Source organism: Pseudactinotalea sp. HY160 (assembly GCF_009372055.1).
In the GTDB taxonomy this organism is placed as follows: domain Bacteria; phylum Actinomycetota; class Actinomycetes; order Actinomycetales; family Beutenbergiaceae; genus HY158.
In genome coordinates this window covers 1-45,448 of record NZ_WHMT01000023.1, presented here as the reverse complement: position 1 = coordinate 45,448, position 45,448 = coordinate 1, and the positions used below count along the sequence as shown (strand labels likewise).

Genomic DNA, 45,448 nt, shown 5'->3' with positions numbered 1-45,448 from the left:
CCTCGGGCAAGTTCACCGCGAACGCGGCCTGGCTCGTTCTGGCCGCGATCGCGTTCAACCTCACCCGCGCCGCCGGGGCCCTGGCCTCCCTCTTCCACGCCCGGGCCACCACCGCGACCATCCGAGAACACCTCATCCGCGTCCCCGCCCGGCTCGCCCGCTCGGCACGACGGCTGATCATGCACCTACCCCGGAACTGGGCCCATCAAGGCCCCTGGGAAGCGCTCTATGTCGCTGCCTGCGGGCCACCCCCAGCCCCGAGGACCTGACCACCGGCCCCCACGGGCACGACCGGAACACAAGTGGAAAAGCCGGGCAGACCGGCAGCCCCGCCATGCCCACACGACCCGACCCGCCAGAACCCGGACCTCACACCATCACCACGACCCGAACGGTGGATCCAGGCTCAGGCGTCGGCCGACCCCTCGCGGTAGATCTTCGCCCGGGAGATGAGCCCGCCGGCGAGGTCGAAGACGGCGAGGAGTGCGGCGCTCCTGTCCGCACCGTCGTGGTTCCAACGCTCGATCATCTCGACCGCGACGACGGCGCCGCCGTCGATCACCCGCACGAGCTCGAGTCGCGGCGTGATCGAGGCCATCGCGGTCTCGAAGAATTCGCGCAGTTCGCCGCCGGGCACCGTGTAGTCGCCGGTGACCCACGTCGCCCCCGGGGCGAAGTCGGCGAGGAGGGCGGCGGCGTCCCCGGCATTGAAGGCGTCGAGGTGGCGGCGGACGAGGTCGGCGGTGGAGGTCACCGGTCGATCCTAGAGGTCACCGGGTCTTGAGGCCGGCAGCCCAGAGCGCGGCCGGCAGTCCAGAGCCCGGCCCGAGTAAGGGGCGGGGAGCCACGGTCCGCTGCCGGTCCCTGTGTGCCAGGCCGTGACTGGGATGATTCGACCACTTCATCGGTAGTCCGGGGCACCCACATACCCGGGCGAGGTGGGACTGGGGCGATTCGACCACGTCATGGGTAGTCCGGGGCACCCACATGCCCGGGCGGGGTGCGACTGGGATGATTCGACCACGTCATGGGTAGTCCGGGGCACCCACATGCCCGGGCGCGCCGTGTGCACACGCAAAATCGGCCGCCCACCCGCAGGTGGACGGCCGATTCGATGCCGAGGCCCTCAGTTGGCGCGGGTGACCTTGCCGGCCTTGAGGCAGGAGGTGCACACGTTCATGCGCTTCGGCGTGCCGTTCGTGACGGTGCGAACCTTCTGGATGTTCGGGTTCCAGCGACGCTTGGTGCGCCGGTGGGAGTGCGAGATGCTGTGGCCGAAGCTCGGGGCCTTGGCGCAGACGTCACACGTAGCAGCCACGGTGTCTCCTTAGTCGTTGCTCGCCACACGGTATCTAGCGGCGGATCGTATGGTCGGGCGGTCGCGTCAGCGGTGCATACCCGGCCAGAATGAGGTCATAGCCTGCGAACAGGCAACCGGTCCATCGTAGCGGACGCCCGCTCCATCCCCAACTTCCCGGGGGCCCGCGGCGTGTGAAGCACCTCACCGGCGTGTCCCCACCAGCCACTACCATCGAGGATATGCCCGCGGCCAAGGATTCAGCGCTCAACTCCGAGCGCTCCGAGCTCGAGCGCCTCTTCGGCAAGCGCCTCGCCGCCGACCTCGCCACCCTCGACCTGCACACGGTCGACGGCCTCCTCCATCACTACCCGCACCGCTACGTCGAGCACGAGCAGGTGACCCCGCTCAGCCGGGGCCGGATCGATGAGGACGTCACCTACGTCGCCCGCGTGAGCTCCAAGGAGGGCCGGGTGGTCCGCGGCGGCACGATGTATCTGACGACCATCGTGTTCACCGACGGCACGACCGACGTCGGCGCCACGTTCTTCTCCAAGACCGAACACAAGGTGAACAAGTACGTCAAGGAGCTCAAGGTCGGCCAGTACGCGATGGTCGCGGGCAAGCTGAGCCGCAGCAAGTTCGCCGGCGGCCCCGTCCGCGAACTCGTCCACCCCGACGTGCGGCCGCTTCCCACGCCCGCCGGGGGCTCCACCGAGGCCGCCAAGCCCGTGCCGATCTACCCGGCCACGAAGAAGTGCCCGAGTTGGAAGACCGAGCACGCCCTGCGCACGATCATCGACCCGCTCCAACCCGGCGATGTCGCCGACCCCATCCCGGGCGAGCTGCGCGCCGAGCACGGCCTCATGAGCCTGCACGACGCCCTGCGCCACGTGCACCAGCCCGCCACGATCAACCACGCCCACCAGGCCCGCCACACCCTGCGCTTCCATGAGGCCTTCGTGCTGCAGTCGGCGCTCGCCCGTCGCCGCCTCGACGCGCGCCGGTTCGACGCCGACCCCCGCCCGCCCGTGGCCGGTGGCCTGCTCGACGCCCTCGACGCCCAGCTGCCGTTCACGCTCACCGCGGCGCAGCGCGAGGTCGCCGCCGAACTGGGCGACGATCTCGCCGGGGCCCATCCGATGCAGCGGCTCCTCCAGGGGGAGGTCGGCTCCGGCAAGACCGTGGTCGCGCTGCGGGCGATGCTGCAGGTGGTCGACGCCGGGGGACAGGCCGCGCTGCTCGCCCCGACCGAGGTGCTCGCCCAGCAGCACGCCCGCTCGATCGAGGCCCTGCTCGGGCCGCTCGCCGACCCGATGGCGGCCGGCCTCCTGCGGCCCGATGGACCCCGCACCCGGGTGGCGCTGCTCACCGGCTCGATGGGCGCGGCACCCCGCCGAGCCGCGCTCCTGGCGGCGGCCTCGGGAGAGGCGGGGATCGTCGTCGGTACGCATGCCCTGCTCGGAGAACACGTGCAGTTCGCCGACCTCGGCCTCGTGGTCGTGGACGAGCAGCACCGGTTCGGCGTGGAGCAGCGCGACGTGCTGCGCACCAAGGCCGCGAAGGTGCCGCACACGCTCGTCATGACCGCCACCCCCATCCCGCGCTCGGTCGCGATGACCGTCTTCGGCGACGTCGACACCTCGACCATGCGCGAGCTTCCGGCCGGCCGGGCGCCGGTGGCCACCCACGTCGTCTCGCAGAACCGGCCCGGCTGGATGGAGCGCGTGTGGGCCCGGGTGGCCGAGGCGGTCGCGGCCGGCGGCCGGGCGTACGTCGTGGCCCCGCGCATCGGCGAGGACGGCGGCGGGCCTGCCGGGGCCGCTGGGTCGGCCGGGGCCACTGGCTCCACTGGATCGGCTGGGTCGGCCGGCGACACCGACGGCGTCGACCTCGTGACCGAGGAGGGCGCGGAGAAGGCGGCGAGCGATCTCATCGCCGTGCTCGAGCTCGCCCCGCAGCTGGCCGCCGAGCCGGCGCTCGCCGGGATCGGGATCGGCATCCTGCACGGCCGCCTCGCACCGGAGGAGAAGAACCGGGCGATGGCCGACTTCTCCTCCGGTACGGTGCCCATCCTCGTGTCGACCACCGTGATCGAGGTCGGGGTGGACGTGCCGGAGGCGACCGTCATGGTCGTCATGGACGCGAACTTCTTCGGCCTGTCGCAGCTGCACCAGCTGCGGGGCCGGATCGGCCGGGGGGATCGCGGCGGCACGTGCTTCGTGGTCGCCCGCTCCGGGGGGCAGGTCTCGAAGCAGCGCCTCGACACGTTCGCGGGCACGAACGACGGGTTCGCACTCGCGGAGGCCGACCTCGCCTATCGTGGCGAGGGGGATGTGCTCGGCCGCTCCCAGTCCGGCCGGGACAGCTCGCTCAAGCTCCTGCGCGTGATCGAGGATGCCGACCTCATCGAGGCGGCCCGCGTGGCCGCCTGGGCGATCATCGAGTCCGATCCCGACCTGGCGGCCCACCCGGCGCTCGCCCGGGCCACCCTCACCCTGATCGACCCCGACAAGGAGGAGTTCCTCGATCGTGCCTGAGAAGAAGAAGCGGACCGCGCCGCTCATCGCCGCCCACGACGTGCTCGTGGGCTACGGATCGACCACCGAGTCCGCCGTCTGCCCGCCGATCAGCGTGACGGTGCGCGAGCGACGCTCGCTCGCGATCGTCGGCGCGAACGGCACCGGCAAGTCCACGTTCCTGCGGGCCCTCGCCGGGCAGCTGGCCGTGCTCGCCGGGCGCATCGAGGTGTTCGACCGGGCCATCGACGAACGCAGCGCCGAGTTCCGCCGGGACGTGGCCATCGTGCTCGACGACGACTCCTACCTGCCGGCCCTCACCGTGCGCGAGCACCTCCTGCTCACCGCTCGGGGCCACGGGGTCGAATCGGCGAGCGCGCTCGTGACCGAACTGCTCGAGGACTTCGGCCTCACCCCGCGCCAGCACGCACTGCCGACCGCGCTCTCCTCGGGGCAGCGGCGCCGGCTGCTGCTCGCGGCCGGATTCGTGCGCCCGCGCCACCTGCTCGTGCTCGACGAGCCGGAGCAGCGCCTCGACGCCGGCATGCGCGACCGGTTGACCGAGCGGCTCGCCGGGGAGACCGCCGTGTTCGCCACCCACGACCCGGTGCTCGTGCGCGGCGCCGCCTCCGCCGCCCTCATCCTCGCCGAGGACGAGGTGCGCGTGGTCGACCCGGAGACGGGGGCGGCAGCCATCGAGGAGCTGCGGTGAGCGTCACCGGCGCGCACATCCGCGGGCTCACCCGGGCGGCCACGAAGGCCCACGGCGGCGGCAAGTCCTCCGACCTGTTCGGCGACGTGTACGTCATCGCCATCAACATCGCCATCGCCCTCGGCATGGCCGTCGGGCTCCTCAACTATCTCAACGCGACCATCCGCAGCCACGACGCCGCGGCCGGGATGAACCCGCTGTGGTTCACGCTCAGCCTGGCCGTCGCGTTCCTCGGGGCCGCGATCGGGCTGGCGGCCCGGCTCGGGCCCGTCAACCTGAGCGGCGGACAGGCCGCCTGGTGGTTGCCGATGCCGGTCGACCGCGGCGGCCTCGTGCGGCCCCGGTTCTTCCTCGTACTCGCCCTCGGCGCCGCGCTCGGCGCCCTCGGCGGCGTTCTGTTGTCGGCGCTCGCCTCCGGCACGGTCGTGTGGGGCCTCGTCGCGGCCGCCGCGCTCGTGCTGCTGCTGGCCGTCACCGCCACTGCGGGCGCGCAGACCCGCCCGCGGACGCGCCGCCGCCCCGGCGCGATCGTGATCGGCGACGTGCTCATGGCGATCTCGCCGGTGCCGGTGCTCCTCGCGGTCGTGTTGACCGCGGAGCCCCGGATCCCCGGCGTCGCCGGCGGGTGGCCGGCGCTCGCCGTGCTCGCCGCCCTGACGCTCGCGAGCATCGTGGCGGTCACGCGCCGACTCGGGCGGATCAGCGGCAACGACCTGCGTGAACGCGGCGCGGTAAGCAGCTATGCCGGCGGGGCCGTCACCTCCCTCGACACCCGCGAGCTCGGCCGGGCGCTCAACGCCGCCACCGCGCCCGACCGGCGCCGCCGCTCCCTCGGCTTCGACTGGGTGCACGGCCCCGTCGCCGCCGTCGTCACCGCGGATGCGCTCCTGCTGCTGCGGTCCGGCCGGGCCATCATCCAGATCCTCGTGGCCGCGCTCATCCCGCTCACCGTGGCCTGGTCCGGGTGGCCCGTGTGGGCCGTCATCGTCGCCGTGCTCCTCGGCGGGCTGCTCGCCGCCTCCGCGACCGGGGAGGGGGCCCGCCGGGCGGAGATGGCCCCCGTGCTCGATGCGGTCTTCCCCCTGTCCGCGGCCACGATGAGGCGCGCGCGGTTCGTCGTGCCGGCGATCGTGTCGACGGCGTGGCTGCTGCTCGTGATCGGGCTCGGCTGGGCCTGGGCGGAGCCGCCGCTCGCCGGCTGGCTCGTGCTCGCCCTCGTCGCCGGGCCGCTGTACGGGGCGGGAGCGCTGCGCTCGGCCTACCGCAAGCCCGTCGACTGGTCGAAGCCGCTCGTGCACACCCCCGGCGGCATGGCGATCCCGCCCGGGGTGTTCGGCGCGGTCTCGGCCGGGCCCGACGTGGTCGTGCTCTGCGGCCTGCCGCTCTGGCTCGCGATCGGGGCGTTCGGGCCGAGCCCCGTCGTGATCATGTTCCAGCTGGCCGCCACCCTCATCGCGTACGCGATCGGCACGCACGTGAAGAAGAAGGACTGAGGAGGGGCCGTGGCCACGAGAGAACCGGCGATGTCGCCGTCCGACCTGCCGGTCGAACAGTTGCTCGACCGCGCGACGGGCCCGCGGCGCGCCGAGGCCGATGAACTACTCGCGATCCACGCCGAGATCACGGGCGAGGGGCCCGTCGTGTGGGCCGGGCGGATCCTCGGCTTCGGTGAGGTCTCCTACCGCTATGACAGCGGGCACGACGGGCGGATGCCGCTGCTCGCCTTCGCGCCGGGGCCGAGGCAGCACACGGTCTACTTGGTCGAGGACTTCGCACAGCGGTGGCCCGAATTGCTCGAGCGGCTCGGCGCACACCGGGCGAGCAAGGCGTGCCTCTACTTCACGCGCCTGGCGGGCGTCGATCGCGACGTGCTCCGGGAACTGCTCGAGCGCTCGCTGGACGAGACCCGTGCCCAGTGGTCGGCGCCATGACCCGCATCATCGCCGGGGACGCCGGCGGCCAGCGGCTCGAGGTACCCGCCCACGGCACCCGACCCACGAGCGACCGGGTGCGGGAGGCGATCTTCTCCCGGCTCGAGCACGTCGACGCGATCTCGCGGGCGCGGGTGCTCGACCTGTACGCGGGCTCGGGGGCGCTCGGGCTCGAGGCACTCTCGCGCGGGGCCGAGAGCGTGGTGTTCGTCGAAGCGAACCGGGCCGCGGCGGAGGTGATCCGCCGGAACGTGGCGCGCCTGGGCTACGGAGGCCGGGCACGCGTCGTCCATACGAGCGTGGCGAGCTTCCTCGCCGGCACGGCCGGGGAGCCGTTCCACACGGTGCTCGGCGACCCGCCCTACGACCTGGACGAGGCGCCGGCCGTGCTCACCGCCCTCGAGCCGTGGCTCGGACCCGAGTCGGTCGTGCTGTGGGAGCAGTCGGGGCGTGCCCGCCCGCCCGCCTGGCCCGACGGGTTCGTCGACCTCGGCGCGCGCCGCTACGGGGAGACGACCGTGCACCTGGCCGAGGTGCCCGGCTGAGGTTCACTCGCCGGTGACGAGCGGCACGAACACGTACCGGCCGGTCTTCGCCACCACCACCGCCCGGCCGCCGCGGCGCTCGACCACGGTCATCGTTCCCCGCACGGGAAGCACGAGCCGGCCGCCCTCGCGCAGCTGAGCCACGAGCCCGCCCGGAACCCGCGGGGCGTCGGCCGAGACGAGGATCCGGTCGTACGGCGCCTGCTCCGGCCAGCCGAGCACGTCGATCGCCCGGTGCACACGCGCCCGCCGCCAGCCCGCGGCGGCGACGTTCGCCCCGCCCCAGCGCGCCAGGTCCGCGCGCAACTCCACCCCGTCGACCCGGCCGGTCGGGCCGACGAGCGCCGCGAGCAGCGCCGTGGTCCACCCCGAGCCACTGCCCACGTCGAGCACCCGGTCCCCGACCGACACCTCGAGCAGGAGGAGCATGGCCCGCACGGTCGAGGGCTGGGAGCAGGTCTGCCCGCCCGTGAGCACGAGCGGCTCGTCGAGTCCGGCGAACGGGCGGGCCGGGGAGGGGAGGAAGTCCGCGCGCGGTGCGGCGGCCATCGCCGCCTCGACCCGCGCGGCCGGCGTGGACACCGCCACTCACCCCGATTCGGATCGGAATCACACTCGAAATGCGTCGGTCCCGATCCTACGCGGGCCCCGGACGCAGCGGGAGAGGTCCGCGGTCCCCGCGTCGAATGCGGGAACATGTGCGCACACCCGGGCGACGTGCTAGCTTGGCCGGAATTGATTCATGGAATTCGCGGAGGCAACGGAGCACTGCCGCCTGCGGCTATGACGCCGACCAGGCCCGGAGATCGGCGCCATCGCCTTCGAGTACTCGGAAAGTTGATACATGACAGCATCACGGCACGAATCGATTCCCCCTGCCCTCGAGGTCCCTGCCCTCGAGGTCTCTGCCCTCGAGGCCGAGGCGATCGAGTCGACGCTCATGACCGTGTTGACCGCGTTCAGCACCGGCACTGCGGCTGGCATCTCGGCCCACTACACCGCGGACGCGGACTGGACGAACGCGTTCGGCACCCGGCTCAGCGGCGGCGCCGCGGTGGAGGACTACCTGGTCGGCCTGTTCGCGAACGAGCGGTTCGCGGCCGGTGAACTGGCCGGCCCACCGGAGGTGCGCATCCAGGCGCTCGCCGACGGGGTCGTGGTCGCGCACATCGTCACCGTGATCGAGGGCCAGCAGGTCCACGACGGTTCACAACTCGGTACCCGCACCACGAATTCACTGCATATTCTCCAGCGGCAGGAGTCGGGTCACTGGAAGATCGCGACCCAAATATTCGCCGATGCACGCACCGAGACGACTCACGTCGCCTGACCCGACCGTTCAGCGAGAGCCGAGAAAACATGTATATCGTGACGATCCTGTCATTCTTCGTCGTGCTTCCCACGGTGAGCATCCTGATCGAGTGGGCCGTGCGTCCGCAGCGCCGCGACCTGCTCCTCCTCATCGGCCGGTGGATCGTGTTCTGGGCGGTCGGCATGCGACTGTTCACCGCGGGCCTGAGCCAGGCGATGCGACCGGAATACACCGCCGAGGTCATCTTCGACGTGACCAGCCCCGTCGTGCTCCCGTTCATCCAGGAACTGGGCTTCGCCAACCTCGCCCTCGGCCTCGTGGCCATCGTGAGCGTGCTCAAGCGTGAGTGGGTGGCGCCGGCGGCGCTCGCCGGTGCGATGTTCTTCGGCCTGGCCGGGCTGCGTCACGCGCTCGTGGCCGAGGACGCGACCGGCACCCGGATCGTCGCCCTGGCCTCCGACCTGTTCATCTTCGCGGTGCTCACCGGATACCTGCTGCGCCGCGGCATCCGCTCACGGTCCCGAGCGCGAGGCGAACGACGTCGTCCCCACGCGGACGAACCGGCACCGTCCGCCTCGGGCTCCTGAGCGGGGCCCGGGCGCTGCCCCGCGGTGCCCCGGGCGGAGGCCGCCGGCAGGGTACCGTGGACCCGTGATCAACCGCATCGCCGTCTGTCCGGGCTCCTTCGACCCGGTCACCCTGGGGCACGTCGATCTCGTGCGCCGTGCCACCGCGCTCGCCGACGAGGTGGTCGTGGCCGTCGGCACCGGCTACGGAAAGAACGCCCTCCTCGCCCCGGAGCAGCGCCGCGACCTGTTCGCCGCCGCCGTGGCCGACCTGCCCGGCGTCCGGGTGGAGCTCATGCCCGGCCTGCTCGTGGACCTGTGCCGCGAGGTCGGCGCGCGCGCCGTGATCAAGGGGATCCGCGGGGGAGCCGACTACGACCACGAGCAGCCGATGGCGCTCATGAACCGTCACCTGGCCGGGATCGAGACCGTGTTCCTGCCCGCCGACCCGACGGTCGCCCACATCTCCTCGACCATGGTGCGCGACGTCGCCCGCTACGGCGGCCCGATCGCCGACCTCGTGCCCGCCGGCGTCGAGGACGCCGTGCGCGCCGCCCTCGCCGACCGCAAGGAGCAGCGATGACAGACCAGCCCGACCGGCCCACGCCGGCCGAACGCGACGGCGACTCCCTCCTGGCCGTGCTCGACCAGCTGAACGAGCTCGTCTCCACCGCCCGGGCGATGCCGATGTCGGCCTCCGCGCTCGTCAACCGGGCCGAGGTGCTCGACCTGCTCGCCTCCGCCCGGGGCGTCGTGCCCGACCAGATCACCCGGGCCGACCGGCTCGTGGCCGACGCCGACGCTGTCCTGGCCGGGGCCCGCGCCGAGGCCGACCGCATCCTGGCCGAGGCGCAGGCCCGGGCCGGGGTACTCGTCTCCTCCGAGGCCGTCCTGCGGGAGGCTGAACGGCGCTCGGGCGAGCTCGTCGCCCAGGCCGAGGCCACGGCGGAGAAGCTCGCCCGCGACGCCGACGACTACTGCGACCGCCAACTCGCCCAGTTCGAGATCGACCTCGGCTCGATCGGCGCCCAGGTCGCGGCCGGGCGCGCCCGCCTGGCCGACCGCTCCCTGCCCGCCACCGACGAAGGAACCCCGTGACCACCTCACCGTTCGTGATCGACACCCATGACCTGGGCCGGCGTGCGGGCTCGATGCGCACGGAGCGCCGGGTCGTGCCCAGCCTCGCACCCCTCGGCACCGAGGTCATCGGCATCCCCGAGGGCACCCCGATCGAGATCGACGTGCGCCTCGAGGCCGTGATGGAGGGTGTGCTCGTGACCGGTACGGCCACCGTCACCGCGACCGGGGTGTGCGGGCGCTGTCTGCGGCCGTTGACCGAGGAGATCACGGTCGACGTGAGCGAGCTCTACGCCTACCCCGACCGCGCCACGCACCACGGCGAGGTCGCCGACGAGGACGAGGATCCGCTCCCGGTGCTCGTCGGGGAGAGCCTCGATCTCGAGGGCCCGCTCGTGGATGCGCTCGTGCCCGCGCTTCCGTTCCAGCCGCTGTGCCGGCCCGACTGCGCGGGACTGTGCCCCGAGTGCGGCGTGCGACTCGACGAGGCCGAACCCGGCCACGCCCACGCCGAGCCGATCGACCCGCGCTGGGCCGCGCTCACGGCGCTGAGCGAACCCGACGAGGACCGGGAGAAGTGACCGCGGCGCCCGAGCTGACCGCGGCCCTGGGAATCGAGCTCGACCCCGACCTGCTCGTGCTCGCCCTGACCCACCGCAGTTTCGCCCACGAGGCCGGCGGCATCCCCACGAACGAGCGCCTCGAGTTCCTCGGCGACTCCGTGCTCGGCCTCATCGCGACCGAACGCCTCTACCGCGACAACCCCGACCTCGACGAGGGCGAGCTCGCCAAGATGCGCGCCGCCTCCGTCTCTCAGCACTCGCTCGCCGCGATCGCCCGCGGCCTCGGCCTCGGCGGCTACGTTCTCCTCGGCAAGGGGGAGCTGACCACCGGCGGCCGCGACAAGGACTCCATCCTGTGCGACACGCTCGAGGCGGTCTTCGGAGCCGTCTACCTGTGCCACGGCCTCGAGGAGACACGCCGCGTGATCGAGGGGCTGATCGCCGAGACGCTCGCCCGCGCCGGCCGCCTCGGCGCCGGCCTCGACTGGAAGACCAGCGTGCAGGAGCTCGCCGCCCGCCGGAACCTCGGCGCCCCCACCTACGAGGTCGAGGGCAGCGGCCCCGACCACGACCGCCGCTACACCGCCCGCCTCCTCATCGCGGGCCAGAGCCACGGCGCCGGCGAGGGCACGAGCAAGAAGGCGGCCGAGCAGCGCGCCGCCGAGGCCGCCTACGTGAGCCTGACCACGCCCGAGCGGGGCTGATGCCCGAGCTGCCCGAGGTCGAGACGATCCGCGCCGGGATCGCCGATCACGCCGTCGGCGGGCGGATCGAGTCGGTCGAGGTGTTCTCCGATCGCGCGATGCGCCGCCAGCAGGGTGGCCGCGACGAGTTCGCCGCGCTGCTGGCCGGCCGCACGCTCACCGGCGCCCGCCGCCGCGGGAAGTTCCTGTGGCTCACCCTCGACCACGAGGGGGAGGAGGCCCTCCTCATCCACCTCGGCATGAGCGGGCAGGTGCTCGTGCGAGAGCGTACGGACGACGCAGCTCACCTTCCCGCGCATGCGCGGGTGCGTCTCACGCTCGCCGGTAGCCCCGGTAACACAGGTAGCCCCGGTAGGACAGTGGAGCTGCTGTTCGTCGACCAGCGCACGTTCGGCTATATGTGGGCCGGGCCGCTGACGCCCGAGGGCCTGCCCGAGCCCGTCGCCCACATCGGCCGCGACCTGCTCGACCCGGCACTCGCCGCCGGCACGGCTGACTATTCGGAGCTCGTGCGCGCGATCCGTGGCACCGGCCGCGGGATCAAGACCGTGCTGCTCGATCAGCGGGTCCTCTCCGGCATCGGCAACATCTACGCCGACGAGGCGCTGTGGCGGGCCCGGCTGCACTACGCCACCCCGGCGGAGCGGCTGCGACCGAGCCGGGCGGGTGAACTGCTCGAGTCCGCCCGGGACGTGCTGACCGAGGCGCTCGCGGCGGGCGGCACGAGTTTCGATGCGCTCTACGTCGACGTCGCCGGCGATTCCGGCTACTTCGAACGGGAACTGGCCGTCTACGGGCGCGAGGGCCTGCCGTGCGGGCGGTGCGGGCGCGCCATCGTGCGCGAGCCGTGGGCCAACCGCTCCTCCTTCCGGTGCCCCGCCTGCCAGCGGAAACGTTAGTCGACGCCTGACTGATCGTTGGTGCTGACGACAGCTCGACCCGTCCATACGAGATTCGGGCGGCGGTGGAACGGATAGGGGCGGACTCGGGCCGCGGGCGCGCCTGCGACGAGATCCGCGAAGGGTACCGGCGCTACGGCATCGGCAGCCATCTCGTGTTCTACGTCGAGATGGCCGACAGCGTCGACATCGTGCGGCATCCTGCACCGGCGCATGGGCCCGACGCGACACATGTAGGCCGGCGTCGATGACGAGCCCGGTCTCCCTCGGGACACGATTCCCGTGGTCGGCGAACCGTGCCGCGGCGGCGCGACCGCACGACCTCCGCGACGAAGAAGCGTGAGAACGCGCGGTGCGCGGCGCTGTGCGGGAGGATGCAGAGTTCGCCCTGGGCGGCGCCCGTTCCCGGATGTCCGCGAGCGAGAGGGTGCCCGCATCCGTGCCCGGCCGTGATGGTCGAGTTCGAGCCTGCCGGTTCGGCGTCGTGGCCCATCGACTCGGACGCTCGTAGAAGCGTGGCGACAAAGGTCGTCATAACGACCATATATGGCTGCTATCTTAGCCATAAGCGACGGAGGGAGTGTGTCATGGGTGGGTACCGGATCGGCCGTGAGCTAGCCGAGTTCGGCGAGCATGTGCGTGGCTGGCGCATGGTCCTCGGACTCACCGCGCAGCAGGTGGCCGAGCGCGCCGGCATCACGCGAGACACGCTGCGCAAGGTCGAGTCGGGAGACCCCGGTGTGGGTTTCGGGAACGTCGCGCAGGTGCTGCGCGCCCTCGGTGTGCTCGATCGGACGGTCCAGGCGGTCGACCCGCTCGGCAGCGACATCGGGCGTCTGCGGGCCGGAAAACTCGCGAAGAGACGCGCACGATGACCACGGTCGACGTCGTGATCGACCGGGCCGGAGAGTCGATCCTGGTGGGGCAGGCGCATTTCACCAGGGAGCGTAGCCGGATCTCCACCACGTTCCTCTACGACCCGAGCTACCTGGCCGGCGACGGGATGAGTATCGACCCTGCGCTGCCGCTCGTCTCGGGGGCGCAGCATCAGCCCGGTCTCGTGCGGGCCTTCGCCGACAGCGCTCCCGACCGCTGGGGCAGGAATCTCATCGAGAAGGCAGAGCGCGCCCGTGCCCGCGAAGAGGGCCGAGCCTCGCGCCGACTGGACGACCTCGACTTCCTCCTGGGTGTCAGCGACGACGCGCGTCAGGGAGCCCTGCGATACCGGATCGCCGGCACCTCGACGTTCGTCGGCAACGCGTCGCACGTCCCACAGTTGGTCTCACTCCCGGCGCTGCTGCATGCCTCCGACGACGTCGCCGCGGACGACAATCCCCGTGAAGCCGTCAAGCAACTGCTCGACACAGGCACGACCGGGCTGGGCGGTGCGCGTCCGAAGGCGTCTGTTCGCCTCGAAGACGGTGCGTTGGCCATCGCCAAGTTCCCCCACTCCGGCGACCGGTGGGACGTCATGGCGTGGGAGGCGACAGCGCTGGATCTACTGGAGTCGGCGGCCATCCGAACACCCACCCGGCGGCTGACACGAGTGGGCGAGCGCAGCGTGCTCATCCTGCGACGATTCGACCGCACCGACGACGGGCACAGAGTCGGCTACATCAGCGCGATGACCGCGCTCGGCGCCTCCGACGGCGACCAGCGCGACTATGCCGAGATCGCCGAGGCGATCCGAGACCTCTCGCTCTCCCCGAAGGCGGACCACCGAGCGCTCTTCGATCGTGTGGTCGCATCCATCGTTCTGGGGAATACCGATGACCACCTCCGCAACCACGGCTTCCTCGCAGATCGCGGCTCATGGACGCTCAGCCCGGCCTTCGACGTGAATCCCAACCCGGATCCGTGGAAGGCGCGCTCGACGGCGATCTTGGGGGCCGACGCGCTCCCCGACGAAGCTGAGGCATTGCTGCCGCTGGCCGAGGAATGCGCCCTGAGCGCCGACGAGGCGCGCGCCAGGATGCTCCGCATCCTGGCGGTGACGGCCGACTGGCGCGGCGCAGCGCGGAGGAACGGCATTCCCGAGCGGGAGATCGAGATGATGGCGGAGTCGATCGACACTCGATCGGCGGCCGTGGCCGGCGCGGCGGGAGCGGCCTGACAGTGGTGCGACCGCTCGTCGTCCACGCGAGCCGAACGGGGTGGAGGGTTCGACAGGCCGTCGCCGCGCGAATCGGGACGAGGGGCCGCGGTCCCGGTCACAGCTGCGAATTCCATCGCGACAGGGCCCGCCCGCCCTTGTAGGGGGCGAGCACGCTCACCGTCCCGGTCGCCAACGGGAACGAGTCGCCCAAGCCGAAGTCGAGCCCGAGCCAGCACAGGGTCATCGCCCGCAGGCCGTGACCGTGGCCGAAGCAGAGCACGCGGTCCAGACCCGACCCGGCGGCGCGGTCGATCACCCGGGTGAGGCGGGCGCGCACCTGCTCCGCCGTCTCGCCCCCGGGAACGTCGCCGGTCCAGATGGTCCAGCCCGGCCTCTCGGCGCGGATGTCGGCGCTTGTCACCCCCTCGTAGTCGCCGTAGTCCCATTCGACGAGGTCCTCGCAGAGCTCGACCCGGTCGGCGGAGAATCCGGCGAGCTCGGCCGTGCGCCGGGCACGCAGCCGCGGACTCGAGAGCACCAGATCGAACGCGGCGGGATCGAGCCGGCCCTTGAGCGACTCGGCCTGCCGCACCCCGATCTCGGTCAGGTCCAGGTCGGTGACCGAGGTATGCCGCCCGCTGCGGCTCCACGCGGTCTCGCCGTGGCGAACCAGATAGATCTCTGTCATCGGCGATTCCTCGTGCGCGCTCTCATCGGTCTGTTCCAGACCACCACGGTCGCGGCCTCGACGACAAGGGATTCGCCGGGCCGGAATCGGCCGGCGCCCGCCCGGCGGGGCTCGGGCGGATAGGCTGAGCGCCGTGACCAACCAGATGCCCGGGAGCACCGACATCCCGGTGATGATCGTCGACGACCACGAGGTCGTCCGCCGCGGGATCGCCGAGGTGATCGACCGCTCCGACGGCCTGCAGGTCGTCGGCGAGGCCGGCTCCGTGGCCGAGGCCGTCCGGCGGATGATGCTCGTGCGCCCGGCGGTGCTACTCGTCGACCTGCAGCTGCCCGACGGCACCGGCATCGACATCATCAACGCCGCCACGCGCGACCTGCCCGAGGCCCGCAGCATCGTGCTCACCTCCTTCGACGACGACGAGGCGGTGAGCGAGGCCCTGACCGCCGGCGCCAAGGCGTTCCTGCTCAAGAGCGTGCGCGGGGCCGAGATCGCCGAGGTGGTCCGGGCCGTGGCCGCCGGCCGGGTGCTGCTCGACCACCGCACGATCACCCGCCACCAGAGCGAGGACGACCCGACCGCCGACCTGACCAAGTCCGAGCGGCGGGTGCTCGAGCTCATCGCCGAGGGGCTGACGAACCGCGAGATCGCCGACCGGCTCGGCGTCGCCGAGAAGACCGTGAAGAACCACATCACCTCGCTCCTGTCCAAGATGGGACTCGAGCGGCGCACCCAGGTCGTCGCCTGGGTGGCCGGGCGACGCGGCGGTGCCTGGCGACGGAGGGACTCATGACCGACCCGCTTCAGGACCGGCTGCGCGCGGAGGTCGCCGGCCTCATGCCCCGTGCCTTGGACGAACTGCGCGCCCTCGTGGCGCTGCGGTCCGTGGCGGACGCGCAGGTCGAGGATCCCCGTGAGCTCGAGCTCGCGGCCCGCTGGGTCCGGGACGCGCTGGCCGCCGAGGGGCTCGAGGCTCGGTTCGCCCGCACTCCCGACGGCACGGACGCCGTCATCGCGACCTACGACGGCCCGCCCGACTCCCCGCGGGTGCTGCTCTACGCCCACTACGACGTCCAGCCCGCCCACGCCGAGGAGTGGACGAGCGACCCGTGGGACCTGACCGAACGGGACGGGCGCCACTACGGCCGCGGCGCCGCCGACTGCAAGGGCAACATCCTCGCCCACCTCACGGCCCTGCGCGCGTGCCGGGCGCTCAGCGGAGACGGCTACCCGTGCTCCCTCACCGTCGTGGTCGAGGGCTCCGAGGAACAGGGCACCGGCGGCCTCGAGGACTGCGTGCGCGACCACCCGGAGGAGTTCGCGGCCGAGGTCGTCATCATCGGGGACGTCGGAAACATCGCCGTCGGAGTGCCGACGCTCACGGTCGCCCTGCGCGGGATGGCCGACACGATCGTGCGCGTGCGCACCGGCAGCGGACAACTCCATTCGGGAGCGTTCGGCGGCGCCGCCCCCGACGCGCTCGCGGCCCTCATCGCCATGCTCGCGAGCCTGCGCGACGCCGACGGGAACACGACCATCGACGGGCTCGCCGCCGACGGCGTCTGGGAGGGCACGCAATACGACGAGGAGACCTTCCGCGCCGATGCGGGCATCCTGCCCGGGGTGCGCCGGATCGGCAGCGGGACGATCTCCGACCACCTGTGGGCCCGTCCCGCGGTCACCGTGCTCGGAATCGACGCCCCCGCCGTGATCGGTTCGGTGCCGTCGGTGCAGCCCGCCGCCGCGGCCCGCGTCAGCCTCCGCGTGCCACCCGGTCAGGACCCGGGGCAGGCACAGGAGGCGCTCGTCGAACACCTGCGAGGGGCCGCGCCCTGGGGCGTGCACGTCGAGTTCGAGCGGGTCGGCCTCGGGCGCCCCTTCGCCGCCCGACAGGACACCCGCGCGTTCGAGCTGCTCGCCGGCGCGATGGCCGACGCCTTCGACGCGCCCACGCAGACCTCCGGCCAGGGCGGATCGATCCCGCTCACCGCGGCCCTCGCCGACGCCCACCCGGAGGCCTCGATCGTCCTCGTCGGGGTGGCCGAGCCGGCGAGCCGCATGCACGCCGAGGACGAGTCGGTCCACCCCGACGAGATCTCCCACCTCGCGCTCGCGGAGGCGCTCTTCCTGCACCGTCTCGCCGCTCACGCCGACTGACCGGGCCGATTGCGGGCGGGCCCGGGCCCGCCTACCGTGGATCGGATGGAGGCGAGGATCGCCGGGTCGGCCGTGCACTACATCGAGCACGGAGACGGCATGCCGATCCTCGTGCTGCACGGCGCGGGGGTCGATCATCGCGAGATCGGGGTGGCGCTCGAGCCCGCGTTCGCCGCGGCCCCGCGCGATCACCGGCGCCTGTACCCCGACCTGCCGGGGATGGGGCACACGCCGATGCCCGCGGCGGTCACGAGCAACGACGACGTCCTCGACCTCCTCATCGGATTCGCCGGCGAGGTCATCGGTGACCACCCGTACCTCGTCGTGGGCCATTCGTACGGTGCGTACCTCGCCCGGGCGCTCGCCGACGCCGAGCCGGACCGAGTGGCCGGCCTGGCGCTCATCGCCCCGGTCGGTGCGGGCACCGAACAGATGGCTCCGCGCCCGCAGCACCGTGCGCTGGTCTCGACGGTCGACGCCGAGCGGGAGCTGGCAGCGGACCTCGCCGAGACCTACCGCACCTATTTCGTGCTGCAGACCCCGCAGACCCTCGAGCGTCACCGCCGGTACATCGCCCCGTCGGCGGCGCTGGTCGACTGGGCCGGCCTGACGAGGGTGTTCGCGAACTGGACGCTGCGCGACCGGCGGAGGGCGCCGGCATCCGACGACCGACCGGTCCTCATCCTCGCCGGCCGGCAGGACTCGATCGCCGGCAGCGCCCACGCGCAGTCCCTCGCCGACCACTACGCTCGCGCGACCGTCGGCGTGCTCGACCGCGCGGGCCACGCCCTGCTGCACGAGCAGCCCGGCCTCGCCGCGGCGCTCCTGCTCGACTGGCTCGATCGCTGCGACGGGTCGTCGACTACGTGAGGTGCGCTGCGCCGTCCGTACGCTCGTGCGGCCCGTCGCCGAACGCATGGACGCCGGTGCTCCAGTCGGGCCGCGGCGTGTCCGGCCCCGCATAGGGCCGGTCGCCGTAGCAGGCCTGGAGGCGCGCGAGCTCGGCGCGCAGCTCGGCGAGGATGTCGGCGTAGGCCGGATCGCCCGCGACGTTGGTGACCTCCTCGGCGTCGGCGGCGAGGTCGTAGAGCTCGTGCTCCGGCTCGAAGCGCCGGTCCGAAGAGCCGGGGGAGCCGAGCCCGTCGCCGTAGTAGTGGATGTACTTGTACCGGTCGGTGCGCACGCCGTAGTGGGCGGGGGCGTGATGGACCGGGTCGTCGTGCTCCCAGTACCGGTAGTACATCGACGTGGGCCAGTCCTCGACCTGCTCCCCGCGCAGGAGCGGGCGGAAGCTGCGGCCCTGGGAGGTCGGCAGCACCTGCGACGGCTCGAGCCCGCACGCGTCGAGGAACGTGGCGGCGAAGTCCACATTCGTGATGATCTCCTCGCGGCGGGTGCCGGCGGGGATCTCGGCGGGCCAGCGCAGCAGCATCGGCATCTGCAGCGACTCCTCGAACATGAGCCGCTTATCGAACCAGCCGTGGTCGCCGAGGAAGAAGCCCTGGTCGGAGGTGTAGACCACGAGCGTGTCCTCGGCCAGGCCCGCCTCGTCGAGGTGGTCGAGCAGCGCCCCCACGCCGTCGTCGACCGCCTGCACGGTCTGCAGGTAGTCGCGCAGGTAGCGCTGGTACGTCCAGCTGGTGCGCGCCCGGGTGTTCTCGGGCCCGAGGAGCTCGGGGGGCACGTCCTCCTTGATGTCGTCGCGGGTGAGGTCGTCCGCGATCGACATCCGCACGTCCCGCACGGCCCGACTCATGGTGGAGTGGTCGTCGAAGAGGGTGGCCGGCTCGGGCAGGTTTCCGTCGGCGTACAGGTGGCCGTGCCGGGGGTGGGGGATCCACGGGCGGTGCGGGGCCTTGTGGTGGACCATGAGGCAGAACGGCCGATCGCCGTCGAGCGAGCGCAGCCACTCCAGGCTCAGGTCGGTCACGATGTCCGTCGCGTATCCGGGCACGTCCACGGGGCCGGCGGCGGTGACCATCTCCGGATCGACGTAGTCCCCCTGGTCGGGGAACACCTGCCAGGAGTCGAAGCCGCGGGGCCGGGACGCCTCCGACTCCCCGAGGTGCCACTTGCCGAAGATCGCCGTCGCGTACCCGGTCGCCTGCAGGGCCTCGACGAAGGTGGGAACGCGGTAGTCGAACTCGGAGTAGATCGACGGGGAGCCGTTGACGTGGCTGTAGGTGCCCGTGAGGATGCTCGCCCGCGACGGGGTGCACAGGGAGTTCGTGCAGTACACCGACCCCATGAGCACGCCCTCGGTGGCGATCCGGTCGAGGTTCGGGGTCCGGTTCAGTCGGCCGCCGTACGCCGAGATCGCGTGCGCGGCGTGATCGTCCGACATGACGAAGACCAGGTTGGGTCGGCGCCGCGGAGTCGCCGTCATGTCGGCCGAGTGGGTCTCGGCCGGCAGTGCGGAGGTCCGCTCGGCGTTGAGCCGGGCCTGTTCCCGCAACGCGCCGATCCGGCGGCGCTCCTCATCGAGTGCATCCATGGGATCGCTCGTCATCGGATGTCCTTCCGGTTCGACTGCTGGGGCGGGGTGGCCCCGCTCAGGGCATGGGTTCAGGGGCGGCGGGTGATGAGCCCGTCGGGGGTGGCGGGCACCGGACCGGGCCAGGTGCCGAGCCGGTCCAGGTTCTCCCGGGCCCCGAGCCCGGAGTCGGCGCGCACGCCGTCGTGTCCCGGCAGCCACACCTCGGTCACGGAGTAGCCCGTCTCGGGATTGAAGCGACCGAGATCGCCGCCTGCCGGAAGCCAGCCGGCCGCCCGCGCGGCGGCGGGACCATCGAACGGATCCTCGGGCGAACTGCGCACCGCGATCGTGATCGCCGCATTCGGCATATAGCCCTGCCGCACGGACCAGGCCGACTCCACGAGGTAGGTGATGAGCGCGGGGCCGCGGCCGACCGTGTATCCGGCCGCGAGTGAGAAGCGGAGGGCGACCCCCACGTTTCCCTTGGTATTGGGCTCCCAGCCGCTGATCGACACGTCCTCGATGCCCGGCAGCGCCCGGATCGCCGACTCCATATCGGCGCGGGCCCACCCGCCCGAGGGGGCGTCATGCGGCAGGTCGGCGTTGCTCCACGTGTCCTCCGGCCCGCCACAGCCCGCCAGGCCCAGCACCATGATCCCGGCCAGGCCCGCGCGCAGGAACGAACGTCGGCTACCCATAGCGCACCGTGTCTCGGAAGCGGAACGACACGTCCTCCCAGATCGCCTTGTCGGAGATGAGGGCATTGTCGTCAGCCATCCTCACCTCGCCGCTCGTGCGGTCCCGCCGGTCGAAGCGTCCTGAAGGGCACGGTGCTCATATTAACGGTGCTCACATGAGGGGAACGGTCGCGGCCCGGGGCGGTCCTCATCCCAGCCGGGCGTCCCAATGCAGGAGGCTGCCGCCGGTCTCGCCGGGGCCGAACATGAACGTGCCCCCGTGCCGGCGGGCCCGGGAGCCGAGGTTCGCCAGGCCGGAGGCGCGGGTGCGGGCGGGGTCGATGCCCACCCCGTCGTCGGCCACCTCGATCTGCACGCTCCGGGGGCTGAGGTCCACCTGCACGTGCACCGAGGAGGCGCGCGCGTGCCGGGCCGCGTTGGCGAGCCCCTCACGCACGACCGCGACGATGTCGTCGGCCAGGTCGCCGCCCACGAGGGCGGCCAGCTCGTTCACGTCGTCGCGGGGGTCGGAGGGCGTGACCACGAGCGAGGGCGCGAAGCCCAGCCCCGTGCGGGCGAGCGAGGTCTCCCGCTGCAGCCGTTCGAGGATCGGGGCGGCCTCGTCGTCGCTGCGGATCGAGCGCACGATCGCCCGGATCTGGCGCACGGAGTCGTCCACGCCGTCGAGCGCCTCGGTGAGCGCCTGGTGCACGGTCGAGTCGGTGACCGATTCGCGGGCCTTGCTCAGCTGCAGCCCCGTGGCGAACAGCTGCTGGATGGCCAGGTCGTGCAGGTCGCGCCCGATCCGGGCGCGCTCGTCGAGCAGCGTGGCCCGGTCCTGGGCCGCGCGGGCCTCGGCGAGCTTGAGCGCCAGGGCCGCCTGGCCCGCGATCGACTCGGCGATCGTCAACTCGTCCTGCATGAACTCGGGTGCCCCGAGCCGGCGCAGCAGGGCGATGACGCCGAGCGCGTTCCCGTCGGCCAGGAGCGGGGCATAGAGCGCCGGTCCGTAGCGCCCGAACTCGGGAACCCGCAGCGAGGGGGTGCGTGAGAACGAATCGACCACGAGCCCGGCACCGGAGGAGAGTACGCTGCGGGCCCGGCCCTCCGCCGGCATGACGATGCCGAGCAGGTCCGCCGTCTCCGGGCCGTCGACGATCTCGATCACCCAGTCCCCGCCGACCCCCGGCAGCACGATGCAGGCCGCGTCCGCGTCGGCCACCTGCCGAATCCGGGAGGCGATGAGCGCGAGGGCGTCCTCGGGATCGGGATCCTGCAGCAGGGCCGAGGTGATGTCGTGGCCCGCCTGCAGCCACCGCTCCCGCGTGCGCACCGCCGTGTACAGGTCGCTGTTCTGCACGGCGACCGCGGCCGCGGAGGCGAGCAGGTGCATCGAGTCGGTGTCGGCCTCGGTGAAGCCGCCGTCCTTCTCCGCGACGTACAGGCGCCCGTAGGCCTCCCCGGCCACGTGGATCGGCACCCCGAGGAAGGTGTGCATGATCGGATGGTGCTCGGGGAATCCGCCGAAGTCCGGGTGGGTCGTCAGGTCCTCGAGCACGAGGTGGCCGTCCGGCGGGATCGCCGCGAGCACGCCCCGGCCCTCCGGATGCCGCAGGGTCGCGACGAGGTCCGGGTCGAGGCCGTGGCTCACGAACGGATCGATCTGGCCGATCGAGTCGAGCACGCCGATCGCCGCGTACCGCGCGCCCGTCAGGTGACACGCCGCGGTGACGATCTCTCCCAGGACCTCGTTCAGGTCGAGGTGGGACGTGACGGTGAGCAGGGCGTCGATGATGCGTTTCACGGCGGCGGCCTCACGGTCTGCTGGGGCGGGTCGCCGGTCGGCGTCCCGCTCCTATGACACCACGCCGGGCGCGGCGTGGTGTTGTGGAACAAGCTTATGGACGACGGCCCGCTCGCCTCGCGCGGTCAGCTCCCGTGCGTATCGGCCCCGGTGTGCGATACTGGGTTCCGGTGATCCAGATGGCCATACCCGCTGGTGAACCCGGTGACTTCAGCTTGGTTGGGGTTCGCGTTGCCTGCGCGGTTCGATTGCCTGCGCACGACGATGGATCGACCGGCAGTGGGCCCACATGGTCCGCGAAGGCACCGGCGGTGCCCAGACGCGCGAGTGCGCGAACGGGAGCCGCACAACACGACTTTCTCAGGCGCGACGGCGCCAACGACATCCCGAGTGCCGTAGGTGGGTATGGCTGGGGCACCGGGTGGGAGCACTCCCAACATGACAACACCAATGAACACCCCTGAATCTGCTGAATCTGTCGAATCTGCTGAATCGGTGCAGGCGCCCCCCGCCCGCCGCCGTCCGCGCCGGGCCACGAGGCCCACGCTTCCGCCGGAGTCGGCCGCCGCCGAGGCGCAGCAGCCGGCCGAGGAGCCCGCCGCCCCGGCGAAGCCGACGCGTTCGACCCGCTCCAAGAAGTCCGCAGCCACCGACGCGACCGCCCCGGCGGCCGACGCGACCCCGGAGAGCTCGGGGACTTCAGGGGCCCCAGAGAGCTCAGAGAACTCAGAGAACTCAGAGAACTCGGAGACCCCGGAGACCCCGAAGACACAGCGGCGCGCCACGACCGCCAAGGCCGCAGCCGCCAAGGCTCCGGCCGCCAAGGCCGCAACCACGAAGGCCACTGCTGCTGCAGCCACTGAGGCGGCCGAGGCTCCGGCTGCCAAGGGCGCCAAGGCCGCAACCACCAAGGCCACGAAGGCTGCGACCACCAAGACTGCGGCCACGAAGGCCGCGAAGGCCGTCGCAGGCGACGTCACCGCGCCGGACACAGCCCCGGCCACCGCGGCGGACACAGCCCCGGAAACTGGGGCCAGTGACGCCTCCGAGGCCCCCGAGTCCGCAGCGAAGGCCACGGAAGCGCCCAAGGCCGAGAAGGCGGCAGTGTCCACGAAGGCCACGAAGGCCACGAAGTCGGCAGTGTCCACGAAGTCCACGAAGGCCACGAAGACGGCGAAGTCCACGAAGTCGGCGGCCGCCCAGGCCGAGCCGGCCACGACGACCAAGAAGTCCGCCCCGGCGCGTCAGGCGAAGGCCGCCGCCGAGCAGCCACTCACTGTGGACGCCCCGGCGGCCGAGCAGCCGGCCGCCGAGCAGCCCCTCACCGCGGATGTTCCGGCAGTCGCCGAGCAGCCGGTCGCCGCCGAGCGGCCCGCTGCGACTTCGCCCGCCAGGGCGACCCGGTCCCGTCGCTCGACCCGCTCGGCCGGGTCCGCGGCCCCGGTGGCCGACAAGCCCGCCGGGTCCGCTGAGACTGCTGGTTCGGCTGGTTCTGCTGGTTCTGCTGGTTCCATCGACGCCACGGCGCCGGTCGAGACCGCCGAGGCATCCGGCGGCGACCAGGCCGCACCAGCACGATCGGGCCGTTCCCGCGCGTCGGCGAAGACGACCAAGGCCGCCAACTCGACCAAGGCGACCAAGTCGAGTCGGTCGAGCGGTGCGCGCACGTCGGCCCCGACAGAATCCAACGAATCCAACGAATCCGCAGGCACCGCCGAGCAGGGGGCGGCCGGGCGGGCCGAGGCGGGCGCCTCGAACGCCGGGAGCGGAACGGGAGCGACGTCGTCCGCACGCTCCGCGCTCAACGTGCTGGCCGAATTCGGCCAGGGCGGCGAGGACGAGGATGAGGACGGAACGGACGCGGCGACCGCCACGAGCCTCGACGACCTGGTCATCCCGGAGCGTGAACCCGCCGGTGACGACGCCCCGCGCCTTCCGGCCACCGCGCTGCTGTTCCAGGCGCCGGACCTCACCCCGCGCCGCAAGGGATCGAGCAAGCGCCGGGCGGCCGAGGAACGTGCCGAGGACACCCAGGTCGAGCGGGCCGAGAAGTCCGTGCAGGCCGACGAGTCCGAACGGGCCGACCGGCCCGGGCAGCCGGACCGGTCCGAGCAGTCCGACGAGTCCGGCGAGTCCGAGGAGTCGGGCAGGTCGGGTCGGGGCACGCCCGGCGAGACGGGCGCGGACGGCGATCACGACGACTCGAAGCCGCGCCGCCGCCGGCGCCGCGGGGGCCGCGGCCGCCGTCGCTCGGGTGGTTCGAACGACGACTCCGGCTCCGCAGGCGGCGAGTCGGGCGAGGGGTCCACGGACTCGTCGGACTCCTCCGGCTCGTCGGGCTCGGACGCGGATTCACCGAAGCGTTCCGGCAAGGGCTCCGGGAAGGGTGACTCGAACGGGTCGCGTGCCGAGTCGAACGGCTCGAACGGCTCGGGAGGCTCGAACGGCTCGGGAGGCTCGGGAGGCTCGGGGGGCTCTGGAGGCTCGGACGCGTCGGGCAGCGACGACGACTCCGGGGACAACGGCTCCTCGAGTTCGCGCCGGCGCCGTCGTCGTTCCCGCTCCGGCCGCGGCAACGACGACGGCGGCGCCCAGGCCGCCCGCGACTCCGTCACGCCGCTCAAGGGCTCGACGCGCCTCGAGGCCAAGCGTCAGCGCCGCAAGGAGGGCCGCGACCCCCACCGTCGCCGGTCCATCATCACCGAGGCCGAGTTCCTCGCCCGCCGCGAGTCCGTCGAGCGCAAGATGATCGTGCGCGAGCAGGCCGGCCGCACCCAGGTCGCCGTGCTCGAGGACGACGTGCTCGTGGAGCACTATGTGGCGCAGAAGTCGCACAGCTCGATGGTCGGCAACGTCTACATCGGCCGCGTGCAGAACGTCCTGCCCTCGATGGAGGCCGCATTCGTCGACCTCGGTCGCGGTCGCAACGCCGTGCTCTACGCCGGCGAGGTGAATTGGGACCTGGCCGGCCTGAACGGCAAGCCGCGCAAGATCGAGAACGCGCTCTCCTCGGGCGACAGCGTGCTCGTGCAGGTGACGAAGGACCCGATCGGGCACAAGGGCGCCCGGCTCACCTCCCAGGTCACCCTCGCCGGCCGCTACCTCGTGCTCGTGCCCGGGGGCGGGATGACCGGCATCTCCCGCAAGCTCCCGGAGACGGAGCGGAGCCGCCTCAAGAAGCTGCTCAACACGATCGTCCCCGACGGCCAGGGCGTCATCGTGCGCACCGCCGCCGAGGGCGCCTCGGAGGAGGAGCTGCGCGGCGACGTCGAGCGGCTCTCGGCCCAGTGGGCGGAGATCGAGAAGAAGTCGGCCAAGCCGTCCTCGGTGCCCGCCCTGCTCAAGGGCGAACCCGAGCTCGCCACCCGCGTGGTGCGCGACATCTTCAACGACGACTTCTCCGCGCTCGTCATCTCCGGGCCGAACGCCTGGAAGACGATCTCGGAGTACGTCAACTCCGTCGCCTCGGACCTGGCCGACCGGATGAGCCAGTGGACCGGGCCGGCCGACGTGTTCAGCGCCCATCGGGTGGACGAGCAGCTCGCCAAGGGGATGGACCGCAAGGTCTGGCTGCCCTCGGGTGGCTCGCTCGTGATCGACCGCACCGAGGCGATGACCGTCGTGGACGTCAACACGGGCAAGTTCACGGGCTCGGGCGGCACGCTCGAGGAGACCGTCACGAAGAACAACCTCGAGGCGGCCGAGGAGGTCGTGCGTCAGCTGCGGCTGCGCGACATCGGCGGGATCATCGTGATCGACTTCATCGACATGGTGCTCGAGTCCAACCGGGATCTCGTGCTGCGCCGGCTCGTCGAGTGCCTGGGCCGGGACCGCACCCGCCACCAGGTCGCCGAGGTCACCTCGCTCGGGCTCGTGCAGATGACCCGCAAGCGGGTCGGCCAGGGCCTCGTCGAGGCCTTCTCGACCACGTGCGAGTGCTGCAACGGGCGGGGCTACCACGTGACCTCCGACCCGGTCGAGGGCGAGTCCCAGACCGAGCCGGGTACCTCGGGCAGGGATGGCAAGGACGGCAGGGAGAAGGGCGGCTCGAAGTCCTCCGGCCGCTCCGGGGACTCGACGCGCTCGCGCAAGGGGCGCCGCAGCTCCTCCTCCCAGCCGGCCGCCCAGCCGGAGCCGGAGGCCGAGCCGGTGAACGAGGAGCAGCGCGAGCAGGTCAAGGCCACGCTCGCCGCGATCGCGGCGGCGGCCGCCCACGCCCACACGGGTGAGGACGGCGCAGCAACCGATCCCGGGTCGGCTGCGGCCGCGGGCGGTACGTCCGGGGGTGAGGCGGCCTCCGAGACGGAGGCTGCGTCGTCCGCAGGCGTGGGCGAGGCCGCCCCGGCGGGCGAGGGCTCCGAGCCCCCGGCGGCCGAGGTTCCGGCCGGCTGAGCCGGTCACCGCGCGAGAGCGGTCTACGTCACAGTGGGCGCATTTGCCCTGCGTAGCCGCTCTCGCGTAAAGTTGGGCGTCGGCGCACTCGCGTGCGCGGACGTGGTCAGATGAGCCAGGAGCCCAGTGCGCGATCCCTCGCGCGGGGCGGGCAGCAGCGTCGTGGCGGGTTCGCCCCGAGGTGCTGACGAGACATGTAGTTCGACAGAGATGAGCAGGAACGTGGTGTACGCGATCGTCAAGGCCGGCGGCCGACAGGAGAAGGTGTCCGTCGGTGACGTCGTCGTCATGGACCGCATCAAGGGTGCGGCCGGGGAGACCATCGAGATGGTTCCGGTGCTGCTCGTCGACGGCGAGAAGGTCACCTCGGGTGCCGAGGACCTGGCCGGGGTGAAGGTGACCGCCGAGATCGTCCGGGACGAGCGCGGCAAGAAGATCACGATCCTCAAGTACAAGAACAAGACCGGTTACCGGCGTCGGCAGGGGCACCGTCAGGACCTCACCCGCGTCAAGATCACCGGCATCAACTAAGTCCGACCTCACTGAAGGAAGCAGGTTCAGCTCATGGCAAGCAAGAAGGGCGCCAGCTCTACCCGGAACGGTCGCGACTCGAACGCCCAGCGTCTCGGCGTCAAGCGTTTCGGCGGCCAGGATGTCAAGGCCGGCGAGATCCTCGTTCGCCAGCGGGGCACGAAGTTCCACCCGGGCGACAACGTTCGCAAGGGTCGCGACGACACCCTCTTCGCCGTCGAGGCGGGCACGGTGCAGTTCGCCAACCGCCGCGGCCGCAAGGTCGTGGAGATCGTCACGGCCTCCTGAGGTCGCATCACATCGCCCGGCCGGGCGGTCAGTAATCTTGACGAAGGGCGGAGCGGCTAATGGGCCGTTCCGCCCTTCGCGCGTTGGAAGGACGCTCATGGCAACGTTCGTGGATCGGGTCGTGCTGTTCGTCCGCGGCGGGGACGGCGGCCACGGCTGCGCCTCCGTGCACCGGGAGAAGTTCAAGCCGCTCGGCGGGCCCGACGGCGCCAACGGCGGCCGCGGGGGCAGCGTCGTTCTCGAGGTGGATCCCGATGTGACCACCCTGCTCGACTACCACCACTCGCCGCACCGGCGCGCCGAGAACGGCCGCCCGGGGGCCGGGAGCATGCGGCACGGCCGCAACGGCGCCGATCTCGTGCTGCCCGTTCCCAACGGCACCGTGGTCAAGACGCGCTCCGGGACGGTGCTGGCCGACCTCGTGGGGGCGGGCGCCCGCTACGTCGCCGCCGACGGCGGCCACGGGGGGCTCGGCAACGCCGCGCTCGCCTCGCCCAAGCGCAAGGCGCCCGGATTCGCGCTGCTCGGGGAGCCGGGCGACGAGGGTGAGCTCGTGGTGGAGCTCAAGACCGTCGCCGACGTGGCCCTCATCGGGTTCCCCTCGGCCGGGAAGTCCTCCCTCATCGCCGCCATGTCGGCAGCGCGCCCGAAGATCGCCGAGTACCCGTTCACCACGCTCGTGCCGAACCTGGGCGTGGTGGAGGCGGGCGACGTGCGCTACACCGTGGCCGACGTGCCCGGGCTCATTCCCGGTGCGTCCGAGGGGCGCGGCCTCGGGCTCGAGTTCCTGCGACACATCGAACGCTGTTCGGTGCTCGTGCACGTGCTCGACTGCGCCACGCTCGAGCCGGACCGGGATCCGTTGAGCGACCTCGACGTGATCGAGGCGGAGCTCGCCGCCTACCCGACCGACGAGCTCACCGGCCGGCTCCCGCTGGCGGAGCGGCCCCGGCTCGTCGTCCTCAACAAGATCGACGTGCCCGAGGCCCGGGAACTCGCCGAGTTCGTGCGCGCCGATCTCGAGGCGCGCGGGCTGCGCACCCACCTCGTCTCGACCGCCTCGCACGAGGGGCTGCGTCCGCTCTCGTTCGCCCTCGCCGGGATCGTGGCGGAGACCCGCGCGATCGAACCCGAGGCCGAGCCCGCTCCGGCCGTGCTGCGGCCCCGGGCCGTGGACCGGTCCGAGCGCGCGGGCTTCACCGTGGCCCGGCGCCGCACCGACCACGACTACTTCCTCGTGCAGGGCACCAAGCCCGAGCGGTGGGTGCGCCAGACGGACTTCGCCAACGACGAGGCCGTGGGCTACCTGGCCGACCGGCTCGCCGCCCTCGGGGTGGAGAAGGAGCTCATCCGCGCCGGCGCCCAGGCGGGCGACGAGGTGGTCATCGGCGACGGGCCGAGTGGCGTCGTCTTCGACTGGGAGCCGACCATCTCCACCGGCCCGGAGCTGCTCGCCTCCCCGCGCGGCACCGACCTGCGCCTCGAGGACTCCCCGCGGCCGACGCGCTCCGAGAAGCGCGCCGAGTTCAAGGAGCGCATGGACGCGAAGGCCCGGGCCCGGGAGGAGCTGGCGGAGGAAGTGTGGACGGAGCGGGGCGAGTGAGCGCATGAGTCCGAGCGTGCTCGACCGGTCCCATCTGTCCGATCCGTCCCGCGCCCACCGCGTCGTGGTCAAGGTCGGCTCCTCCTCGCTCACGGACGACGCCGGTCGCCTCGACGTGGACAAGCTCACCGCGCTCGTCGACGTGCTCGCCGCCCGGCGGGCGGCCGGCGGTGAGGTCGTGCTCGTCTCCTCGGGGGCGATCGCCGCCGCCCTGCCGATCCTCGGACTCCCGGGCCGGCCGCGGGACCTCGCCACGGCCCAGGCCGCGGCGAGCGTGGGGCAGGGGGCGCTCATTGCCCGCTACACCCGGGCGTTCCGCGGCCACGGACTGCGGGTGGGGCAGGTGCTGCTCACCGCGGAGGACGTGACCCGGCGCGGGCACTACAAGAACGCCCAGCGGGCGCTGACGAGGCTGCTCGCCCTCGGCGTGGTGCCGATCGTCAACGAGAACGACACCGTGGCCACGCGGGAGTTGCGCTTCGGCGACAACGACCGCCTCGCCGCGCTCGTGTCACACCTGACGCACGCCGACGCGCTCGTGCTGCTCACCGACGTCGACGCCCTCTACGACGGGCCGCCGAGCCGGGCCGGCGCGAAGCGGATCCCCTTCGTGGGGGACCCGGCCGAGATCGCCGGGGTGGAGATCACCGCCCGGGGCAGCGCCGTGGGAACGGGCGGCATGGTGACCAAGGTCGAGGCCGCCGCGATCGCCTCGGCGGCCGGGGTTCCCGTCGTGCTCACCAGCGCCGAGAATGCCGCCGCGGCGCTCGACGGCGCCGACGTGGGCACGTGGTTCGCGCCCGCCCCGCGGCGGGTGCAGACCCGCCGGCTGTGGATCGCCCACGCCGCCGACGTGCGCGGCCGACTCACCCTCGACGACGGCGCGGTGCGCGCCATCACGGCCGGAAAGAAGTCGCTGCTCGCCGCCGGGGTCGTGGCGGTGGCCGGGGAGTTCGAGGCCGGGGACCCGGTGGAGCTGGCCGACCTCACCGGGCACGTCGTGGCCCGGGGACTCGTGGCCTATTCCTCCGAGGAGCTGCCCGACCGGCTCGGACGCACGAGCGAGCAACTGCGGGCCGCGTTCGGCGACGGCCACGACCGCGAGGTCGTGCACCGGGACGATCTCGTGGTGCTGCGCGGACGGATCCGGCGGGCGGGCGGGGTCACCTCCGTCGGATGATTTGCGGAGGTCGACTCCGAGGTCCAGATCCGCGGCAGTAGCCGCCGTTGGGCTGGTTGGCGGCGTCCTGGGCGCCGTCGCCCCATGTGACGGGCGGCTGCAGTCGCCCATCGGCGAGAAGGGCCTCGATGTCCCGGTCGGTGTTGTTGCCGTATTCGTACTCGAGGGCGTCCATGAAGGCCTCGTCGAGGTCGTCACGGCGGGCCTGCGAATCCGGGCGTGCTTCACGCCCCGGGGCCTCCTCGAGTCCAGGGAGAGTGTCGTTGCCCGGGACAGTCTGTTGATCCGTGCGATCCAAGCGACCCGGGGCCGGCGCGCGGCCGCGAATGGCGCCGAGCCCCTGGAAGTCCTGGAGTGTGCCGACCCCCTCAAGCGCCTCGTGGCCCGGGAGGGCGCCGGGGCCCTGGAGTGCGGCGAGGTCACGGCGGTGCCAGGCCTGGTCGGTGACCTCGCTCGTGCCGGTCGGGGTGCGCAGGAACCGTAGGCCCATGGGGCCGCTCCAGTAGTACGTTCCGGGTCCGAGCGTCACGTACGACCACGAGCCCCGCCCCTGCGGCTGTCCGGGATGATTATGCGTCTTCCAGCGATGGTGCCGGCGACACAGGCTGGCGAGGTTGCACGTGCAGGTCGGCCCGCCGGTCAGGTCACCCTGGGCATCGGTCTTCCAGGGGTCGATGTGGTCGGCATCGCAGTCCCGCGCCGGGCGGGCACACGCCGGGAACACGCAGGTTCGATCCCGTAGGTGGAGGTGGTCCTTGATCACGTCGCCGGCGGCATAGCCGGCGACCTCGTGTTCGGTCTCGAGGTCGATGACCGGACGCACGAATATCTGCGGCCCCCACGACCCACCAGACCCGCCAGGCCCGTGCGCCGCGCCGGACCCGCCAGCGCGCGCGGGCATGGCCGCGCCGTGGGGCGTGGTGAACATGGCCGCTACCTCGGCGGCGCTGATCACGAGCCCGGGCGGGATCCCCGGCCCCTCGATGCGCACGGGTTCACGGGACAACCGGCCCGCGACATAGGCCGGACCGGCGGCGTGTTCGGGACGAGCCGTGTCCGCCGGGGTGGCCGTGCCCGGAGGGTCCGCGCACGATCCACCGGCGGACAGGCCGCCGTGATGACGGTCGGGATGATCAGGGGATCGGCCGTCGGGATGATCAGGAGGCGGGTCGCCGAGCTGGCGATCGGGCCGGTGATCGGGATGATCACGGGGTGGGCTGCCGGGTTGGTCGGGTGGCCTGCCGTCGGGCCAGAACGCCGAGGCGTTCATGTGCAGGTACATGACGACCTTCGCCCGCGGCACGCCCCGACCCGACCACGCGGGCCCACACGACACACCACCGCCCGCAGCCGTGGCAGGCGCCTCGCCGGTCGGGCCCGCCGCCGCTCCGGCCACCGCCGCTCCGGCGGCGCTGCCCACGGCTGTAGTCGTGGCCGGGGCCGCGGCTGTGCTCACGGACGGGCCGTCGAACTGGCCTGCGGCTTCATCGGGAGTCAGATCGATTGCGGCGGCCGCAGCCATGCCCACCGTGCCGCCGATGCCGACTGCGCCGCCCGTGCTGTTCGTGCAGTCCGGCGCCCCCGCCCCCGGTCCCTGAGCCTGCCGGGCCTGCCGGGCCTGCTGGGCCTGCTGGCCTGGTTGCCCTGCGGTGAGGTCGAAGCCGTCCTGCCGGGCCGGTGCGGGGTGGTGGGTGGCGGCGATGATGCCCTCGAAGGTGAGCGAGCGACGGGCGTCGAGGACCTCACCGGATCCGGCGGCCTTGAGTTGCGCGGCCCCGAAGGCCAGGCTCTGTTCCAGATCGAGGGCCGCGAAGGTGGACACGATCGCGTCGATGCGGCCGGTGCCGTCGGTGCCGATGTGGACATCGGCCCGGCGCGGATCGGCCTGCGCCCGCTGCAGGTCGGCGTACTGGTCGGGCATGTGGGTGATCATCGCCTCCCGCACCAGACCCTTGATCGCGTATCGGCCCCGGATCGCCCCGGCGGCTGCGACCTGGACATCGACGAACCGGGCCGCCTCCACAGTCAAACCGAGGGTCTGTTCGGCCACGAGCCGGGCCGTGTGCGCCCGGGTACGCCCATCGAGCACGCGCCCGTACAGCAGTGGCAGGCGTTCGGCGACCTCGAGGGCTTCGAGGAGCATCGCCTGGGCGGCGTCGGTGGAGAAGCCGGTCACGGCCGCGAACCAGTTCGCCACCGAATCACAATAGGAGACCCCCAGGGCCAGATCGGTGTGGCACGACCACGCCCCGCACTCTTCGGTGACCGGGCTGCGTTGGGCGATCTCGATCGCCAGGAAGAACAGATCGGCCTCCGCACCAGCCTGGACCTTGCGCACCTGACGGACCCGGTCCAGTACCGCGTCCTCGGACGCGATCGAGGCGATCTCCGCTCGCCTCGCTCGCATCTGCCGGGCCGCCTTCGTGCTCATGAAACAACCCTAGAACCGACCACCGACATCCAATCGACCCACCCGAACCACCCGAGCCGAGGAGGAAGATCACGGTGCCGGCTCGGAAGGTGGCAGCCGTATTCCCGCTCATCTCCGCTCCCGCAGGGCTGGCTCGCCCGCCCGCCTGCGTGCTCGCGTCTGTCGTGCGGTGGCGAACATTTCGGCGAGCCGAACCACGGTGGGGCCCTGATGCTCATGCTGCAGCGCTGGCAGGATGGCCCGATGAGCCTGCCGATCGAATTCCCGCTGCAGCCGATGCTCGCCAAGGCCGCACGATCCATCCCGGTGGGGGAGTGCTCCTACGAACCCAAGTGGGACGGATTTCGCTGCCTCGCGGTGAACGACGGGGGAGTGGTGCGGCTGGCGAGCCGCAGCGGCAAGGATCTGGCCGTCTACTTCCCCGAACTCGTGGCGATCATGGCCGAGCAGCTCCCGGCCGGTGTCGTCCTCGACGGCGAGCTCGTGGTGCGGGCCGGCGAGTCCGGGGCCGAGCGTCTCGACTGGGACTCGCTCACGGCACGGATCCACCCGGCCGCCTCCCGGATCGAGCGGCTCGCGGCCGAGACTCCGGCGGAGTTCATCGCCTTCGACCAACTGACGGATCCGGGCGTGAGCCTTCTCCCCGAGCCGTTCTCGGCGCGCCGGGCCCGACTCGAGGCGACTCTCGAAGGCGTGGGAGCGTCGTCCTCGATCCACCTGACACGCACGACGGACGACGCCGCGCAGGCGGCGGACTGGTTCGCCCGTTTCGAGGGCGCCGGGCTCGACGGCGTGATCGCGAAGCCCGCGTGCGGCGCGTATCTGCCCGGCAAGCGAACGATGATCAAGATCAAGCACGCGCGCACGGCCGAGGCGGTGCTCGTGGGGTATCGCGTGCACAAGTCGGGCGCGGGCGTGGGTTCGCTGCTGCTCGGGCTGTACGACGACGCGGGCGACCTCATCGGGGTCGGCGGTATCTCGGCGTTCACCGCGGCCCGGCGGCTGGAACTGCAGGAGGAGCTCGAACCACTCGTCGAGCGCGAAGCCGGCGGCGAGGTCCGCCACGCCGAGCGGGAACGGACTCGCTTCTCCTCGGCGAGGGACACCTCGTTCGTACCCCTGCGCCCCGAACGCGTGGTCGAGGTCGCCTTCGACCAGCTCGAGGGAAACAGGTTCCGGCACACCGTCACGTTCCTGCGCTGGCGGCCCGACCGGGACCCGGAGAGCTGCAGGCTCGAGCAGATCGAACGGGCGCCCGCCTACGACCTGGCGCGGGTGCTGAGGTGAATAGGGCTGGACGAATTAACGAGCGACCATCGGCCTGGTCGGGCCTTCGAGCCGTGCGATCGAGATCTTCACCTCTGTGAGGTTCTTCTCGACGTCGTCGATCTGCCCGCTCAGTTTCTCGTCGAGTGCGTCGATGCGCCCGCTGAGTCGCTCGTCGAGTGCGTCGATGCGCCCGCCGAGTTTCTCGTCGAGTGCGTCGATGCGTCCGCTGAGCCGCTCGTCGAGTGCGTCGATGCGTGCGCCGACTCCGTCGATCCGCGTGCCGAGACCCTTCTCGACGGAGTCGATCCGCGTGCCGAGGCCGTTCTCGACTCCGTCGATCCGCGTGCCGAGGCCCTTCTCGACTCCGTCGATCCGCGTGCCGAGACCATTCTCGACGGAGTCGATCCGGCCAGTCACCCTGTGTTCGGACTCGGTGACTCGCCCTTCGAACTGGCTCGTCAGTTCGTCTCGGACTGCATCCATTCGGTGGATGACCCAGCCGAAGCCGCCCGCCAACGCGATCAGCAGCGTGCCCCCACTGATCACGATCGCGACGATCTCCCCGGTCATGAGACCAGGCTACGCGAGCGTCACCGGTACGGCCACGGACACGGCCGCACTGTGGACACGCGGAAGCTGCGCCGCCCCTAGTCCATCCGCCGCCTGCTCGGCTGCACCCGCGGCGGCTCGCCCGGCATCTTCGGGTAGTCCGGCGGGAACGGCAACTCCCCGAGCCCGCGCTCCAGATCCGCCTCCCACAACGCGAGCGCCGGCTCGAACGAACCCGCCGAACCGGCCATCGACTCCCACGGATCCACCGAATCCGCCACGATCCCCGGCACGCTGTTCACCGTGAAGTCCTCGATCGACACCTCGTCCAGATCCGCCCAGGCCACCGGCATCGACACGGTCGCCCCCGGCAGCGCCCGCGGCGAATATGCCGAGGCGATCGTGCGGTCCCGGTTCGCCTGGTTGAAGTCCACGAAGACCTTCTCCCCGCGCTCCTCCTTCCACCACGCCGTGGTCACGAGCTCCGGCAGCCGGCGCTCGACCTCCCGCGCGACCCCGATCACCCCGTGCCGCACGTCCGTGAACTCGTGCTCGGGCGTGATCGGGGCGAACACGTGCAGCCCGCGCGACCCGGACGTCTTGACGAAGCCCGTGAGCCCGACCTCACCGAGCACGGCCCGCAGCTCCCGCGCCACGCGCACGATGTCGGCGAACGTGCGCCCGGGCTGCGGATCGAGGTCGATACGCACCTCGTCGGGCCGGTCGGTATCGCCCGTGCGCACCGGCCACGGATGGAACGTCACCGTGTTCATCTGCACCGCCCAGACGGCGGTCGCGACCTCGTCGATCACGAGCTGCGGATGCGAACGCCCACTCGGATACGTCACCGGCACGGCCCTGGCCCACTCGGGCATGCCCCGAGGCGGGTTCTTCGAGTAGAACTCCTGCCCGCTCGTGCCCTGGGGGAAGCGCTGCAGCGTCACCGGTCGATCGCCGATCGCCGCGAGCAGCCGCGGCCCCACCGCGATCACGTACTCGGCCAGGTCCGCCTTCGTGACCCCCGGCCACATCTGCCGGTCGGGCGAGGAGAGCCGCACCCGGCGCTCACCCACCTCGAGAACCCGCGCCGCGCCGTCCATGCGCTCACCCTAAGGGCTCATGGACGACGCGGCCAGGGTCGCGTACTACAGGTCGCCGTACGCCGCGGCCAGGCGGGTGACGCCCTCGCGGATATCGTCGACGCCGACCCCGGAGTAGGCCAGGCGCAGGGAGTTCTTGGCGCCGTTGATCAGGAAGTCCGAACCCTTGACCACGGCGAGGCCGCGGTCGGCCGCCTTCGCGAACAGGGCGTCGCCGTCCACGTCCTCGTCGAAGGTGAGCCACAGGAAGTAGCCGCCCTCCGGCTTGACGAACCGGGCCTGGGGCAGCCGGGCGGTCAGCTCCTCGGCGAGCACGTCGACCCGCTCGGAGAGGGCCTTCTTCACCGTCTCGATCGAGCGCTCGTACGACCCGCCCTGGATGAACTCGTGCACGATCGACTGGGCGACCATGTTCGGGGAGATATAGGTCGAGGTGGCGAGCTTGGCGATCCGTGAGATGACGCCGGCCTCGCCCACGAGGTAGCCGACCCGGATCCCGGGGCAGACCGTCTTGGAGAAGGAGGAGGCGTAGACGACCTCGCCGCCGGTCGCGAGCGAGAGCATGGTCGGCAGCCGCTCGCCGGTGAAGCGCAACTCGACGTAGGGGTCGTCCTCGAAGATCGTCATACCCGAGGAACGCGCGAGGTCGACGAGCTCCGTGCGCTTCTCACCGGCGAGCGTGTAGCCGGCCGGGTTCTGGAAGTTCGGGATGAGGTGGGCGAGCTTGACCGGGCTGCCGCCGGCGAGCAGGTCGCGCAGCTCGTTCACGGCCACGCCGTCGGCCTCGAGGGTGAGGGCGTGCAGATCCGCGTGGCGGCCCTGCAGCGAGGAGAGTGTGCGGTCGTAGGAGGGGCTCTCCACGACGACCGAATCCCCGGCCTCCACGAGCGTGGAGAACAGGAACGCATCGGCCTGCATCGAGCCGTTCGTCACGATCACCTGCTCGGGGGCGACCCCGTGCTGCTCGGCGATCCACTCCCGCAGCGGCACGTAGCCCACGGACGTGCCGTAGCCGAACGTGCGGGCCGGGTCGTTGGTGAACGCCCGGTCGGCGGCGGCCTTGAGCCCCTCGACATCGATGATGTCCAGCGACGGGGCGCCACGGGCGAATGAGATCGGTGCTGGTTCAGTGGCCATGCCCCCCACACTACTGAGCACCGCCGACAGGCCGCGAACCCGATCGGCATGTGAACCGCGTCCCAGTTCGGCCTGCGTGGCCCGGCCCCGGCTCGCCCAGGCTGGCCCAGGCGGGCCCAGGCAGGCCCGAGTGTGGGCCGCTGCCCGTAGGCTGGGCGCCGTGAACGACATTTTCCCGTGGATGAACCCCGAATACCTGCTGACCACGTTCGGCTCGGCGTTCTTCTGGGTCAGTGTCGCCATCGTCTTCATCGAATGCGGCCTCCTGTTCCCGATCCTGCCGGGCGACTCGCTGCTCTTCGCGATCGGGCTGTTCATCCATCAGGGCCTCATCCCGATCCCGCTGTGGCTCGCGTGCGTGATCCTGTCCGTGGCGGCCTTCGCGGGCAACGTCGCCGGCTACGAGATCGGCCGGGCGATCGGGCCGTCGCTGTACGCGCGCGACGGGCGGATCCTCAAGCGCAAGTACTTCGACGAGACCATCGCGTTCTTCGACAAGCACGGGAACAAGGCCCTCGTGATCGGGCGGTTCGTGCCGATCGTGCGCACCTTCGTCACGGTCGTGGCCGGCGTGGGCCGGATGCCGCGGCGCCGGTTCTTCACCTGGTCGGCCGTGGGCGCCGTGCTCTGGGCGGTCGGGGTGACCCTCATCGGCTACTTTCTCGGACAGATCCCGCTCGTGCACGAGAACCTCGAGGTGGCGATCCTGCTCATCGTGGCCGTCTCGGTCGTGCCGATGATCATCGAGTACCTGCGGCATCGCCGCCAGGCCCGCCGGCTCGCCGCGAGCCACGACGACGCCCCCGTGGAGTAGGCGATGGCGGCCTCCTACGGTGAGCACCTGGCCGAGCAGGTCGCGGCGCTGCGCGCGCTCACGTTCACGCAGTGGTTCGACGGCCGCTCGGCGGCGGCGCGCCGGTTCCGGCCCACCGCCCGGGACCTGGGCGAGCAGGCGCTCCGGGCCGACTACATCGCCGACAAGGCCCGCTGGCTGCGCACGTATGAACCCGGCGCCCACCCGACGCTCGCCGCGGCCACCCTCGCCGCCCGCGGCGAGCTCCCGGATCCGGCTCCCTCCTCCCGCCGCGCCCCGCGCGCCTGGGCCGACCGGCTCGATGCCGAGATCGCCGCCGCGGCCGCAGCGTTGCCGGCCCGGCAATGGGCCTCGACCCTCGTGCCCGTGCCGGACGGTCCGTGACGGGCGGGCTCGATTCCGCGGGCGATCTCGACGAGGCGCTGCGGGCCTTCGCCTTCGTCGAACCCGTGAGCGAGCACACCCGGCTCACCCTCGGCCCCCACCTGCCCGCGAGCGTGCGGGACCTGTGGGACCGCGGCGTCGGCTACCTCGGTGACGGCTACTGGCGCACGGTCGACCCGGTCCACATCGCCGCGGCCGTCTCGCAGCTCGCCGACCCGATCCACGCCTCCTACTCCTTCCCGGTGCTCACGAGCGCCTTCGGCGACGTGCTCACGTGCTGGCACTCTCGGCTGTATCTCATCAACTCCCGGTTCGGGCGCTACTGCGGGCTCGGCCGGGCCGACCACCTCGGGGCGGCCATCGCCGATCTCACCGGACCGGACCGCGAATTCCTCACCGGCCCGGCGCCGTGGGCGCAGGCCGCCACGGAACTCGGGATCCCCGGCCCGTACGAGTGCTTCGCCTACGTGCCCCCGCTCGCGGCCCGGCCGTTGGGCAATCCCGAAGCCCCAGCGAACCCAGCGAACCCTGACAATCCTGCGAACCCAGCGAACCCAGCGAACCCTGCGAACCCAGCGAACCTCGAACTCAGTGATCTCACCGGCCTCGTGCGCACCGGGCTGGCCGCCCACCTGCGGTTCCTGGCCGAGTTCAGCGGCCGGGTGCAGGGCAGGTTCTAGCCGCCCGTAGACTTCGCTGTGGTCCCCGGACGAGAGAAAGCGCAGTTCATGTCAACACCCTCCACGCCCTCACCCGACGGCTCGCTATCGCCGTTGGACGCCGACGGGGTCGAGGCCGCGATCACCTCGGCGCTCGCCGCCGTCGCCGCCGCCGACTCCCTCGAGCACCTCAAGGAGGTCCGGCTCGCGCACACGGGTGACCGGAGCCCGCTCGCGCTCGCGAACCGGGCGATCGGTGGCCTCGAGCCGGCGCAGAAGGGCGTCGCGGGCAAGCTCGTGGGGCAGGCCCGCGGCCGGGTGAACAAGGCGATCGCGGCCCGGCAGGTCGAGCTCGAGGAGGAGCGCGACGCCCGGATGCTCGTGACCGAGGCCGTCGACGTGACGATCCCGACCGACCGGTTCCCCCTCGGCGCCCGGCACCCGCTGAGCACCATCTCCGAGGAGATCTCGGACTTCTTCGTGGGCCTCGGCTGGGAGATCGCCGAGGGGCCGGAGATCGAGCACGAGTGGTTCAACTTCGATGCCCTGAACTTCGCGGCCGATCACCCTGCCCGGCAGATGCAGGACACGTTCTTCGTCGAGCCCGCGGACGCGCATCTGGTCATGCGCACCCACACCTCCCCGGTGCAGGCCCGCGCCCTGCTCGAGCGGGACGTGCCCCTGTACATCGCCTGCCCCGGCACGGTCGCCCGCACCGACGAGCTCGACGCCACCCACACGCCCGTGTTCCACCAGGTCGAGGGCCTGGCCGTGGACAAGGGCCTGACGATGGCCCACCTGACCGGGGTGCTCGACCACTTCGCCCGCGCGATGTTCGGCCCCGAGGCGCGCACCCGGCTGCGCCCCAGCTACTTCCCCTTCACCGAGCCCTCGGCCGAGATGGACCTGTGGTTCCCGCACAAGAAGGGCGGCCCCGGCTGGATCGAATGGGGCGGCTGCGGCATGGTCAACCCGAACGTGCTCATCGCCTGCGGCGTCGACCCGGCCGAGTACACCGGATTCGCGTTCGGCATGGGCATCGAGCGCACGCTCATGCTCCGCCACGGAATCGACGACATGCACGACATGGTCGAGGGCGATATCCGCTTCTCGCTGGGAGGACAGCGCTGATGCCGTACGTACCCCTGAGCTGGCTGCGCGACCACGTCGCCGTGCCCGCGGACGCCACCCCCGAGACCCTCGCCGCCGACCTCGTGCGCGTCGGGCTGGAGGAGGAGGGCATCGACACCTCCGCCGTGGTCACCGGCCCGCTCGTGGTCGGGCGCGTGCTCGAACTCACGCCCGAGCCGCAGAAGAACGGCAAGACGATCAACTGGTGCCGGGTCGACGTCGGCGGACATAACGACGAGTCCGGATCGCGCGGGATCGTCTGCGGGGCGCACAACTTCGCCGTCGGGGATGCGGTCGTCGTGGCCCTGCCCGGCGCCGTGCTGCCCGGCGACTTCGCCATCGCCGCCCGCAAGACCTACGGTCACGTCTCCGACGGCATGATCTGCTCCCAGCGCGAGCTCGGCCTGGGGGAGGACCACGACGGCATCATCGTGCTCCCCGAGCCCGCCCCCGCCCCCGGCACCGACGCGCTCGCGCTGCTCGGACTGGGCGAGGCGGTGCTCGAGATCAACGTGACCCCCGACCGCGGCTACTGCTTCTCCATGCGCGGGGTCGCCCGCGAGTACTCCCACTCCACCGGCGCCGCGTTCACCGATCCGGGCCTGCGCGAGGTGCCGTCCGCGACCGCGTCGGGCTTCCCCGTCACGATCGAGGACGACGCCCCCATCCATGGCCTGCCCGGTTGCGATCGCTTCGTCACCCGGATCGTGCGCGGGATCGACCCGGCCGCACCCACCCCGGACTGGATGGTGCGCCGACTGAACCAGGCGGGCATGCGCCCGATCTCCCTGGCCGTCGATGTGACCAACTACGTCATGCTCGACCTGGGCCAGCCCCTGCACGCCTACGACCTGGCCACGCTCGCCGCCCCGATCACCGTGCGCCGTGCCCGCGCCGGGGAGCGGCTGGTCACCCTCGACGACGCCGACCGCGCCCTCGACACCGGCGACCTGCTCATCACGGACGCGGGCGGCGCGAGTGGCGGCCATGCCGGCCGGATCCTCGGGATCGCCGGGGTCATGGGCGGGGCCGAGACCGAGGTGGGCGAGCGCACGCGCGACGTGCTCATCGAGGCCGCCCACTTCGACCCGATCACGATCGCCCGCTCCGCGCGCCGCCACAAGCTGCCCTCGGAGGCGGCCAAGCGGTTCGAGCGCGGGGTCGACACGGCCCTGCAGGCCGTCGCCGCCGACCGCGTGGTCGAGCTGCTCGTGGAGCTCGCGGGCGGCACCGCGGAGGGGGATGTGTTCGACCTCGACCGCACGGCGCCGCCGGCCACGATCACGATGGACGCCCAGCTGCCGAGCCGGATCGCCGGCGTCGCCTACACCGACGAGGAGGTGATCGGCCTGCTGCGCGACCTCGGCGCGACCGTCGAGGTCACCGGGGACGGCGCCGGGCGTCACCGCAGCTCCGGGGCCACGCTGCACGTGACCCCGCCGACCTGGCGCAGCGACCTCGTCGCCGCCGAGCACCTGGTCGAGGAGGTCGTGCGGCTCCACGGCTACGACAAGATCCCCTCGATCCTGCCCACCGCCCCCGCCGGGCGCGGCTACACCCCGGCCCAGAAGCGTCGCCGCGCCGTGGCGACCCTCCTCGCCGACCTCGGCCTCGTCGAGGTGCTCACCTACCCGTTCACGAGTGCCGAGCGTCACGACGAGCTCGGCCTGTCCGCCGGCGACCCGCGCCGCAGCACGCTGCGGCTGGTCAACCCGCTCGCCGCAGACCGTCCGCTGCTGCGCTCGCACCTGCTCGCGACCCTCGTCGACGCGGCCGTGCGCAACCTCGGGCGCGGCACCACCGACCTGGCCATCTACGAGATCGCGTCCGTGCCGGTGATCGGGGGAGAGCCGAGCGCCTCGCCGTTGCCGCCGCACGCCGTCCATCCGCCCCGCGAGACCCTCGAGGCGATCCGGGCCGCCGTGCCGGCCCAGCCGCTGCACGTGGCCGCCCTGCTCGCCGGGAACCGGCGGGCCGCGGGCGTCGACCCGGCGGGGCCCAGGACCGCGGCCGGCTACGACCACGCCGACGCGATCGCGCTCGCCGGCCGGATCGCCGAGTTCCTCCACGTGGAGGTGAGCCTGTCCGCGGCCACCGACCGGGCGCCGTGGCACCCGGGTCGCTGCGCCGCGTTCACGCTCTCCGGTGGCCGCGTGATCGGGCACGCCGGCGAGCTCACCCCGAAGGTGACCCAGGCGCTCGGGCTTCCCGATCGCGCCTGTGCCCTCGAGCTCGACCTGACCGCCCTGCTCGACGCCGCGCCCGCCGAGCCCAGGCAGCTCGCGGGCCTGGCCACGTACCCACCGGTCAAGGAGGACATCGCCCTCGTCGTCGATGCGGGCGTGCCCGCCTCCGAGGTGCTCTCCTGCGTGCGGACGGCGGGGGGCGAGCTGCTCGAGCAGGTGCGCCTTTTCGACGTCTACTCGGGTGACTCGGTGGCCGGCGGCCGCAAGTCGCTCGCCTTCGGGCTGCGCCTGCGGGCGCACGACCGCACCCTGACGGCGGCGGAGTCCGCGGCCGTGCGGGAGGCGATCGTGGCGGCCGCGGCCGAGCGGTTCGGGGCCACCCTGCGCGCCTGAGGTGGGCGTTCGCCCGGGGGTTGTCAGCGCCCGGGCGAAGGCGCATCCTTGACTCTTCCCTTCGAGGAGGAGTCATGCAACGCATCGTGCCCAATATCTGGTGCCGGCGGAACGCCGTCGAGGTGGGTGACTTCTACGCGGGGGTGTTCCCGAATGCGGCCTCCGAGGTGACCGCCCGCTACCCGCAGGAGGGCCTGCTCGACTTCCAGCGCGACTTCGCGGGTGAGCCGCTCGTGGTCGACGTGACGATCCGCGGCCACGTGATCCGGCTCATCAACGCGGGGGAGGAGTTCCTGCCGAACCCCGCCCTCTCCTTCCTCGTCAACGTCGACCCGGCCGACCACGGCGGCGACGAGCAGGCGGCTCTCGCCGAGATCGACCGGCTCTGGCACGGGCTCGGTGAGGGCGGGGTCGTGCGCATCGAGATCGGGGAGCAGCCCTACAGCAGGCGCTACGGCTGGGTCGAGGATCGCTACGGCGTCAACTGGCAGCTCATGTACACCGAGACGGACGCCGGCGAGGGGAACCACCTCGTGCCCGACTTCCTGTTCACGACGGCCGAGCCGCGGGCACGGGAGGCGATCGAGTTCTACACGGGCCTGATTCAGGGCTCCCGGATCGGGCAGGTCATCGGGAAGCCGGAGGAGCCGGCCGGGGTCATGTTCGCCGACTTCACACTCGCGGGCCAGATGTTCGCCGCGATGGACGGCGGCGCCGAGCACGAGTTCACGTTCACGCCCGGATTCTCCCTCGAGATCGCCTGCGACGGGCAGGCGGAGATCGACCGGCTCTGGGAGGCGCTGTCCTCGGTGCCGGAGGCCGAGCAGTGCGGCTGGTGCATGGACCGCTTCGGGGTGAGCTGGCAGATCGTGCCCGCGAACATGGGCGAACTCATGGAGCGGCCGGGTGCCTTCGAGACGATGCTGGCGATGAAGAAGCTCGTGATCGCCGACTTCTGAGTCGATCGGTCACTCGCCTACGAAACGTGTGGGACCGTCGTCCCCACGCGTATCCGGCGCGCCCGCACCCGAATCGACGGCGTGTTGGACGGCGTGCTCGCCCCGCGGCCCGCGCACCCAGTGGTTGAACAGCAGGTTGAGGATGAACACGACGATGACGGTCGAGGTGATGCCCGAGCCGAAGACCATCCGGAATCCCTCCGGGAACTTGTCGTAGAAGTGGGGCGCCACGGTCGGGATCATGCCGAACGAGAGGGAGACGGCGACGATGAGCAGGTTCTGGTTGTTCTTGAAGTTCGCCTTGTGCAGAGTCTGGATGCCGACGGCCGCGACCATCGCGAACATCACCGTCGCCGCGCCGCCGATGACCGGCCCGGGAATGCTCGCCACGACCGCACCGACCTTCGGGATGAAGCCCATGATCACGAGGAACACACCGGTCGTGGCCACCACCCAGCGGCTGTGGACCCGCGTGATGCCCACGAGTCCGACGTTCTGCGCGAACGAGGTGTCGGGAAAGGCGTTCATGACACCGCCGACCACGGCCGAGAGGCCGTCGTTCGCCAGTCCGCGGGCCAGGTCGTTCGGCTTGAGTTCCTTGTCGACCATCTCCGCCACCGCGAGCATGTCGGCGGTCGACTCGGTGAAGGTCACGAGCATGACCAGGCAGAGGGAGACGATCGCGGCGACCTGGAACTTGGGCGGGCCGAAGTGGAAGATCCCGCCGAAGCCGATCCACTTCTCGTCCGCGACCGCGGAGAAGTCGTTCAGGCCCATGACCCCGGAGATGATCGTGCCGATGACCAGGGAGATGAGCACGGCGATCTGGTTGAGGAATCCCGTGAAGAAGCGGGAGATGAGCACGATGATGAGCACGACCACGACGGCGAGCACGATGTGGGACACCTGCCCGTAGCTCGCGGCGGTCGGGTCCTCGCCGGCGATGAGGCCGACGTCGGCCCCGATGAGCGAGAGCCCGATGATCGTGATCGTGGTGCCGGCCACGAGCGGGGGGAAGAAGCGGATGAGCCGGGAGAACGGTTTGGCGATGAGCACGCCGAAGACTCCCGAGCAGATCATCGCCCCGTAGACCACCTGCATGCCGAGGGTCCGGTCGGTGAACGAGGTGGCGATGATGATCATCGGGGAGAGCACCGTGAATGTCGCGGCGGTGACCACCGGAAGCCGGACACCGAGGATCTTGCCGATCCCCACCGCCTGGATGATCGTGAAGATGCCCGAGACGAGCAGGTCGGCGCTCACGAGCACCGCGATCGATTCGGTCGGCAGCCCCACGGCGGCACCGACGATGAGCGGGACGGCCACCGCCGAGGCGTACATGATGAGCAGATGCTGGATGCCGAGCGTGGCCATGCGGCCGGCCGGGAGCACCTGGTCCACGGGATGGCTGCTCGACGGCGGGATGAACCTCTGCTTGCGCGGCGTGGGCGTGTTGACCGACATGGTGCTCTCCTTCGAACTCCGCTCGTGGCGTCCCGGAGGCCCGTGGGGCGCCCTTGTCAGGCGCCGGCGATCGTCGGCGTCGTGGTTGCGAGCGTAGCCCCGGCCGTGGCTCAGCGGTGGAAAGCGGGCGGTCCCGTGGCGACGCGCCCGCTCAGCGGGCGATCACGTGCGTGGCCGTGAGGCGGTCGTGGGGACCGCGACCCGAGCCGAACGCGCTCATCACGGCGAGCACTCCGATGATCGGGTAGATGAGGATGCCGGCGGTGAGCGTCAACGGATCGGAGCGGTCGAATCCTCCGGCCGCCGCCCCGATGGCGACGAGGTGGCCGACCTGCCACGGGATCGCGATCTTGATGGTGTTGCGGGCGAGCGCGCGAGGAAACGGAAGCGCCGGACCGCGCTCGGTGGCGACCATGAGACCCATCCGGCGCTTGCCCCACGTCGCGTGAGCGGCCCCCGCCTCGGCTCGCGCCGCCCAGATGGTCGCCACGATCGGCGGCACGGCGCTCATGAGGAGCACGGCGCGCACGGGGAACACCGCGCGCATGGGGAGCACGGCGCGCGTGCGGAGCGCGGTGCGCATGGGGAGCACGGCGCTCATGGGAAACATGGTGCGCGTGCGGAGCACGGCGCCCGGGGAGGGCGGCGCGTTGCGGCTGAGCACCAGGCCGGCAGGCACCATCGCCGCGGCGACGCCGAGATAGCCGGTCGCGTCGAGCAGGTAGGCGCGCATCCGGCGTCCTGCCAGCGGGTGAATCTGCATGATGCCCATCGTCTCTCCGATCGCTCGTGCGGCGTTGATGTCGTGGGTGGTATCGGTGCGGCCGAGTCCTTGGTTGCTCAGGTGGTGCGGGGTTCTCCGGGCGGGCTGGTGGTGGTGCCGCGGTGGCTGTGGGGGGTCGCGGTGAGGGGGTGGCCGTGGCGGTCGGTGAAGGTCCAGGTGCCGTTGCGGCGGG

General features: G+C 71.9%; 44 protein-coding genes. 31 read left to right on the top strand and 13 right to left on the bottom strand.

Annotation, left to right across the window (positions count from 1 at the left end; all coding sequences use genetic code 11):
• Positions 1-269, top strand: a 269-nt coding sequence (locus GCG21_RS14635; RefSeq protein WP_227993896.1) for a transposase, incomplete at its 5' end; no start/stop codon positions are given.
• 137 nt (positions 270-406) lie between these two features.
• Here GCG21_RS14635 and GCG21_RS14630 read toward each other — a convergent pair.
• Both GCG21_RS14630 and rpmB read right to left on the bottom strand, forming a co-directional pair.
• The gene (locus GCG21_RS14630; protein WP_152910409.1) at positions 407-754 is read right to left on the bottom strand and encodes a nuclear transport factor 2 family protein; all 348 of its coding nucleotides are present in this window, start codon (positions 752-754) and stop codon (positions 407-409) included.
• A gap of 372 nt (positions 755-1,126) precedes the next feature.
• A complete protein-coding gene (gene rpmB / locus GCG21_RS14625) occupies positions 1,127-1,318 on the bottom strand; it encodes a 50S ribosomal protein L28 (RefSeq protein WP_153877658.1) in 192 nt (63 codons plus the stop codon).
• A gap of 221 nt (positions 1,319-1,539) precedes the next feature.
• Here rpmB and GCG21_RS14620 point away from each other — a divergent pair, with 221 nt between their 5' ends.
• Genes GCG21_RS14620 through rsmD form a run of 5 tightly spaced genes read left to right on the top strand, consistent with a single transcriptional unit; the run spans position 1,540 to position 7,004 of the window.
• Positions 1,540-3,837 (top strand): ATP-dependent DNA helicase RecG, encoded by a 2,298-nt coding sequence (locus GCG21_RS14620; RefSeq protein ID WP_152910408.1) that lies wholly within the window; start codon positions 1,540-1,542, stop codon positions 3,835-3,837.
• Positions 3,830-4,528 carry an ATP-binding cassette domain-containing protein gene (locus GCG21_RS14615; RefSeq protein WP_153877660.1) on the top strand — a complete coding sequence of 233 codons (699 nt, stop codon included), beginning with the start codon at positions 3,830-3,832 and terminating at the stop codon, positions 4,526-4,528. Before GCG21_RS14620 ends, GCG21_RS14615 begins: the two co-directional genes overlap by 8 nt.
• Positions 4,525-6,021 carry a DUF6297 family protein gene (locus GCG21_RS14610; protein ID WP_152910407.1) on the top strand — a complete coding sequence of 499 codons (1,497 nt, stop codon included), beginning with the start codon at positions 4,525-4,527 and terminating at the stop codon, positions 6,019-6,021. The genes GCG21_RS14615 and GCG21_RS14610 overlap by 4 nt, the downstream gene beginning before the upstream one ends.
• Positions 6,022-6,030: 9 nt before the next feature.
• Positions 6,031-6,459: a DUF1801 domain-containing protein gene (locus tag GCG21_RS14605; RefSeq protein ID WP_370517540.1), complete on the top strand. Its 429-nt coding sequence runs from the start codon at positions 6,031-6,033 to the stop codon at positions 6,457-6,459.
• Entirely contained in the window at positions 6,456-7,004 is a 549-nt protein-coding gene (gene rsmD, locus GCG21_RS14600) for a 16S rRNA (guanine(966)-N(2))-methyltransferase RsmD (protein ID WP_152910406.1), read from the top strand. The genes GCG21_RS14605 and rsmD overlap by 4 nt, the downstream gene beginning before the upstream one ends.
• 3 nt (positions 7,005-7,007) lie before the next feature.
• On the opposite strand, the gene GCG21_RS14595 is transcribed toward rsmD, so the two are convergent.
• Positions 7,008-7,586: a protein-L-isoaspartate O-methyltransferase gene (locus GCG21_RS14595; protein WP_370517539.1), complete on the bottom strand. Its 579-nt coding sequence runs from the start codon at positions 7,584-7,586 to the stop codon at positions 7,008-7,010.
• Between the two features lie 262 nt (positions 7,587-7,848).
• Between GCG21_RS14595 and GCG21_RS14590 the strand changes: the two genes are divergently transcribed.
• The 10 genes from GCG21_RS14590 (at position 7,849) to GCG21_RS14545 (ending at position 14,238) form a co-directional block, all read left to right on the top strand.
• Entirely contained in the window at positions 7,849-8,334 is a 486-nt protein-coding gene (locus tag GCG21_RS14590) for a DUF4440 domain-containing protein (protein WP_152910405.1), read from the top strand.
• 38 nt (positions 8,335-8,372) lie between these two features.
• Positions 8,373-8,903 carry a DUF6790 family protein gene (locus tag GCG21_RS14585; RefSeq protein ID WP_152910404.1) on the top strand — a complete coding sequence of 177 codons (531 nt, stop codon included), beginning with the start codon at positions 8,373-8,375 and terminating at the stop codon, positions 8,901-8,903.
• Positions 8,904-8,967: 64 nt separating this feature from the next.
• Positions 8,968-9,465, top strand: coding sequence for a pantetheine-phosphate adenylyltransferase (gene coaD, locus GCG21_RS14580; RefSeq protein ID WP_153877666.1), 498 nt, complete (start codon positions 8,968-8,970; stop codon positions 9,463-9,465).
• Positions 9,462-9,980 (top strand): hypothetical protein, encoded by a 519-nt coding sequence (locus GCG21_RS14575; protein ID WP_152910403.1) that lies wholly within the window; start codon positions 9,462-9,464, stop codon positions 9,978-9,980. Before coaD ends, GCG21_RS14575 begins: the two co-directional genes overlap by 4 nt.
• Entirely contained in the window at positions 9,977-10,540 is a 564-nt protein-coding gene (locus GCG21_RS14570; protein ID WP_370517538.1) for a DUF177 domain-containing protein, read from the top strand. The genes GCG21_RS14575 and GCG21_RS14570 overlap by 4 nt, the downstream gene beginning before the upstream one ends.
• The gene (rnc, locus tag GCG21_RS14565) at positions 10,537-11,226 is read left to right on the top strand and encodes a ribonuclease III (RefSeq protein WP_370517537.1); all 690 of its coding nucleotides are present in this window, start codon (positions 10,537-10,539) and stop codon (positions 11,224-11,226) included. The genes GCG21_RS14570 and rnc overlap by 4 nt, the downstream gene beginning before the upstream one ends.
• Positions 11,226-12,125 carry a bifunctional DNA-formamidopyrimidine glycosylase/DNA-(apurinic or apyrimidinic site) lyase gene (gene mutM / locus GCG21_RS14560; protein ID WP_152910402.1) on the top strand — a complete coding sequence of 300 codons (900 nt, stop codon included), beginning with the start codon at positions 11,226-11,228 and terminating at the stop codon, positions 12,123-12,125. Before rnc ends, mutM begins: the two co-directional genes overlap by 1 nt.
• Before the next feature lie 11 nt (positions 12,126-12,136).
• Complete coding sequence (locus tag GCG21_RS17370; RefSeq protein ID WP_152910413.1) at positions 12,137-12,376, top strand: type II toxin-antitoxin system RelE/ParE family toxin; 240 nt, start codon at positions 12,137-12,139, stop codon at positions 12,374-12,376.
• A 336-nt stretch (positions 12,377-12,712) separates the two neighbouring features.
• Complete coding sequence (locus tag GCG21_RS14550) at positions 12,713-13,000, top strand: helix-turn-helix domain-containing protein (RefSeq protein WP_152910401.1); 288 nt, start codon at positions 12,713-12,715, stop codon at positions 12,998-13,000.
• Complete coding sequence (locus GCG21_RS14545) at positions 12,997-14,238, top strand: type II toxin-antitoxin system HipA family toxin (protein ID WP_152910400.1); 1,242 nt, start codon at positions 12,997-12,999, stop codon at positions 14,236-14,238. Before GCG21_RS14550 ends, GCG21_RS14545 begins: the two co-directional genes overlap by 4 nt.
• Positions 14,239-14,335: 97 nt before the next feature.
• On the opposite strand, the gene GCG21_RS14540 is transcribed toward GCG21_RS14545, so the two are convergent.
• Entirely contained in the window at positions 14,336-14,908 is a 573-nt protein-coding gene (locus GCG21_RS14540) for a histidine phosphatase family protein (protein ID WP_152910399.1), read from the bottom strand.
• A gap of 172 nt (positions 14,909-15,080) precedes the next feature.
• Here GCG21_RS14540 and GCG21_RS14535 point away from each other — a divergent pair, with 172 nt between their 5' ends.
• From GCG21_RS14535 to GCG21_RS14525, 3 genes are read left to right on the top strand one after another with little or no spacing between them, the layout of a single operon-like run.
• Complete coding sequence (locus GCG21_RS14535; protein ID WP_227993900.1) at positions 15,081-15,701, top strand: response regulator transcription factor; 621 nt, start codon at positions 15,081-15,083, stop codon at positions 15,699-15,701.
• Entirely contained in the window at positions 15,698-17,065 is a 1,368-nt protein-coding gene (locus GCG21_RS14530) for a M20/M25/M40 family metallo-hydrolase (RefSeq protein WP_152910398.1), read from the top strand. The genes GCG21_RS14535 and GCG21_RS14530 overlap by 4 nt, the downstream gene beginning before the upstream one ends.
• 45 nt (positions 17,066-17,110) lie before the next feature.
• Entirely contained in the window at positions 17,111-17,935 is an 825-nt protein-coding gene (locus tag GCG21_RS14525; protein WP_152910397.1) for an alpha/beta fold hydrolase, read from the top strand.
• On the opposite strand, the gene GCG21_RS14520 is transcribed toward GCG21_RS14525, so the two are convergent.
• From GCG21_RS14520 to GCG21_RS14510, 3 genes are all read right to left on the bottom strand, one after another.
• A complete protein-coding gene (locus GCG21_RS14520; RefSeq protein WP_227993893.1) occupies positions 17,928-19,574 on the bottom strand; it encodes a sulfatase in 1,647 nt (548 codons plus the stop codon). The genes GCG21_RS14525 and GCG21_RS14520 overlap by 8 nt on opposite strands.
• 56 nt (positions 19,575-19,630) lie before the next feature.
• Positions 19,631-20,239, bottom strand: coding sequence for a hypothetical protein (locus GCG21_RS14515; protein ID WP_152910396.1), 609 nt, complete (start codon positions 20,237-20,239; stop codon positions 19,631-19,633).
• Positions 20,240-20,426: 187 nt separating this feature from the next.
• Positions 20,427-22,022: a GAF domain-containing protein gene (locus tag GCG21_RS14510; protein WP_152910395.1), complete on the bottom strand. Its 1,596-nt coding sequence runs from the start codon at positions 22,020-22,022 to the stop codon at positions 20,427-20,429.
• A 495-nt stretch (positions 22,023-22,517) separates the two neighbouring features.
• Between GCG21_RS14510 and GCG21_RS17365 the strand changes: the two genes are divergently transcribed.
• The 5 genes from GCG21_RS17365 to proB all read left to right on the top strand — a co-directional run bounded on the left by GCG21_RS17365 (position 22,518) and on the right by proB (position 30,016).
• Positions 22,518-26,414 carry an Rne/Rng family ribonuclease gene (locus tag GCG21_RS17365; protein WP_370517536.1) on the top strand — a complete coding sequence of 1,299 codons (3,897 nt, stop codon included), beginning with the start codon at positions 22,518-22,520 and terminating at the stop codon, positions 26,412-26,414.
• A 222-nt stretch (positions 26,415-26,636) separates the two neighbouring features.
• Positions 26,637-26,945, top strand: coding sequence for a 50S ribosomal protein L21 (gene rplU / locus GCG21_RS14500; protein ID WP_228760187.1), 309 nt, complete (start codon positions 26,637-26,639; stop codon positions 26,943-26,945).
• A 33-nt stretch (positions 26,946-26,978) separates the two neighbouring features.
• Complete coding sequence (rpmA, locus tag GCG21_RS14495; RefSeq protein ID WP_152910393.1) at positions 26,979-27,233, top strand: 50S ribosomal protein L27; 255 nt, start codon at positions 26,979-26,981, stop codon at positions 27,231-27,233.
• Positions 27,234-27,330: 97 nt separating this feature from the next.
• On the top strand, positions 27,331-28,836 hold the full coding sequence (gene obgE, locus GCG21_RS14490) for a GTPase ObgE (RefSeq protein WP_152910392.1): 1,506 nt from the start codon (positions 27,331-27,333) through the stop codon (positions 28,834-28,836).
• A gap of 4 nt (positions 28,837-28,840) precedes the next feature.
• Entirely contained in the window at positions 28,841-30,016 is a 1,176-nt protein-coding gene (gene proB, locus GCG21_RS14485) for a glutamate 5-kinase (protein ID WP_152910391.1), read from the top strand.
• Here proB and GCG21_RS14480 read toward each other — a convergent pair.
• Positions 30,000-32,447 (bottom strand): HNH endonuclease signature motif containing protein, encoded by a 2,448-nt coding sequence (locus tag GCG21_RS14480; protein ID WP_152910390.1) that lies wholly within the window; start codon positions 32,445-32,447, stop codon positions 30,000-30,002. The genes proB and GCG21_RS14480 overlap by 17 nt on opposite strands.
• A 243-nt stretch (positions 32,448-32,690) precedes the next feature.
• Here GCG21_RS14480 and GCG21_RS14475 point away from each other — a divergent pair, with 243 nt between their 5' ends.
• Complete coding sequence (locus GCG21_RS14475; RefSeq protein WP_152910389.1) at positions 32,691-33,734, top strand: ATP-dependent DNA ligase; 1,044 nt, start codon at positions 32,691-32,693, stop codon at positions 33,732-33,734.
• Between the two features lie 15 nt (positions 33,735-33,749).
• On the opposite strand, the gene GCG21_RS14470 is transcribed toward GCG21_RS14475, so the two are convergent.
• From GCG21_RS14470 to GCG21_RS14460, 3 genes are all read right to left on the bottom strand, one after another.
• Positions 33,750-34,286: a hypothetical protein gene (locus GCG21_RS14470; RefSeq protein WP_152910388.1), complete on the bottom strand. Its 537-nt coding sequence runs from the start codon at positions 34,284-34,286 to the stop codon at positions 33,750-33,752.
• Positions 34,287-34,363: 77 nt separating this feature from the next.
• The gene (ligD, locus tag GCG21_RS14465) at positions 34,364-35,365 is read right to left on the bottom strand and encodes a non-homologous end-joining DNA ligase (RefSeq protein WP_152910387.1); all 1,002 of its coding nucleotides are present in this window, start codon (positions 35,363-35,365) and stop codon (positions 34,364-34,366) included.
• 45 nt (positions 35,366-35,410) lie between these two features.
• Positions 35,411-36,502 (bottom strand): PLP-dependent aminotransferase family protein, encoded by a 1,092-nt coding sequence (locus GCG21_RS14460; protein ID WP_152910386.1) that lies wholly within the window; start codon positions 36,500-36,502, stop codon positions 35,411-35,413.
• Between the two features lie 181 nt (positions 36,503-36,683).
• Here GCG21_RS14460 and GCG21_RS14455 point away from each other — a divergent pair, with 181 nt between their 5' ends.
• The 6 genes from GCG21_RS14455 to GCG21_RS14430 all read left to right on the top strand — a co-directional run bounded on the left by GCG21_RS14455 (position 36,684) and on the right by GCG21_RS14430 (position 43,028).
• Positions 36,684-37,316 carry a DedA family protein gene (locus GCG21_RS14455; protein ID WP_152910410.1) on the top strand — a complete coding sequence of 211 codons (633 nt, stop codon included), beginning with the start codon at positions 36,684-36,686 and terminating at the stop codon, positions 37,314-37,316.
• Between the two features lie 3 nt (positions 37,317-37,319).
• Positions 37,320-37,700, top strand: coding sequence for a hypothetical protein (locus GCG21_RS14450; protein WP_152910385.1), 381 nt, complete (start codon positions 37,320-37,322; stop codon positions 37,698-37,700).
• Positions 37,697-38,380, top strand: a complete 684-nt coding sequence (locus GCG21_RS14445) for a hypothetical protein (RefSeq protein ID WP_152910384.1) — start codon at positions 37,697-37,699, stop codon at positions 38,378-38,380. Before GCG21_RS14450 ends, GCG21_RS14445 begins: the two co-directional genes overlap by 4 nt.
• A gap of 48 nt (positions 38,381-38,428) precedes the next feature.
• A complete protein-coding gene (gene pheS, locus GCG21_RS14440; RefSeq protein ID WP_152910383.1) occupies positions 38,429-39,490 on the top strand; it encodes a phenylalanine--tRNA ligase subunit alpha in 1,062 nt (353 codons plus the stop codon).
• Positions 39,490-42,069: a phenylalanine--tRNA ligase subunit beta gene (pheT, locus tag GCG21_RS14435; protein WP_152910382.1), complete on the top strand. Its 2,580-nt coding sequence runs from the start codon at positions 39,490-39,492 to the stop codon at positions 42,067-42,069. Before pheS ends, pheT begins: the two co-directional genes overlap by 1 nt.
• A 74-nt stretch (positions 42,070-42,143) precedes the next feature.
• Positions 42,144-43,028, top strand: a complete 885-nt coding sequence (locus GCG21_RS14430; protein ID WP_152910381.1) for a VOC family protein — start codon at positions 42,144-42,146, stop codon at positions 43,026-43,028.
• A 9-nt stretch (positions 43,029-43,037) separates the two neighbouring features.
• Here GCG21_RS14430 and GCG21_RS14425 read toward each other — a convergent pair whose 3' ends face one another.
• Together GCG21_RS14425 and GCG21_RS14420 are read right to left on the bottom strand one after the other, a co-directional pair.
• On the bottom strand, positions 43,038-44,492 hold the full coding sequence (locus GCG21_RS14425) for a nucleobase:cation symporter-2 family protein (protein WP_152910380.1): 1,455 nt from the start codon (positions 44,490-44,492) through the stop codon (positions 43,038-43,040).
• Between the two features lie 151 nt (positions 44,493-44,643).
• The gene (locus tag GCG21_RS14420) at positions 44,644-45,255 is read right to left on the bottom strand and encodes an RDD family protein (RefSeq protein WP_194165118.1); all 612 of its coding nucleotides are present in this window, start codon (positions 45,253-45,255) and stop codon (positions 44,644-44,646) included.
• Between the last annotated feature and the right edge of the window lie 193 nt (positions 45,256-45,448).

Excerpts from the sequence above, each read along its gene's own strand:
- GCG21_RS14590 (WP_152910405.1), top strand. The coding sequence starts at position 7,849 with ATGACAGCATCACGGCACGAATCGATTCCCCCTGCCCTCGAGGTCCCT.
- obgE (WP_152910392.1), top strand. The coding sequence starts at position 27,331 with ATGGCAACGTTCGTGGATCGGGTCGTGCTGTTCGTCCGCGGCGGGGAC.
- GCG21_RS14515 (WP_152910396.1), bottom strand. The coding sequence starts at position 20,239 with ATGGGTAGCCGACGTTCGTTCCTGCGCGCGGGCCTGGCCGGGATCATG.
- GCG21_RS14450 (WP_152910385.1), top strand. The coding sequence starts at position 37,320 with ATGGCGGCCTCCTACGGTGAGCACCTGGCCGAGCAGGTCGCGGCGCTG.
- rsmD (WP_152910406.1), top strand. The coding sequence starts at position 6,456 with ATGACCCGCATCATCGCCGGGGACGCCGGCGGCCAGCGGCTCGAGGTA.
- GCG21_RS14575 (WP_152910403.1), top strand. The coding sequence starts at position 9,462 with ATGACAGACCAGCCCGACCGGCCCACGCCGGCCGAACGCGACGGCGAC.
- GCG21_RS14475 (WP_152910389.1), top strand. The coding sequence starts at position 32,691 with ATGAGCCTGCCGATCGAATTCCCGCTGCAGCCGATGCTCGCCAAGGCC.
- GCG21_RS14540 (WP_152910399.1), bottom strand. The coding sequence starts at position 14,908 with ATGACAGAGATCTATCTGGTTCGCCACGGCGAGACCGCGTGGAGCCGC.
- GCG21_RS14530 (WP_152910398.1), top strand. The coding sequence starts at position 15,698 with ATGACCGACCCGCTTCAGGACCGGCTGCGCGCGGAGGTCGCCGGCCTC.
- pheT (WP_152910382.1), top strand. The coding sequence starts at position 39,490 with ATGCCGTACGTACCCCTGAGCTGGCTGCGCGACCACGTCGCCGTGCCC.
- mutM (WP_152910402.1), top strand. The coding sequence starts at position 11,226 with ATGCCCGAGCTGCCCGAGGTCGAGACGATCCGCGCCGGGATCGCCGAT.
- GCG21_RS14480 (WP_152910390.1), bottom strand. The coding sequence starts at position 32,447 with ATGAGCACGAAGGCGGCCCGGCAGATGCGAGCGAGGCGAGCGGAGATC.
- GCG21_RS14455 (WP_152910410.1), top strand. The coding sequence starts at position 36,684 with ATGAACCCCGAATACCTGCTGACCACGTTCGGCTCGGCGTTCTTCTGG.
- GCG21_RS14460 (WP_152910386.1), bottom strand. The coding sequence starts at position 36,502 with ATGGCCACTGAACCAGCACCGATCTCATTCGCCCGTGGCGCCCCGTCG.
- GCG21_RS14620 (WP_152910408.1), top strand. The coding sequence starts at position 1,540 with ATGCCCGCGGCCAAGGATTCAGCGCTCAACTCCGAGCGCTCCGAGCTC.
- GCG21_RS14420 (WP_194165118.1), bottom strand. The coding sequence starts at position 45,255 with ATGCAGATTCACCCGCTGGCAGGACGCCGGATGCGCGCCTACCTGCTC.
- GCG21_RS14545 (WP_152910400.1), top strand. The coding sequence starts at position 12,997 with ATGACCACGGTCGACGTCGTGATCGACCGGGCCGGAGAGTCGATCCTG.
- GCG21_RS14550 (WP_152910401.1), top strand. The coding sequence starts at position 12,713 with ATGGGTGGGTACCGGATCGGCCGTGAGCTAGCCGAGTTCGGCGAGCAT.
- GCG21_RS14470 (WP_152910388.1), bottom strand. The coding sequence starts at position 34,286 with ATGACCGGGGAGATCGTCGCGATCGTGATCAGTGGGGGCACGCTGCTG.
- proB (WP_152910391.1), top strand. The coding sequence starts at position 28,841 with ATGAGTCCGAGCGTGCTCGACCGGTCCCATCTGTCCGATCCGTCCCGC.
- GCG21_RS14525 (WP_152910397.1), top strand. The coding sequence starts at position 17,111 with ATGGAGGCGAGGATCGCCGGGTCGGCCGTGCACTACATCGAGCACGGA.
- GCG21_RS14520 (WP_227993893.1), bottom strand. The coding sequence starts at position 19,574 with ATGACGAGCGATCCCATGGATGCACTCGATGAGGAGCGCCGCCGGATC.
- pheS (WP_152910383.1), top strand. The coding sequence starts at position 38,429 with ATGTCAACACCCTCCACGCCCTCACCCGACGGCTCGCTATCGCCGTTG.
- GCG21_RS14430 (WP_152910381.1), top strand. The coding sequence starts at position 42,144 with ATGCAACGCATCGTGCCCAATATCTGGTGCCGGCGGAACGCCGTCGAG.
- GCG21_RS14535 (WP_227993900.1), top strand. The coding sequence starts at position 15,081 with ATGATCGTCGACGACCACGAGGTCGTCCGCCGCGGGATCGCCGAGGTG.
- GCG21_RS14425 (WP_152910380.1), bottom strand. The coding sequence starts at position 44,492 with ATGTCGGTCAACACGCCCACGCCGCGCAAGCAGAGGTTCATCCCGCCG.
- rpmA (WP_152910393.1), top strand. The coding sequence starts at position 26,979 with ATGGCAAGCAAGAAGGGCGCCAGCTCTACCCGGAACGGTCGCGACTCG.
- ligD (WP_152910387.1), bottom strand. The coding sequence starts at position 35,365 with ATGGACGGCGCGGCGCGGGTTCTCGAGGTGGGTGAGCGCCGGGTGCGG.